Genomic DNA, 56871 nt, shown 5'->3' on the forward strand with positions numbered 1-56871 from the left:
GGGCGCGCCCGCCGGGCCGTGCCGGGGGGTTGTGGGGTCGCTCGACAACCGGCGCGGGGGGGGGGGCGGGCCCCCGGCCGGGGGGGGCCGGGGGGGGGGCCCCCCCCGCCACCGGGATACGTTCGGCCCGGTTCCGTTCAGCCGGCGGAGGGCATCGGGCGGACGGTGAGGATCTGCTCGGCCCGGCCCAGCGGCCCGCGGACGTCGTGCAGCACGGTGCTGGTGACACCGTGCCCGGACGGGCCGAAGCTGACGCTGGTGTCCAGGCCGGTCCAGCGGCCCTCGGGGCGGCGGTGGAAGTGGATCGTCAGGTCGGTGTTGGGGAACATCCACTCCGTCGGGTCCTGCCGCGTGGCGATGCCGTTCGCGGTGTCCACCATCATGACGAAGGAGGCGTGCGGGCCGCTGGGCTCCCCCGCGACCAGCTCTGCCGCGCTGGAGATCCAGGCGGCGGCGCGGCCGGGGGCGGTCTCCCGGCGGCGGACGTCGATCGAGGCGATGTAGCCGCCGCCCCACAGCCCGGCCATCGCCCAGGGCTCGAACTCCTCGGGCCCGGGCAGCGGCTGGTCGTGGGTGCCGGCGACGGCGGAGGTGTCCAGCTCGGCGAGGAACCAGGCGCGGGCCCGGACGACGGCCCGCCCGCCGATCACCACGGTGGCCTCGACCAGCTCGATGGTGCGACCGGGGCGGACGGTCTCCACCGTGATCTCGAACTCCTCCAGGGCGATCAGGCCGAGTATGTCGTAGCTGATCCGGGCCAGTGCCAGGCCGTCGGCGGGGCGGCCGGCCCGCCCCTGGTCGGCCCGCTCCCGACCGGCCCGGTGGCGGTCGATGGCGTGCACGATCAGGCCGCCGAGCGGGCTGAAGTGCTGCTCGTCCGCGTGCCAGGCGCCCTGCGCCTGCAGGGTGGGCTTGTAGCTGTGCTCGCCGGTGCGCTGGTAGTAGCTGTCGGGCGCGGCGGTGGGGGTGGTCACGTGCGCTTCTCCTCTGGCCGGATCGCTGGCTGCCGGTTCGGCCGCCGCCGTGGTACGACGGCGGCCGAACTCGGCGTTCAGGATCGTAGGGGGCCGAACCGCCCACGTGGCGTCACGGGTGACGCATCCCACACCCCCGGGGGATCCGGACCGTCAGTGCGCGGCGAGCGGGTAGTGGTCGGAGAGGTCGGTGTAGGTGTAGCTCTTGCCCCAGCTGCTGACCGTCCAGGGCGCGCTGTGCACCCGGACCACCTCGTTGGTGTACTGCTGCGGGCGGGCGTGGTCGGCCCGGTAGAGGACGTAGTCGAGGTCCTCCTTGGGCTCGCCCGGGTAGCGGTAGGCGGCGACGGAGTTGTCGGCGGTGTCGAAGGAGTACGGCCAGCCGGTGCGGGCGGAGGCCGGGGCGAGGTTGCCGTTGGCCAGCAGCGCCTGGTACTCGGCGCCGTGCGAGTCGATGTTGAGGTCGCCCGCGACCAGGACCGGCTCGTCGGCCGGGATCCGCTTGGCGTCCAGGAAGGAGCGCATCGCGGCGAGCTGCCTGGCCCGGATGTCCGCCGCCTGGCCGCTCGCGCAGCCCGAGTCGGTGGACTGGAGGTGGGTACCGACCACGTGGGTGCGGCGGCCGTTGACGTCCAGCACCGCGTAGACGAAGCCCTTGTTGGAGAACCAGTCCGAGCCGCAGGCGTCCTTGTAGACGTACTGCTCCTTGCGCAGGATCGGCCACTTGCTGAGCAGGGTGACGCCGCCGTCCTCGGGGGTGGCGGAGCTGTAGCTGCCGGAGGTGGCGTCCCAGCCGCCGGTGGAGCGGCCGACCACCGGCGTGTGGTAAGGGTAGGCGGCCGAGGCCTTGGCGGTCAGCGCGTCGGAGGCCGCGTTGTCGAAGGCCTCCTCCAGCACGACCACGTCGTGGCCCTGGAAGAAGTCCGCCGAGGCGATGGCCTGCGCCCGGTACTGCTGGCCCCAGTTGGGGTAGAGCGAGGTGCTCATCAGGAACGTGTTGTAGGTCAGCACGTCGAGCGGGGGCGCGGTCGTCGGGGCGGTCTCGGCCGAGGCCGGGACGGCGCCGAGCACGGCGAGGACGGTGGCGGCGGCGCCGGCGGCGAGGGCGCGGCGGACGGACGACAGGGGCATGGGGCCTCCGTGAGGGAGCGTTGTCGTGGACCCGTCGGGTCAAGGGATGTTGTGTATCCAACTTGGCTGCCGACACGGCCCGCAAGACATCCGGCGAGCATTTGGTGAACTCGCCGGTAACACCGTCGGCGGGAGGCTGACGGACGGTCACCGCGCTTCCGGGCGTCCGGAGCTGCCGTCACTCTGTCGAGCGCGCCGCACCGCACCACGCCGCACCGCGCCGCACCGCGCCGTCGAACGCGGAGACCGCGGTCGTGGTCATCGCGGCCCACAGTGCCGCCGCCCGCCGCACCCTGCGGCGGGCGGTCGGACGGGCTGTCAGAAGGGCAGCGGGTGGCGCACCAGGACGTCGGCGCGGGTGCCCTCCAGGGCGCCGTACAGCAGAGTGGTGCCGAGCGCGTCCACGGCGGGCGCGGCGGACGGGCCGACGGCCTCGGCGACCCGCTCCACCCGGCCGGTCCACAGGTCCCGCCGGAAGACGTCCGTGGCGCCGTTGGTGTCGCCGGGCACCAACCCGGCGTCGTCCGAGGCGAAGTGGACCCAGCGGTCGTCCGCCGTCATGACGGCGGGCTGGGTGCCGGTGGGGGCCACCTCCGTCACCGTGCCCGTCCGCAGGTCGCGGGCGTAGAGCGCGACCCGGGAGGCGCCGCCCTGGTCCGGCTGGAACACCCGGAACAGCGCGAACCTGCCGTCGGGGCTCAGCCGCCCCTGGCGGGCGGCGTCGCGCAGGGTGCCGCTCGGGTCGACGCTCGCGCCCTCGATCCGGCCGGTGGCGGCGTCGTAGACGTAGAGCGGGAAGAGCTGGCGGGTGGGCGGCGGCTTCGGCGCGGTCGGGGCGGGGGCCGTCGCGGGAGCCGTTCCGGCGGGGGCCGTCGCGGCGGGGGCCAGGAGGTTGGCCGCCTTCGAGCGGAAGGCGACGGCCCGGCCGTCGGCGCTGAGCGAGGGCTCCACCGAGCCGCCGTCGGCGGGGGCGCCGCCCTGCCCGGCGGTGACCAGCCGAGTGGTGCCGGTCCGGCGGTCGGTCAGGTAGATGTTGGCGATGCCCGCCTGGGCCCCGGGGGCGAGGTCGGCGCGGTCCGAGGAGTAGGCGACGAAGCGACCGTCGGCGCTGATCGCGGGGCTGACCGAGTTCCCGACGCCGGTGCCGGCGGTGAGCAGCTCGGTGCGGCCGGTGCCGCGGTCGCGGACGTAGACGTCGGTGCGCCCGCTGCCGTGCCCGGGGACGGCGTTGGCGGCGTCGCTGCTGAAGGCGACGTACCGGCCGTCGGCGCTGATCGCCGCCTGGCTGCTGGAGCCGTCCAGCTGGGCGCCGTCGTCGGCGAGGCTGACCCGCTCGGTCCGGCGCGTCCACAGGTCGCGGACGAAGACGTCGTAGAGGCGGTTGGTGTCACCGGGCACCAGGTTCGAGGCCAGCGAGGTGAACAGGGCGTACCGGCCGTCGGCGCTCAGTCCGAGCGGCTCGGACCAGTCGTCGGCGGGCGCGCCGTCAGGGCTCACGTTCACCCGCACCGTGTCGCCGCCGGTAGCCGCGAGCGCGGGCGTGGACGCGGGCGTGGACCCGGATGCGGGCGCGGGCGCGGACCGGGCGTGCGCCGCAGGCACCCCGGTGCCCGCCAGCAGCGCGGCCGCCAGTGCGCAGGCCAGCCGTACCGTCCTCTTCATGGGTTCCCCTCCCCTTCGTCCCCCGTCCGCTCCCCGTCACTGCGGCCGAGCCAACCGTCCTGTCGTGGCAGCGGTCAACCCGATCGCCCCGACATGGGCACGATTTCGCCAACTCCTGCACACAGCAGGCGCCCAGAGCCAGCACAGGTCGGCCGGGGAACGGCACCGCCGGGTTGGTCACGTCGGTACGGGACGCCCAACCCCGTACGGTCACGGACAACTCGAACCGATGACTTCCCTGCTAAACCCGGAGCAACAGGGGCATCTCACCCATGGCTGCTTCGCACCGAGGCAGCGCCTGTGCCGTCGAGTGAGAGGCAGAAGCGATGAGCACGATCCAGACCGGCAAGCTGCAGTTGAGCTCCAGCAGCGCCACGGAGCTGACCGCCGGAGCCACGTCGACCTTCACCCAGGTCACCTTCCCCTCGCCCTTCCCCGACAACGCGACGGTGATCGTCGTGCCGTTCGTCCAGACGTTCAACGGCCCCGACACCCCGGGGCTGCGGATCGCCGATGTCACCACCACGGGCTTCAAGATCCGCATCAACGAACTCGTCGGCAGCGGCAGGGCGCTGGCCGACGGGTTGCACACCTCGGAGACCGTCGGCTGGATCGCGAGCACCGTGTAGCCCGGAAGCCCCCGCGGCGGCGCGCCGACCCTCGCCGGCGCGGCAAAATCCGTGGACACGATCGGCCGCCGCTGCGAGGGTCCGGGAATGACCGTCGGCGAACTTCCCGTCCTGCCCGTCCCGTTGCCCGGCGGCCTGGTCCTGCGCGAGTCCGGGCCGGCCGACCTGGAGCAGATCGGTGCGCTGCTCGCCGAGCGCGGCGCCCCGCAGGACGCGCTCGACCACCGCCTGGTGGTCGAGGACCCGGACGCGGGCTGGTCGGCCTGCGCGGTGGTGGTCGACGGCGACCGGGTGGTCTCCACGGCCACCCTGCTCGACGAGGAGCTGCGCCTCGGCGGCGTCCGACTGCCCGCCGGTCAGGTCGAACTCGTGGCCACCGACACGGAGTTCGAGGGCCGTGGCCTGGTCCGGGCGCTGATGCAGTGGGCGCACGCCCGCTCCGCGGCCCGCGGGCACGTGGTCCAGGTGATGATCGGAATCCCCTACTTCTACCGGCTGTTCGGCTACGAGTACGCGATCGACATCCCGGTCTCGCGGCCGGTGCGCGGCACCCCGCCCACCGAGGGCGCGCCCGCGCTGCGCACCGCCCGGGCCGCGGACCTGCCCGCCGTGGCCGCGCTCCAGGAGCGGGCTCAGCGCGGCTTCGACCTCGCGATGGGCCACTCCCCCGCCCGCTGGCGCTGGCTGCTGGCACACGACGCGAGCACGCTGCGGGTGGTCGAGCGCGCCGGCGAGGTGGTGGCCGTGGCGCGCACCACCCCGGTGGACGACGGCGGATTCCGCCTCGCCGAGGCGGCCGCCGCGGACGAGCGGGCGGCGCGTGAACTGCTCGCCGGCGTGGCCGCGTTGGCACCGCAGGCACGGCTCCACGTGGTGCACCGGCCCGGCACCCTGCCCGCCACCGTCTGGCACGAGCTGCTGGACCACACGCCGCGCCCCAGGGCGGAGCAGTACTACGTCCGCATCCCCGACCCGGCCGTGCTGCTCGACCGGCTGCGCCCGGTGTTCCGGGAGCGCCTCGCCGGCGCCGGCCTGGACCACTCCGGCCGCGACCTGCTGCTCTCCACCTACCGCGCGCACTACCGGATCCCGGTCGGCCCGCAGGGGTCGGGCGAGGTCGTCACGGGCGGCACGATGCAGCACCCGGGCGCGGACGGCGGCGTGGCCGTGGCGCCGGACCAGCTGGCGGCGCTGCTCTTCGGACCGTACGGGATCGAGGGGTTGAGCCGCGTCCGGCCGGACGTGTACGTCCGTGGGGAGGCCGAGCCGTACCGGGCGCTGTTCCCGCCGCTGACCTCCGACCTGCTGACGTACTACCTGCCGTGACCCGTGAGCCGTGGTGCCCGGAATCCCGGTCGACCTCCTGTCGGAGCCCGGCGGGTGGGGCGTAGGGTGCGCGGCGTGAACGAAACGATCTTCCGGGGCAGGGACCTGGTGCGTCCGACCGGTGTCGCGATGCTGTTCCTCGTCCTCGCGGTCGAAGTCGCCTTCGGCCTGTTCGCGATGACCGACGTCGGCACGGTCCTGCTGGTCTCGCTGACGCTGGCGATGACCGTGCCCTTCCTCTTCTCGACCCTGCGGTCCTGGACCCGGGTCGGCGCCGACGGGATCACCGTCAACCGGGGCTTCGGGTCGGGCCGCACCTATCCCTGGCAGCAGATCGTGTGGGTCGAGGTGCGGCGGTACCCGGCCGGGGACTCGTTCTCGTACGCGCTGCGGATCCACCTCGCCGACGGGCGGCGCCGGCTGCTGCCGGGCCTCGCGGCGGACAAGTACCACTCCGCGGCCGAGTTCGTGGCGAACGCCGACCAGATCTTCGACTGGTGGGAGCAGAGCACCGACCCGGCCCGACGCGTCGAACCGCGGGTGCGGCTCTGGGACGCGCTGTCCCCCCTGGTGATCGGCCTGCTCCTCGCCAGCCTCCTGGTCGCCGTCATCGCGACGTACTCGCGGTAGTGCCCGGAACCACCTCGCCACCGGCCGGCGCCGGCAGCCGTTTCCGGGCGGACGCCCTGGCCACGGGGCCCGCGGCCACCGCCGGGCGCGGGTGATCGACGTCACACTGGCCCGCCCCTCACGGTTCGTGCACACTTCCGTTCGTGCTCGCCCGCTTCGGGCGCGCGAACTCACAGGGGGTCTGATGGAACGTCGTACGGTTCTGCGCGGGCTGATGGGGCTTCCGGTCGGCGCGATGGCGGTCCTCTCCGCCACCGGGCCGGCCCGGGCGGACTTCTCCACCACGGTGAACCCCTCGGTCGACTGGGGGACGTGGGAGGGCTGGGGTACCTCGCTGGCCTGGTGGGCGAACCAGCTGGGCCCCCGGGAGGACCTGGCGGACGTGCTGTTCAGCCGGAAGTCCGTCCGGTTCGGCGGACAGACGCTGCCCGGCCTGGGGATGAACGTGGTCCGGTACAACGCCGGGGGCTCGGGGACGAACAGCATCGGCGGCAGGACGATGCAGCCCGCGCCGGCGCTCGACGGCTTCAAGCAGATCGAGGGTTACCAGCTCGACTGGTACTCGGCGGACCCGCGGTCGGCGAGCTGGAACTGGAACGCCGACGCCCACCAGCGCGACATGATGTGGCTGGCCAGGGACCGGGGCGCCGACCGGTTCGAGCTCTTCAGCAACTCACCGATGTGGTGGATGCTCAAGAACGACGACCCCCGCGGGGCCACGGACCCGTACACCTGCAACCTGGCCGACGGGAACTTCGGCCGGCACGCGGCCTACCTGGCGACGGTGGCCCGCTACGCCCACGACCACTGGGGCATCGACTTCACCTCCGTCCAGCCGGTCAACGAGCCGGGGGCCAAGTGGGGCGGGTTCGGGCCGAATGACGGTGCGCAGGAGGGCTGCCACTACGACCGGGCGCAGCTGGCCGAGATCATCCGGCAGACCCGTACCCAGCTGGACGCCCGGGACCTGCACTGGATGATGGTGGCCGGCCTCGACGACTGGGGCGTCGGCAGTGCCCTGTACAACTGGACCAACAACTCCGACTTCGACGCCGCCACCCGCGCGGCCGTGGGCCGGGTGAACGTCCACGGCTACGACTTCGACGGCGACCGCGACGCGCTCTACAAGGCCGTGGCCGCGGACGGCAAGAACATCTGGATGTCCGAGTACGGCGACGGCGACACCAGCGGTCTGCAGCTGGCCCGGAACCTCAACTTCGACCTGCGCTGGCTGCACCCCACGGCGTGGGTCATCTGGCAGATCCTCGACTGGGAGAACTACGGGGCGATCACCCTCACCAACGGGGTGATCGGCGCGGTCAACGCCAAGTACTTCGTGCTCGCCCACTACATGCGGCACATCCGCCCGGGGATGCGGATCATCGATGCCGGTCACCCCGACGCCGTCGCGGCCTACGACAGCGTGAACCACAAGCTGGTCGTCGTCGCCGTGAACTACGGCGAAGGACAGTGGATCAACTTCGACCTGTCCAGGTTCACCCGGCCCGGGCAGGACGACGCCGTGATCGACCGCTGGGCCACCGGGACGGGCGCCGGCGGCGAGCGCTACCAGTACTACGCGGACACCCGGGTGCGCGGCAACCGGTTCTGGTCCTACTTCAACGCCCGTACCGTGCAGACCTTCGAGGTCTCCGACGTGTACCTGTAGTGGACCGGCCCCGGCTCCCGGGGTGGGAGCCGGGCCGGGCTCAGTCCGCCACGGGCAGGCACTCGGCGAGCAGGGCGAGGACGTCGCGCCAGGCCCGCTCGGCGTGCAGCGGGTGGTGGCGGACGCCGGGCAGGACGGTGTGCTCGACCGACGGATGGTGGAAGGCGTGCTCGGCGCCGCCGTAGACCACGAGGCGCCAGTCGACGCCCGCGGCCTGCATCTCGGCGGCGAAGGCGTCCCGCTTTTCGGCGGGCATGATCGGGTCCTCCGAGCCGACCCCGGCCCAGACCGGACACCGGATGCGGGCCGCCTCGCCCGGTCGGCCCGTGACGAGTCCGTTGACCGTCCCGATCGCCCGCAGGTCGACGCCGGCGCGCCCGAGTTCCAGCGCGATCGCGCCGCCGGTGCCGTAGCCGACGGCGGCGATCCGGTCGGGGTCGGTCCGGGGTTCGGCGCGCAGCACGTCGAGGGCCGCACCGCCGATGTCCCGCATCCGGTCGGGGTCGTCGAGCAGCGGCAGCACACGGGCCAGCATCTCCTGCGGGTCGGCGAACCAGCGCCCGCCGTGGAGGTCGAAGGCCAGGGCCACGTACCCCAACTCGGCGAGGGCGTCGGCCCGGCGGCGTTGGAAGTCGTTCAGGCCCGGCCCCTCGGGGCCGATCAGGACCGCGGGCCGGCGGCCGGTGCCGCCGGGCAGCGCGAGGTGCCCGACCATCGTCAGTCCGTCGGCGGGGTATTCGACCGTGCGGGTCGTGACCATCGTCATGGGACAGGACCGTAGTGCCGGTCGCGCCCCGGTCGGGCCGGTCTTCGCCGTCGGCAGAGGAGCACCCCGCCACTCGCCGTCCGGTGCTACGTCGGTCGGCTGCCGGTGAGTTGCTGCCAGCGGTCCTTCGCCGCCTCCAGTTCGAGACGGGCCTGCGGGATGCGCGGGTCCGCCTTCTGGCGGGCCAGGAGTTCGGTGAGCCGCTGGCGGGCCTCCTCCTGGCCGGCCGTGTCCGCCAGCGCGTCGCGCAGTTCGGCCTCGGCCTCGGGCACGAGCGCCTGGCGTTCGACCGCGGACGCCTTGGCGTCGGCGCCGGCGTTGAACACCTCGACGACGAACTTCCGCACCTCGGCCTCGGGCGTCTTCTCCAGCGCGACGGTCACGATCGCCTGACGACCGGTCGGCAGCGCCACGTAGACGTGGCCCTGCCCGTCCGAGTAGTCGTCGCGGACCGAGACCTCGTGCAGCGGGTACTCGGCGGTGCGGCCCTCCGCCGTCACCTCCAGCGCGTGGTCGTACAGCCGCAGGTCGTCCCCGAGCGAGGACCGCAACTCGCCCCGGCCCGGCGAGCGGAGCCGGTCCAGGTGTGCCCGGGCCCGGTCGACCCGCTCTTGCTGGGCCTGTTCGGCCGCCGTGACGTCGGCCCTGGCCCGGTCGCGTTCGCGTCGGGCCTCGCGCTCCAGTGTGCGGAGCTTGGCGCGGGCGGCGTCCAGGTCGCGCCGGTTCTCGGCGTACTGCGCGGTGAAGGCGTACCGCCATCCCCCGGGGTAGCGCAGCATCAGCCAGACCACCGCTGCGGCGAGCGCCAGCACGATCACCGCGATCCAGCCCACAGGCCCCATCGATCCCCTCCCACCGACCCACCGGTCCGGCAGCCACTCCAGCGGACCCGGACCGAGCCGATCGTAGGGACGGCGGCCGGTTCGCGTGGGGGAATCCGGGAATTCCCCGGCTGCCCACCGGCGGCGGGAGCCCTGCCCACCGAAGGGATGTGACCGCGCGGCGGGATTGCGACCCGCTCGGTGGGCTTCCGGCGGAAGATTTGCGACTTTTGGTCATGGTTTTGGCCAATGTGGTTAAAGGCCGGGCCAAAAATTCGCATGCCCCCTTGCCGATAATGTGATCACATGTGCAGGCACTGTGGCGTTCGCGCGTCACAGGGGAGGGACCGGTCCGCTTCACCGAGCGGGCCCGATCAACAGGAGTCGCAGCCATCAACACCGCCATCCGCAAGGCCGCCCGTGGGGCGATGCCCGTCGCCGTCACCGCCTCCGTGCTCGCCACCGGCCTCACCGCCTGCGGCACCGTCCAGCAGCTGTCCGCCGCTCAGAAGGTGTCGAAGGCCTTCGACAAGGTCCGTGACGGCAAGGCGGCCGGCTTCACCCTCTCCATCGACGCCACCCCCGAGCAGGTCGTCGCGTTCGCCAACTCCGGCGAACACAAGGCCGGCAGCGGCCTGATCGGCTCCGCCCGGGGCGGCGAGCAGCCGATGGACGAGAAGACCGCCAAGGCGATCTCCGGCCTCTCCGTCTCGGTCGCGATCTCCGCGGACAAGCCGCTCAAGGACATTGAGGCCTTCAAGAACGCCGGCAAGGGCGGCGACGCCGGCAAGAACGGCGACCTGACGCTCGACAAGTCGGTGCGCGTCTCCTACCTGCTCTCCGACCGCAGCGGCACCGCGCTGCTGGAGTACCGCCAGGTCGACGCCACGGGGTACCTGCACGCCGACGCCAAGGGCCTGATGAAGCTGACCGGCGAGGACCCGTCCGTGGTCGACGAGATGCGCAAGGACCTGCCCGCGGAGCTGAAGCCGCTCGGCGACGTGCTGGCCGGCAAGTGGGTGTCCTTCGACCTCCAGTCGCTCGCGAACCAGGCCAAGGAGTCCGACGGCAAGAAGGCCTCCCCGAGCGCCGCGCCCACCGCCGACCCGGAGCTCGCCAACCAGCTCCTCAACTCGGTCAAGGACGTGATCGGCCGCACCGTCACGTACGAGGACAAGGGCAAGAAGGACGGCGCCGAGCACCTCTGGGTCAGCGCCCCGGCCCGGCAGCTGGTCGACGAGATGTACAAGGCCGTCAAGCCGCTGTCCGCCAAGTTCCCCAAGCAGCTGGGCGACTTCCCCGACCAGGCCCCGAGCGACGTGCCGGACCGGAAGATCGGCGTCGACCTCTACCTGAAGAACGGCGCCTTCTCCTCCGCCACCTTCGACCTCGCGCAACTGGCCGACAAGGTCGAGCCGGGCGTCAACTTCCCGGTGAAGCTCGCCTTCAGCCAGTCGGCCCCGAACGTCCAGGTGCCGGCCGACGCGGTCAAGGTGACCGACGACCAGCTGATGGACGCGGTGCTCGGCCTGGCCACCGCGGGTGCCGAGGACGGCCTCGACCCCGAGGACCTGGCCGGCGGCGTCCCGGACGCCCCGACCGCCCCGCCGCTGACCGACGCCCAGCTCAAGGAGCTCGCCGGGCTCGGCTTCTCGGAGATCGAGGCGCGCGCCTTCAACCGGGCGGGCTTCACCTTCGAGGAGATCAAGGAGATCGCCCTCAAGGACGCTCCGGCCAAGGCCTGACGTCCACCTACGACCAACCGACCGGCCGACCGCGCACAGCGGTCGGCCGGTCGCGCGTACGGGGTTCCCGTTGCCGGGCGCGGGCGTCCCCGCCGTCAGGCGTGGGCGGCGGCGCACTCCGGGTGGCCCCAGGAGCTGCCGACCTTGGTGATCTTGTCGCCCTTGGCGTACGGGCGGCTGCACGGGCAGGTGCCGGGGAAGCGGGCGTTCAGGGTGCGTGAGCCGCCGCTCCGCCTGGCGGTGCCGCCGCTTCCGGCGGAGCCGGCCGAGGCGGTACGGGCGGCGCGTGCCTTGGGGGCCTTGGTGGCGGCGGCCGGGTCGGGGACCGGCAGGTCGGCGGCGGTGCCGGAGGCGTCCTGCTGGGTGCGGGCGGCGTCGCTGGCGGCCTTGTCGGCGATGGCGTTCAACGGGTCGCCGTCGACCTGGTGGGCCGGCACGTACACGAAGGTGACGTCCCGGCCCTCCAGCAGCGCGTCGATCGCCTGGATCAGCTCCTGGTTGGCGACCGGCTTGCCGGCCGCCGTCTTCCAGCCGTTGCGCTTCCAGCCCTTGAGCCACTTGGTCACCGAGTCGCGGGTGTAGGTGCTGTCCAGCCGCACCTCCAGCGGGACCGCCGGGTCCGTCGAGGCCAGCAGCTGCCGCAGCGCCGTCAGCTCGCCCACGTTGTTGGTGCTGTGCCCGAGCGCGCCGGCCTGCCACCGCTGGGGCACCCCGGCGGCGTCCGCGACCACGTACGCCCAGCCCGCCGGACCGGGGTTGCCCTTGGCTGCTCCGTCACACGCTGCAATGACTCGTTCGACCATGCCCCGATCATGCCTGGTCGCGGGGCCCGGAGCCAAAGCCGCTCGGCCTGCTCGGCCGCTCAGCCCCGCAGCAGGAGCAGCAGCAGCGCCGCCGACCAGCTGAAGTTGGTCGAGCTGTGCCCCTCCCCCGTCAGCGGGTCGTAGTTCTCCCGCACCGGGCCGTCCCCGGCCAGCCCGCCGGCGGTGGCCAGCAGCCGCTCGACCGTCCGCCGGGCGTCCTGCTCCCAGCCGTACCGGCGCAGGCCCTCGATCGCGAAGTAGGTCTGGTCGAGCCAGGCCAGGCCGCGCCAGTAGCCGGCCGGGTCGAAGGACGGCGAGCTGCGGGCCACGGTCGGGAACGGCATGGCGGTGCCGAACTCCGCCGGGTCGAGCAGCAGCCGGCGGACGGTACGGGCCTGGGCGGAGGTCGCGGTGCCGGACCAGAGCGGGATCGCGCCCTCGATGCCGCGGCCCCGGGCGGTGAGCCGGGCGCCGGTCGCCAGGTCCGTGTCGTGGAACCAGCCGCCGGCCGGGTCGTACATGGTGTCGCGCACGGCGGCGTCGATCCGCTCGGCGCGGGCGCGCAGCCGCTCGGCGGCGGGCCGGTCGCCCAGTTCGGCGGCGATCAGCGCCAGCTGGCGGTGGTCGGCGGCCAGGTAGGCGTTGAGGTCGACCGAGCGCTGGTCGAGCGACCAGCCGAGCAGCGTCCCGTTCGCGTCCCGGTTGGGGACCACGCCGGCGGCGTCGAAGCGCGGGGCGTTGTCCATGCCGGACTCCCAGGCCGCCGCCTCCACGCGGTCCTGGGCGGTGGCGTTGGCCGGGTCCACGGTGGCGCCGTACTCGCACAGGCCCTCGCCGAGGTGGTCGCGGGTGCGGTACCACCAGTCCTGGTAGGCGGTCAGCTTGGGCAGCAGTTCCCGCAGGAAGGCGCGGTCGCCGCTGCGCCGGTAGACCTCCCAGACCGCCCAGGAGGCCAGCGGGGGCTTGGAGTTGCGCTCGTTCCAGTTGCCGCCGCCGGTGCTCGGGTCGTTGTAGAAGACGCAGTCGGGGACCATGCCGGCGTCCGGCGCTCCGGCCGGCGCCTGGTGGTCGAACATGGCCCGGATCTGGTCGGCGGCCAGCGCGGGGGCGAAGGCGGCGGTGCCGACGGCCTGCTTCCAGGTGTCCCAGGCCCAGACCCCGCTGAACCACTTGTAGGAGAGCGTCGGGGTGACGGCGTCGTGCCGGATCCGCCCGGCCGGGCTGCGCCAGTTGGTGATCAGGGTCTGCACGCACTTGGCGGCGGTGCGGCGGCGGGCGGCCGGGACGCCCTCGGTGGCCCGGGTCAGGTACCCGTGCCAGCGGGTGGTGCCCTCGGCGGCGACCCGCTCCGGGGCGCGCAGCGCGGCGTCGGCCTCCCGCGCGGCCCGGGCGTACTCGGCCTCGGTGAAGGTGTAGCTCTCGGTCCAGTCCAGGCTGCGGCTCTCCCCCGGCGCCAGCCGTACGGGCTCGGCGAGTTCGGTGCGGTGGCCGTCGCCGTCGGCGCTCAGCACCACCCGGACGGGCCGCGCGTGGCGGACGGCGAAGCGTTCGGTGCCGTCGGTGAGGTAGTCCCAGGTCTGCCGGACCCTGGCGAAGCGCACCTCCACGCCGCGTTCGGCGGCGACCAGTCGCGGTGCCTCGCGCTGGGGGCCGGTGGCGGGGCGCAACAGTCGGCCCGTCCAGGCGACGGCCAGGGTGCGGACGGCCGGGCCGGTGTTGGCGAGGCGGGCGCGGAGCAGGGCGGTGCGGGTGCCGGCGAAGCGCAGTTCGAGGGTGAGGGCGAGGCCGGCGCCGAGGTCGTGGGTCAGGCGCAGCAGGCCGGGCAGCGAGGTGCCGCGGGCGGGGGCGCCGGCGGTGAGGTCCAGGGGGCGGCCCTGTTCGGTGAGCTGGAGGCGGCTCAGGCCGTCGCTGAGCCACCAGGGGTACTCCTGGGCGAGGTGCAGCGGGCCGGTGAAGCCTCCTGGCGGGTCGGCGGGGCGGGGCAGGGCGTAGGCGTGCCAGGCGCCGAGGTCGGCGAAGACGTTGATCGGGTTGTTGCCGCGGGCGTCGCCGGGGTAGGCCTGGGCGGGGGTGCCGTGGAGGTCGAGGAGGTCGGCGTAGCGGTCCAATGGATCCGCCTGGTCCAGGGGCTGCGCGGCGGCCGGGGCGGCGGCGAGGACGCCGGCCGTGGCGAGGGCGGCGGAGCCGGCCAGGACGTGGCGGCGGGTCAGCGGGTTCATGCGCGCTCCTGGGGGGCGGGGAGTCGGAGGACGACGGCGCCGAGCGGCGCGAGGGTGACGGCCGTGGCGGCCTCGGTGCCGGTGAGCAGGTCGGTGCCGGGCGCGTCGAGCGGCACCCGGCGCTCGACGGGGCCGTGGTTGAGCAGGAAGAGGTAGCCGGTGCCGTCGGCGGCGTGCCGGCGGGTGGCCTCGACGCCCTCCGGCAGGCCGGGGAGTTCGGCGCCCACCCCGGCTTCGGCGAGCACGGGGTCGAGCACGGCGCCGAGGTCGGTGCCGAGGTGGCAGCTCAGGTACCAGGCGCTGCCGTCGCCCAGGCGGTTGCGGGTGACGGCAGGGAGGCCGGCCAGTGCGCCGGAGTCGTAGCGGACGAGGGTTTCGGCGGTCTCGGTCTCGATCCACTCGCTCCAGCGTTCGGCGCGCAGGTCGGTCCGCAGGTCGGTGCGTGGTTCGGTACGCAGGTCGGCGCGTGGTTCGGTACGCAGTTCGGCGCGCAGTTCGGTACGCAGTTCGGCGCGCAGTTCGGCGCGCAGTTCGGCGCGCAGTTCGGTCCGCGGCTCCGCGGGAGGCTCGGTGCCCGCCGGGGTGAGGGAGGTGGTCGCGTCGTCCGGGATCGGCCAGTGCTCGTCCACCACGATCCCCAGCAGCTCGCGCAGCGGCCCGGGGTGGCCGCCGGGGTGGATGTGGTCGTGCCGGTCGGTGATGCCGCTGAACGGGCCGCAGACCAGGCGGCCGCCGCCACGCACGTAGGCGGTGAGCCGGTCGGCGGTGGCGGTGTCGAGCAGGTAGAGGTTGGGGGCGAGCAGTAGCGGGTAGCCGTCGGGGTCGGCGGTGGGCGGGACGAAGTCGACGGTGACGCCGCGCTCGTACAGCGCCGCGTACCAGGGGCGGAGCAGGTCGAGCCAGCGCATCCGGGCGGAGGGGTGGTCGTCCAGTTCCAGCGCCCACCAGCTGTCCCAGTCGAGCAGGACGGCCACCTGCCCGCGCAGCCGGGTGCCGGCGAGTTCGCCGAGGCGGCGCAGTTCCGTACCGAAGCGGACGGTCTCCTGCCAGCCGCGTGCGGCGGTGCCCCGGTGCGGGAGCATCGCGCTGTGGAACTTCTCGGCTCCGGCCACCGAGGCGCGCCACTGGAAGTGCAGGACGCCGTCGGCGCCGCGGGCCAGCGCCTGGAGCGACCAGAGGCGGTACAGGCCGGGAGCTTTGGGCACGTTGACCGGCCGCCAGCTGACCGCGGAGGGGGCCTGTTCCATCAGCAGCCAGGGGCGGCCGCCCTTGAGCGAGCGCATCAGGTCGTAGTTCATCGCGGCGTTGACGTGGGCTCGCGGGTCGGCCGGGTCGGGGTAGGCGTCGTCGGAGACGAAGTCCTCATGCCGGCTCCACTCCCAGTAGTCGAGGGCCTTGAGCATCGACATGAAGTTGGTGGTGACCGGGACGCCGGGCGAGACCTCGTCCAGGACGGCCTTCTCGGCGCGGTGCAGGGCGAGCAGCGCGTCCGAGCAGAACCGGCGCCAGTCCAGCAGCTGGGTGGGGTTGACCGGGCCGGGCGCGGTGCGGGGAGGCTCGATCTGCTCGAAGGAGTTGTAGCGCTGGGACCAGAAGGCGGTGCCCCAGGAGCGGTTCAACTCCTCGATGTCGCCGTGCCGTTCGCGCAGCCAGCGGCGGAAGTCGGCGGCCGAGGCGGGGCAGAAGCACTCCTGGACGTGGTCGCCGTACTCGTTGTGGATGTGCCACAGGGCGAGCGCGGGGTGGTCGCGGTAGCGCTCGGCGAGTGCCCGGGTGAGGCGGACGGCGGCCTGTCGGTAGGCGGGCGAGGAGGGGCAGTAGTGCTGGCGCGAGCCGAACTCCAGCCGTACGCCGTCGGCGGTGACGGGCAGCAGCTCGGGGTGGGCGCGGACCAGCCAGGCGGGCGGGGAGGCGGTGGCGGTGGCCAGGTCGACGGCGATGCCGTGCCGGTGGACGAGGTCGAGGAGCCGGTCCAGCCAGCCGAAGTCCCAGCTGTCGGCGTCCGGTTGGAGCCGGGCCCAGGAGAACACGCCGACGGTGACCAGGTTGACCCCGGCCTCGGCCATCAGCTTCACGTCCTCGGCCCACACCTGCTCGGGCCACTGCTCGGGGTTCCAGTCCCCGCCGTACAGCAGGCCGGGCACCCGGGTGAGTCGGTCCATGGTCACGGTCGCGGTCATCCCTTCAGGGCTCCGCCCAGCAGGCCGGCCACGAACTGCCGCTGGAAGAGCAGGAAGAGCACCATCAGCGGGAGCGTGGCCAGGAAGGAGCCGAGCATCAGGCCGGAGTAGTCGACGTGGGTCAGTCCGGTCAGCGTGTTGAGCGCGACCGGCACGGTGTACCTGTCCTCGGTGTTGAGCATCAGCAGCGGCCAGATGAAGCTGTTCCACTGGCCCATGAAGGTGAAGATCACCAGTGCGCCCAGCTGCGGCCGCACGCAGGGCAGGACGACCCGGTAGAAGGTGCGCAGCTCGCCGGCGCCGTCGATCCGGGCGGACTCCAGCAGTTCGTCGGGGAAGTCGAGGAAGCCCTGGCGCATCAGCAGGATGCCGAAGGAGTTGGCCAGGAAGGGCACGATCACGGCCTGGTAGCTGTCGATCCAGCCGAGGCTGGCCATCATCTGGAACAGCGGGACCAACAGCACCTGCAAGGGGATCATCATGGTCGCCAGCACCAGGCCGAGCAGCAGGCCCCGGCCGCGGAAGCGGTACTTGGCGAGCCCGTAGCCGCACATCGCGGACAGCAGCGAGCTGAGCGCGGTGTAGACGACGGCGATGCCGAGGCTGTTGAGCAGCACCCGGCCGAAGCCGATGGTCTCCTGGAGGTGCGCCAGGTTGCGCAGCAGGTTGCCGCCGGGCAGGAACGGCGGTGGGGAGTGGAAGAGTTCGGAGCTGCTGTGGGTGCCGGCGATCAGCATCCAGGCGAAGGGCACCAGGCTGACCACGGCGCCGAGGGTGAGGGCGGCGAGGACGGCGGTGCGGCCGAGTCTTGCGGGCAGCGGGGTGCGGCCGGGCCGGGCGGCCGGCCTTGTCGTCGGGATGCTGCTCATCGGCGGCGTTCCCTTCCGTAGAACCGGAACTGGATCAGCGAGACCGCCGCGATGATCAGCACCACCACCCAGGCGATGGCGGCCGCGTAGCCGAAGTCGAGCTGCTGGAAGCCGACCTTGTAGAGGTAGACCACCGGGGTGAGCGTCGCGTCGCCGGGGCCGCCGCGGGTCAGCACGTAGTTCTCGTCGAAGAGTTGGAGGGTGCCGATGGTGGAGGTGATGACGCAGAACAGCACCACCGGGCGCAGTTGCGGCAGGATGACACTGGTGTAGGTACGCACGGCACCGGCGCCGTCGAGGGAGGCGGCCTCGTACTGGTCGCGGCCGATGGCGTGCAGCCCGGCGAGCAGGATCACCGCGTTGTAGCCGGTCCACCGCCAGGTGACCGAGCCGATCAGCGAGATCCGGGCCCAGGTGGGCGAGTTGAGCCAGTCGACCGGGCCGAGGCCGAGCGCCTGGAGGAGCTGGTTGGCAAGGCCGCCGTCGGTGCGCAGCAGGACCTGGAAGACCACGGCGTAGGCGACCAGGGTGGTGATGGCGGGCAGGAAGAACACCGCCCGCCAGCCGGCCCGGAAGCGCAGCCAGGACTGGTTGAGCAGGACGGCGAGCACCAGGGCGAGGCCGATCATCACGGGCACCTGGACGGCGAGGATCAGGCCGGTGTTGACCAGGGAGTGCAGGAAGGCGGGGTCGTGGAACATCCGCCGGTACTGGTCCAGGCCGACCCAGACGTCGACGCCGTCGCGGCGGGCGGTGAAGCTCTGGTAGAGGCTGGCGCCCAGCGGGTAGGCGAAGAAGGCGACGAAGAGTGCGGTGGTGGGCCCGGCGAACAGCCAGGCCGCGGTCCGTGGGGAGCGCCGGCGGCGGGCGGGGGTGGTGCGGGCCACGGCCGCCGGTTTGCGCAGGGACGCCGGAGGACTGGTCATCGGGCCCGCCCCTACGCGACCGTTTGGCGGCCGGTCGCGGTGGCGATCTGGCGGGCGGCGGAGCGCAGTACGGTACCCGGGTCGGCGCCGTTGTGCAGCACCTGGTTGACGGCGGTGTTGACGATGTCGAAGGCCTTGGAGTCGTCCGCGGTGAACTCGACGGTGGGGACGCTCCTGGTGAGTCCGGCGAACAGCTGCATGGTGGGCTGGCCGCCGTAGTAGGGCGCGGGCTGCTGGAAGTACGGGTCGTCCAGGGCGGGGAGGTAGGCGGGGAAGAGTCCTTCGTGCTGCATCATCGAGGCCTGGTTGGCCTTGTCGGCGAGCAGGAAGGAGAGGAACGCCCAGGCTGTCTCCGGGTTGCGGCTCTGCGCGGTGACGCAGAGGGTGGAGCCGCCGCTGTTGGCGGTGCGGGTGCCGCCGGGGGTGAAGGCGGGCAGCGGGACGACGCCGAACTTCCCGCTGAGGTCGGCCATTTCGGCGGTGAGGGTGCCGTCCCACCAGGCCGCGGTGGGGGTGGTGGCGGCCTTGCCGTCGTGGGTGCCGGAGACGAAGCCGTCCCAGCCGTTCTCGAAGTCCACCAGGTCGCGGTCGACGAGCTGTTTCATCAGGGTGAGGGCTCGTTCGGCGGCGGGGGTGGCGACGGCGACCTTGCCGCCCGCGAACCAGCGCTGGCCCTGCTGCTGGAGGAGCATGGCGAAGAGGCTGTCCTGTTTGGAGTCCAGGATGAGCAGCTTCTTCCCGGTGGCGGCCTTGAGGGTGGTGCCGGCGGTGAGGTAGTCGTCCCAGGTGGTGAGGCCGGCCGGGTCGATGCCGGCCTGTTGGAAGAGGTCACGCCGGTAGAACAGAGCGCACGGCCCGCTGTCCCAGGGCAGCGCGAAGACCTTGCCCTTGGCGTCCGTCACGGTGCGCCAGGAGGCTTCCGTGTACTGGGACTTGAGGCCGGCGGCGCGGCTGGTGAGGTCGACCAGGCCGTTCGGGAAGTTGCCGATGTAGGTGGGCATTCTGCTGCCCTCGACGGTGAGGATGTCGGGCAGGCCGCTGCCGGCGCCGAGCCCGACGGTGATCTTGTCGTAGGCGTTGTCGTAGCCGATGTCCACCACCTCGACGGTCGTTCCGGGGTGGGCCTGTTCGAAGGCCTTGCCGAGTCGCTGCATGGCCTTGGCGGCGACGTCCCAGGACCAGATGGTGACCTTCCCGGCGAGGGCGGCGCCCGGGCTGCCGGTGAGCTGCTTGGTGCTGGTGCCGCCGGCCCCGCCGGTCGCGCAGCCGGTGGCGCCGGTCAGCAGTAGCGCGCCGCCCGCGAGTCCGGCGGAGAGGATCCGCCGGCGGGACGGGCCTTGGGTGAATTCGCTCTGGTCACCGGGTAGTTGGGGATGTTTTTCGGGCCGGGTTGGTGCGGACATCTTGCCTCCCGACTGGTGAATGCCGAATGCTGTATACAGAACTCAGCATTCACAACCCCGTCAAGGCTTGTGACTGAAATCGCGGAAGGTGCCAGCATGAGCACACGCGTCCCCCGAACCCACCCGTACATCCCCAACTCCGCGCCGCAGGTGAGGAAAGCGATGCTGGCGGCGGTCGGCGCCCAGGACGTCGAGGAGTTCTACGCCGACATCCCGGCCGCCCTCCGACTGGACCGCCCGCTGCGGCTGCCCGAACCGCTCGGTTCCGAGGCCCGGCTGGTCGCGCACATGGAGGAGCTGCTCTCCCGCAACACCGCCGTCCCGCCCGGCCGCAGCTTCCTCGGCGCCGGCTGCTACCGCCACCACGTGCCCGCCGTGGTGGACGAGATCGTCAACCGCAGCGAGTTCCTCACCGCCTACGCGGGCGAGCCGTACGAGGACCACGGCCGCTTCCAGGCGCTGTGGGAGTACCAGTCGCTGATGGCCGAGCTGCTGGCCGTCGAGGTCGTCAACGTGCCGACGTACGACGGGTTCCAGGCCGCCGCGACGGCCCTGCGGATGGCCGGACGGGCCACCGGGCGGCGCCGGCTGGTGCTGGTCGGCGCGATCGACCCGGACCGGCTCTCCCGGATCCACGACTACGTCCGGGGCATCCACGAGCTGGTGCCCGTCCCGGCCGAGCCCGCCGCCGTCCGGGCCGCGCTGGCCGAGGGCGACGTGGCCGCCGTCTACGCCCAACTGACCGACCACCGCGGGCGGGTGGACCAGGAGCTGCCGCAGTACGTCGAACTCGCCCACCGGGCCGGGGCCCTGGCGGTGGCCCACGTCAACCCGCTCAGCCTCGGTGTGCTCACCCCGCCCGCCGACCTCGGCGCCGACCTCACCTGCGGCGACCTCCAGCCGCTCGGCATCCACCCGAGCTTCGGCGGCGGCAACGCCGGCTTCATCGGCAGCCCGGACGACGAGCGCCTGGTCGCCGAGTACCCGAGCCGGCTGTTCGGCCTCACCCCCACCGACGTCCCCGGCGAGTACGGCTTCGGCGACGTCGCGTACGAGCGCACCTCCTTCGCGCTGCGCGAGGAGGGCAAGGAGTGGGTCGGCACCGCCGCCGCCCTGCACGGCATCGCCGCCGGGGTCTACCTCGCCCTGATGGGCCCGCACGGCATGCGCGAGATCGGCGAGACGATCCTCGCCAACACCGCCTACGCCCGGCAGCGCCTGGCCCGCGTCCCCGGCGTGGAACTGGCCGACCCGCACGCCGTGCACTTCGCCGACTTCACCGTCCGCTACACCGGCGAGCGCGGCGCCGCCGAGATCGCCGAGGCCCTGCTTGCCCACGGCCTGCACGGCGGCACCCCGGCCGGCCCGGACGAGGGCCGCTTCTGCGTGACCGAGCTGCACACCGCGGCGGACATCGACCGCCTCGCCGACGCGCTTGAGGAGACCGTCAAGTGACGACCAGCCATGACTCCGCCCCGGTGGACCCCCGCATCGCCCCCAAACCGGCCCTGCGGCGCTTCCACCAGGCCCGCTGGGACGAGAAGCTGATATTCGAGCTGGGCACCCCCGGCGAGCGCGGCATCCTGCCCCCGCTGCCCGAGCCTGCCGTCACCGCCGCCGTCGGTGACCCGGCCGAGCGGCTGCCCGCCGCGCTGCGCCGCCGCACACCGCCCGCCCTGCCCGAACTCGGCCAGCAGCAGGTGCTCCGGCACTACCTGCGGCTCTCCCAGGAGAACCTGGGCGCCGACCTCAACGTGGACGTCGGCCAGGGCACCTGCACCATGAAGTACAGCCCCAAGGTCAACGACACCTTCGTCCGCGACCCCAGGATCGCCGCCCTGCACCCGGCGCAGGACGCCTCCACCGTCCAAGGGGTGCTCGAACTCGTCCACCGGCTGGAGCAGTTGCTCAAGGAGATCTCCGGCATGGACCGGGTCAGCCTCCAGCCCGGCGCGGGCTCGGCGGCGATCTGGACCAACGTCTCGGTGATCCGCGCCCACCACGCCGCCCGCGGCGAGCTGGAGCAGCGCGACGAGATCATCACCACCGCCTTCTCCCACCCCTCCAACGCCGCCTGCGCCAAGACCGCCGGCTTCCGGGTGATCACCCTGCACCCGGACGCCGACGGCTACCCCGACATCGAGGCGCTGCGCGCCGCCGTCGGCCCGCGCACCGCCGCGCTGCTCATCACCAACCCCGAGGACACCGGCATCTACAACCCGCGGATCGCCGAGTTCGTCCGGATCGTCCACGAGGCCGGCGGCCTGTGCGCCTACGACCAGGCCAACGCCAACGGCATCCTCGGCATCACCCGGGCCCGCGAGGCCGGCTTCGACCTGTGCCACTTCAACCTGCACAAGACCTTCTCCACCCCGCACGCCTGCGGCGGCCCGGCGGCCGGCGCCTGCGGCGTCACCGCCGAGCTGGCGCCCTACCTGCCGCGCCCCACCGTCGAGTTCGACGGCGAGCGGTACGTCCTGGACGACGACCGGCCCGACTCGGTCGGCAAGATCCGCCCGTACCTGGGTGTCGTGCCCAACCTGGTGCGCGCCTACGCCTGGATCATGTCGCTGGGCACCGAGGGGCTGCGCGAGGTCGCCGAGACCGCCGTGCTCAACAACAACTACCTGCTGCACCGGGTGCGGCAGATCCGCGGCGTCTCCGTCCCCTACGCCGAGGGCCGCCCCCGGGTCGAGCAGGTCCGCTACAGCTGGCAGCAGCTCAACGAGGACACCGGCCTGCACAGCGAGGACCTCGGCTACCGCGCCGCCGACTTCGGCACCCACTACTGGACCAGCCACCACCCGTACGTCGTCCCCGAGCCGATGACCCTGGAGCCCACCGAGTCCTACTCCCGGGCCGACCTGGACGAGTACGCGGCGATCCTGGCCGAGGTCGCCCGAGAGGCGTACGAGGACCCGGAGACCGTCCGCACCGCGCCGCACCACTCCACCGTGCACCGGATCCGGCACGAGCCGCTGGACGATCCGGCGGTCTGGGCGGTCAGCTGGCGCGCCTACCGCCGCAAGGTCCTCGGCGAGCAGCCGTGACGCCCGCCCCGGGCGCCCGGATCGGGCTCGTGGTCAACCCGGTGGCCGGCCTCGGCGGCCGGGTCGGCCTCCAGGGCAGCGACGGCGCCGAGGTCCAGCGGCGGGCGCTGGCGCTCGGGGCCCGCCCCCAGGCCCTCGCCCGGGCCGAACTGATGCTTCGTCAACTCCCGTCGGACATCGAGCTGATCACGGCCGAAGGGCCGATGGGCGCCGACGCCGCCCGGGCCGCCGGCCGGCCCGCGCGGATCGTCCACCGGTCCGCCGGGGCGCGGACCACCGCCGCCGACACCCGGGCCGCGGTGCGCGCCCTGGTCGCGGCCGGCGCCGGGCTGCTGCTGTTCTGCGGCGGCGACGGCACCGCCCGCGACGTCCTGGACGCGCTCGGGCCCGAGCCCCGCCTGCCGGCCCTCGGCATCCCGGCCGGGGTCAAGATGCACTCCGCCGTTTTCGCCGTCCACCCCCGGGCCGCCGCCGAGGTCGCGGCGGCCTGGGCGGCCGGCCGGGGCGTGCGCCTGGAGGCCGCCGAGGTGGTGGACCGGGACGAGGCCGCACTGCGGGCCGGCCGGGTCTCCGCCCGGCTGTACGGCCGGCTGACCGTCCCGGTGCTGCCCGCCCGGGTGCAGCAGCGCAAGACCGGCAGCTCCGGGCCCGACCCGGGGACGCCGGCCGGCATCGCCACCGAGGTCGCCGAACGGGTCGGCCCCGGCGGGCTGCTGCTCCTCGGGCCCGGCAGCACCACCTACGCGGTGGCCACCGCACTCGGCGCACCGGGCGCCAGCCTGACCGGCGTCGACCTGCTGCGGCTCGGCCCCGAGGGCGCCCTCGGCCCCGGCCACGCCGACGGCCTCGCCACCGCCGCCCGGGTGCTGATCCGCGACGCCCGCGCCGACCAGCTGCGCACCCTGCCCACCACCCCGCACATCGCGCTCTCCCCGATCGGCGGCCAGGGCTTCCTGCTCGGCCGCGGCAACCAGCAGCTCACCCCCGAACTGCTGCGCGCCGCCGGCCGGGAGCGGCTGCTGGTGCTCGCCACCGAGGCGAAGCTCGCCGCCCTGGCGGGGCGGCCCCTGCTGCTGGACACCGGCGACCCGGAACTGGACGACGCCCTGGCCGGCCACGTCCGGGTGATCACCGGCCGCCGCTCCGGCGCCGTCTACCGCCTCTCCGCCTGAACCCGCCTACCCGCCTACCCGCCTGAACCCCCGTCTCCCCCGGGCCAGTTGAAGGAGCCCCCATGATCGACCTGCACGGCAAGCGCGCGATCGTCACCGGCGCCGCCTCCGGCATCGGCCGGGCCACCGCCACCCTGCTCGCCGAACTCGGCGCCGCCGTCGTCCTCCTCGACCTCGACACCGAGCGCGGTGAACGGGCCGCCAAGGAGATCGGCGGCACCTTCGTCCGCTGCGACGTTTCCCGGCGCCCCGACTGCGAGCACGCCGTCCGCACCGCCGTCGAACGACACGGCGGCGTGGACGTGCTGTTCAACAACGCCGGCATCATCCGCCGCTCCACCGTCACCGAGATCACCGACGAGGACTGGGACCTGGTGATGGCCGTCAACGTCCGCTCGATCATGCTGCTCAGCGGGCTGGTGGTGCCGCTGATGGCCGCGAACGGCGGCGGCAGCATCGTCAACACCGGCTCCGGCTGGGGCATCAAGGGCGGCGGCCGGGCCGTCTCCTACTGCGCCTCCAAGGGCGCGGTGGTCAACATGACCAGGGCGATGGCCATCGACCACGGCCCGGACAACATCCGGGTCAACTGCGTCTGCCCGGGCGACACCGACACCGGCATGCTCGCCGAGGAGGCCCGCCAGCTCGGCGAGAACCCGGACGCCTTCTACACCGACGCCGCCGACCGCCCGCTCGGCCGGATCGGCCAACCCCGGGACATCGCCCAGACCGTCGCCTTCCTGGCCAGCGACGCCGCCGCCTTCGTCAGCGGCGCGGTCATCGCCGTGGACGGCGCCGGCACCGCCTGACGACCGCACACCGTACAGCACCGCAGCCCCGTACGGCGGCCGGGCGACGGCGTGCGTCGCCCGGCCGGTACGCTACGGACCGAGGGAAGAAGGGAAGCCTGATGGCGATCGAGCGGCGTCCGCTGCGCGAGCAGGTGAAGGACGAACTGCTGGAGCAGCTCGGCCGCGGCCGGTTCACCCCCGGCGAGTCGATCAACGAGGTCCAGCTCGCCGAGGAACTGGGCGTCAGCCGGACGCCCCTGCGCGAGGCCCTGATCAGCCTGGAGCGCGAGGGCATCATCACCAGCGAGCGCGGCAAGGGCTTCCGCTTCGCCCCCACCGGCAAACAGGAGTTCCTCGACCTCACCGCGATCGTGATCGCCCTGGAGTCGCTGGCCCTGCGCACCTCCGACCCGGCCCACCTGGCCGAGATCGCCCCCCGACTGCTCGCCGAGGCCCGCGCCTTCTCCGCCCCCCAGGCCCCGCACGGCACGATAGAGCGCTACGACGACGCCTGGCACGCCCTGCTGCTCTCCGGCTGTACCAACGCCCGGCTGCGCGAGATGATCGACTCGCTGAAGCTCACCCTGCACCGCTACGAGCGGGTGGTGGTCGGCGACCACGAGATCCTGGAACGCGCCGCCGAGGAGCACGAACGGATCGCCCAGTGCCTGCTGGACGGCGACCTCGACCAGGCCGTCACCGCGCTGGAGGCCAACTGGACCAGCGGCATGGAACGCATCCTGGACCGCCTGCCCCCGGTCGCCGCGGTCTGAACGGCCCCTCGGCCCACCGGCCGGTCGGTCACCTGCCCGTCAGCCCAGCTGTTCGGCGACGCCCGGGGTGAGCCAGTGCAGCCGGTCGGCCAGGCCCGCCGCCGCGAACCGCGCGGTGGTCTCCGCCCGCCCCTCGGTGAAGTGCTCCCACGAGGCGTAGTGGACGGGCACCACCCGGCGGGCGCCGAGCGAGGCGGTGAGCGCGGCGGCCTGCGCCGCGTCCATGGTGATCAGCTCGCCGCCGCCGAAGGCCTCGATCCGGGCGGCGCCGAGGTGCAGCAGCGCCGTACCGATCCGGAACCGCCGCCCCACCTCGTCCAGTTCGGGGATGTGGACGGTGTCCCCGGAGACGTACAGCGCCTCCTGCTCGCCCGGCACCTCGACGACGAACCCGGTGACGTCCCCGACCGGCCCGTGCAGGCCGGGCGTGCCGGTCACCCGCAGGGTACGGCCGTCCACGGTGAGCTCGCGGGTCTGCCACGGGGCCAGGCCGAGCGCGCCGCCGCCGAGCCGGGCCGCGCCGCTGACCGTGGTCAGCACCGGACGCCCGGCGAGCAGGGTGCGGCCGGTGGCGTCCAGGTTGTCCGGGTGCTCGTCGTGGCTGAGCAGCACGGCGTCCACCGGCGGCAGCTCGTGCACGCCCAGCGCCGGGCCGCCGGTGCTGCGCAGCACGACCGGGTCGTGCCGGTACTCGGCGGGGGCCCGGTCGAAGACCGGGTCGGTGAGCAGCCGCAGGCCGCCGACCTCCAGCAGGACGGTCGCGGTTCCGATGTGGGTGGCCTCGATCTTCACAGTGTTCCTTCTCAGCTGGTGAATTGACGGTCAGTCAGTGTTCTTTACGGGAATTCTGAAGCGGCGCCGGTAGTCCCCCGGCGTGGTGGAGAGCCGGTCCCTGAACACCCGGTGCAGGGTCTCCACGGAGCCGAAGCCGCAGGCCCGGGCGACGCCCGGCAGCGGGTGGTCGCTGCGTTCCAGCAGCCTGCGGGCGGCCTCCACGCGCAGCGCCTCCACGTACATCCCGGGCGTGGTGCCGGTCTCGGCGCGGAAGACCCGGGCGAAGTTCCGTTCGCTCATGGAGAGTTGCGCGGCGAGCGCGGGCACCGACAGATCGGCCTCCAGGTGCTCGCCGATCCAGCGGCGCAGGTCGCCCAGGTCCGCCCGGCCGCCCGTACGGTGGGCCAGCGGGACGCTGAACTGGCTCTGTCCGCCCGGGCGTTGGAGGTACATCACCATCACCCGGGCGATCTCCAGGGCCAGGTCGTCGCCGTGGTCCTCGGCGACCAGCGCGAGGGTGAGGTCCATCGAGGTGGTCAGGCCGGCGCTGGTCCACATCCGCCCGGAGCGGATGAACACCGGGTCGGCGTCCACCTCGACGGCCGGGTGGTCGGCGGCCAGCCGCTCGGCGGTCGCCCAGTGGGTGGTCGCACGGTGCCCGTCCAGCAGTCCGGCCGCCGCCGTCACGTGCGCGCCCGCACACACCGAGGCGATCCGCCCGGCCCGTGACCCGACCTCCCTCAGCCAGCCGACCACCGCCGGGTCCACCTGCGGCACCGGCCCGTCCGGCCCCAGGTCCACCCGCCCCGGCACGAGTACGGTGTCGGGCCCCACCCGCTGCTCGGCCAGGGTGTCGGTCACGTACAGCGGCACCCCCGAGAAGGTCGCCACCGGACCGCGCCGCTCCGCGCACACCCGCACGTCGTACCCCGGCCGCCCGGGCGGCAGCAGCCGTCCGGCCAGCGCGAGGATCTCGGCGGGCCCGGTCACGTCCAGCGCGTTCACTCCGGGGAACACCGGGATCACGACCAGATGCGGCAGGCGAGGTGCGTCGTTCATGCCCCTACCCTCGCCCGGCGGCGCCGGTGGCGGCAATGACGGGACTCTGCAGGATTCGGCCACTACCCGGGCCGCTGCCCGCCGCTGTTTGGCCACCGGCCCTACGCCTCCGGCCCGACCCTCCTCCGGACCAGCGCCCGATTGACGCCCGACCGCCTCACCGCAGCATGATGACCCGCATGTACGGCAAGTGGATCGACTGCCGGGTACGACCCGGAGCACGCGAGGCGTTCGCCGCCGGCCAGCGCCGCTGGTCGGCGATCTCCGACCAGCCGGGCCTGATCGGCCAGGCCGGCGGCTGGGCACCCGACGGCGACCGGGCCCTCCTGCTCGCCCTGTGGAGCGACGAGCCCGTGTACGCCCGCTTCATGCGCGAACGCCACGACCCGGCCGCCGCCCACGCCGACCAGCGCGCCGGCTACACGGAGATCGCGGTCGCCACCGGCCCGGTCGTGCTCACCATGCCGGGCGCGGCCCCCTCCCTCCCAGCCGCCCTCGCCCGGGCCACCACCCTGCGCGCCGCCGACTGTCTCCTCCGCCCCGGCCGCGCCGACCACTTCCTCGCCGTCCAACACGAGGTCTGGGCCCCGGGCATGGCCGCGGCGGACGGCATGCTCGGCGGCACCGTCACCCGCCTCGCTCCCGACCGCTACCTCGTCACCACCCTCTGGGCCACCCCCGCCGCCCACCACGCGTACACCGTCCACCACCTCCCGGCCCTCCTCGCCCGCGCCGACGTCCCGGCCGACGTCCGAACGCTGACGGGCCACCTGCTCCCCCTCGAACCCACCTGGCGCGTCGTGCCCGAGCCGGCGGCCACCACGGAATGACGCACCCACCGCGACGGGCCGAGGAGTCGCGTCGGTCTCCCCGGCTCCGCCCGTTGTCCCCGCCGACTGCTCCCGGCCGACCCGCGCCGGCCGACCCGGCTCCTGGCCGACGCTCGGGTTGCCGCCGTTCAGCAGGGCAGCGGGCGGCGGGGCGGTCAGGCGGAGGCACCGCGGAAGCGGCCCGGCGCGAGTCCGTGGTGGCGCTTGAAGGCGTGTGAGAAGGCGAACTCCGAGGTGTAGCCCACCCGGGCGGCGAGCGCGCCGAGCGGGAGGTCGGAGTCCCGCAGCAGTCGGGCGGCCAGCGCCATCCGCCACCAGGTGACGTAGCCCAGGGGCGGCCGGCCGACCGCGGCCGTGAAGCGACGGGCGAAGGCCGCCCGGGACAGGCCGGCCTCGGCCGCCAGCGACCCGACCGTCCAGGCCCGGCCCGGGTCGGCGTGCACGGCCTGCAGGGCACGCCCCAGCGCGGGGTCGGCGAGGGCGGCCGCCCAGCCGTGCTCGGGCCCGCCCGCCGACTGCTCCGACCATGCCCGCAGGATGAACAGCAGCAGCGTGTCGAGCAGCGCCGGGACGGCCGCGGCGGCGCCGGGGCGCGGCCTCTCCAGCTCCCCGGCGAGAAGGCCCACCGCCGCGTGCAGTTCCGGGTGGCGCCCCGGTCGGGCGGGCAGGTGCAGGACGTCCGGGACGTCCCGCAGCAGCGGGTGGGCGTGCACCGGGTCGAGCTGGTAGGCGCCGCAGAGGGTCACGGTGTCCGGCTCCGGCAGGTCGGCCCCGGCACTCCCGTACGGCTGCGGCGGCGGCTCGCAGCGCGGTGCGGCGAGCGGGGTGCCGGGGTGGTCGGCGAGGGCGTGGCCCTGGCCGCGCGGTAGGAACAGCACGTCCCCGGCGGCGAGTCGGACCGGCCCACCCGTCTCCGGGAGCAGCCAGCAGGACCCACGCAGGACCACCTGGAAGCCCGCCCCCGGCGCCCCCGGGAAGCGCTGGCCCCACGGCGCCCGCCAGGCCACCCGGGCCGAGCGCGGCTCCCCCGTCCGCAGCGTCGCGACCACGTCGCTCAACACGTCCACCGCACGACAGTAGACGATCACGCAGGAACGCGAGACCCGTGCGCATGGGCGGCCGCGGCCCGCGGACCTACGGTCGGGGGCATGACGGAAACACGAACCGACGCAGCGCCCGGGATCCTCGTGACCGGCGCCTCCGGAACGGTCGGACGCCACCTGGTGCCCCGGCTCACCGCCGCCGCCGTACGGGTGCGGGCGCTGACCCGGGACGCGGAGCGGGCCCGACGGGCGGGGGCCGTCCCGGGGGACCTGCGCGACCCGCACTCGCTGGTGGCCGCGGCGCGGGGCGCCGCGGCGGCCTTCCTGATCTGGCCGTTCCCGACCGCGGACGGCGCGGCACGGGCGGTGGAGGCGCTGGCCGGGCAGGTCGGCCGGATCGTCTACCTCTCCTCGGCCGCCGTGCGGGACGTCCCCGGGGCCGGACCGCACTCGCCGGGGCGGCCGGACGGCGAGATCGAGGCGCTGCTCCTGCGCAGCGGCGTGCGGCACACCGTGCTGCGGCCGTACGGCTTCGCCGCCAACGCGCTGCGCTGGGCCCCGGAGATCCGCGCCGACGGGGTGGTACGCGGGTTCGGCGGGCAGGCCGGGCTCAACCCGATCGACGAACGGGACATCGCCGAGGTCGCCGCCCGGGTCCTCACGGAGGACGGCCACGACGGCGCCCGCCACGTCCTGACCGGGCCGCACTCGCCCACCCAGGCCGAACAGGTCCGGATCATCGGCGAGGAGGCGGGGCGGCCGGCCCGCTGGCAGGAGATCCCTCGGGCGGCCGCCCGGGACCGGATGCTGGCCGGCGGGTGGCCGGCCCCGATCACCGACGGCGCACTCGACTTCCTGGCCGCCCGCATCGACGACCCGGAGCCGGTCACCGACACCGTCCGGGAGATCACCGGGCGGCAGCCGCGCGACTTCCGGGCCTGGGCGGCCGAGCACGCCGCGGAGTTCCGGTGAGCGGCGGGCGCCCGCTGCCCGCCGAACCCCCCGCACGGGAAGGGCCGCCGCCCGGGCCGCGGTCGCGCCTCATCCGTCGAAGTTGGAGCAGAAGATCCCGACGCCCGCGCCGTTCTCGTCCCGGCCGACCAGGATGCTGTTCGCGGTGGCGTAGCGGGTGAGGAAGACCAGGGCGTTCGCGCCACTCGCCGGGTCGACGACGACATCGAGCACCGGGGTCCGGGAACCGCTCTCCTGCTGGGCCCGGAACTCGGCCACGGCACGGGCGTCGCGGCCTCGACGAAGCCGGGACCGCGGGGGCTCGGTGCGGCGCGTGGCCACCGGTTCGCGGTGGTCCCGTGGCGCCACGGCGGGCCTGACCACCGGAGCGGGCAACAGGCGGCGCGGCTCAGGCGGGCCAGCGCAGCACCGCGCCGAGGCCGCCGGGTGGGCCGTCGGCGAGTTCGGGGACGAGGACGGCCTCGGCGCCGGAGGCCGTGGCGGAGCGCAGCAGGGCGTCGGCGGCGGGGGCCTGGGCCGGGTGACGGACGCCCATGTCGCGCAGGTCGGCCCGGTGGACGCCGAGGTGCTCGGGTTCGGGACCGGTCCACACCGGGCGCTCGGGGTCGTGGCCGCCGGTCTGGAGGAGCAGTGCGGCGAGCTGGTGCTGCCGGGCGGCACTCAGTACGGCGGGGATGCCCTGGGCGGCCTGGCCGGGCGCGGTCTGGGTGCCGGCGGCGTCGGTACGGTGGTCGCCGGGCCGGCCGACGCCGGTGTGGAAGGCGTCGAGCAGCTCGGCCAGGTGCCGGGCGCGGTGCCGGGCCCAGGCCTCGCCGAGACGGCGCTCGAAGGCCTCCCGGGAGGTGCCGGCGGCTCCGGTGCCGCCGTCCAACTCAAGGGTCACCGCACGGAGTCGGGGTGGCAGCCGGTCGTGGACGGCCCGGCGTTCCCTGGTTCCGCCGGTGAGGACGAGCAGCTGGGCGCCACCGCGCGGCCAGGTCCGGCCGAGGTGTTCGGCGACGATCCCCGCAGTGCGTTCCCAGGTGTCCTCGACCCGGTGCCGGTAGTGCCACTCGTAGCGGTCGGCGGGCGGGGCGCGGTGCCCCCGGCCCTGCCACTGCGGGCCCTCGACGGTGCCGATCGGCGCGCCGCGCCCGAGTTCGTAGCGTTCCAGGTCCGCCCCGGTGCGGTCGACGGCGGCGACCAGGCAGGCGGGCACCGCGTCGTCCAGCAGGCCGAGCAGCGGACCGGTGTGCGGGAGCGGGGCCCAGGTGGCGGCGACGTCGGGCGGGGAGGCGGCGAGCGGGACGTCCAGCGCCACCTCGCCGTCCGCCGCGAACAGCGCCCGCCCGGGCGGGGACCCTGCGGCGGGTGCCGCGGCCAGGTGGTCGCGGACGGCCGCGCGGGCGGAGTCGTCGGCCCCGGCGTCGGCCAGCCTCTGGACGGCGGCGCGGTCGAGCAGCGCCCGGCGCCGGGCGGCGTCCTCGGTGGCGCGGGAGGTGTCGAGGTACACGGTGGCCCAGGGGCCGGGGCGGTCGAGCAGCGGGGTGAGGATGGCGAGGTCCATGGTGGCCTCCCGGGACGGGGTGCGGGGTCGGTGGGCGGGGCCGGTGGGCGGGGCCGACGGGGGCGCGCCCGTCGGCCCCGGCCGGTGCTCAGTGTCCGGGCCGGTGCCGCATCCGGCCGCCCTGGGTGGCGGCGCGCTGCTCCGCCTCGGTGAGGTCCGTACGGCCGGTGAGGTCCGTCAGATCCGAATGCGCGGAGAGGTCCGTACGCTCGGGCTGCGTGGCGCGCGCCGCGCGTGACGACCGCCGGACCCGCCCGGACAGCCGGATCATCGCGAGGCCGAGGCAGAAGAGCAGCGCCAGCGCGACGCCGGCGAGGAAGACGCTCAGGCTGTTCAGCACCACCAGGTTGCTGCCGAGGATCGTCACCTGGTAGTCGGGCCCGCCGGAGAGGTTGTCCGCGATCAGCAGTCCGACGAACGCGCCGGACGCCGCCATCAGCAGAAGTCCCAGCGGCAACATGGGGATCCCTTCCGTCCTGGTCTCGGCCCCCTCGTCCGCTCGCGCCTACCCGCCCCCGGCGGCCCCTAACAAACGCCCTGACAATCGCACTGACAATCGCACTGACAAACCGCCCGGAGAACCGCCTGGGGACACCCAGGCCGTCGCGACGAGGCGGCGCGGGGCGGCCCGGGCGGGCGGGCCCCAGCTGGGCTTGCCGCCGGGGCGGCCGTGGACCCCGGCGTCGCCGAGCAGGAGGCAGGAGAGGGCGCGCAGCACCGCCCAGCCGCGAGCCCGGCGCAGGGTCGCGGCGTCCGCGGCATCCCCGGCGAGAGTTTTTAGGTGCGGTCGGGCACCAGTGGTTTTCCGGCGGGTTCGCAGACCAGTCGGGGTGTTGGTGTACGACATGCCGCTTTTGGCGTAATCGGGGCGCGCGGGCCGTTCGGCCGTCACGCTGTGCGTGTTCATCGCGGTCCGGTCAGCGAGACCGCTGGTGCACAGGTCGCGTGAGGTGTCGTCCCGGGTCCCACCGCTACCAGGCCGCTCAGGAAGCCTTCTTCCCGACGCGGACATGACGGAGCGGCGACCTCATGAGCCGGCCTGGAGTACCTCGGGGAGCGGCTACCGGCATCGGCGCTTCGGGGGGACGGGTGCCGGCGGTGACAGGTCGAGGGAACGTCTGGCCTCTGTGCCGGCCCGTTGGTAGAACGCGTGATCCATCACCCCGAAGCCTCGCCTCAAGCCAGGACGCCAGGAGACACCAGTGATCAGACACCGCGCCCCACGTCACCTCCCCTCCGGAGTGGGGGCAGGACGAAGCGAAGCCCGCTCAGGCGTCCGTACTCGTGAGCGGTTGCAGCGGGCAGGGGCCGTAGCAGGACTGTTCGCGGCATTGTCCGGTACGGGACTGTCCCCCGCCGTCGCGGCACCGACGGGGGCCACGCCGGCCACCACTCCGGTGCGGACGCAAGGAACTGACCCGTCGTTCACCTTCAGCTTCACCGGGGCCCCACAGAGCCTCACCGTCCCGGCGAACGCGGTGGTCACGATCACCGCCGACGGCGCCGGCGGCGCCGACAACACCGGCACCCCCTGTTCCGTCACGGGGGCGGGAGGGACGGGGGCTCGGGTAGTGACCACCCTCCCGAAGACGACCGTCCCGACGACGTTCACCATCGACGTCGGCGGCACCGGCGGCAAGGGCTGCAACGGCAACGGCACGGGTGGTGCCGGCGGGTTCAACGGCGGCGCCCCGGGCGGGACCTACCCGGCCAGTGGTTTTCAATACGAAGGAGCGGGTGGAGGCGGGGCGTCCAGCGTCAGTGCGGGCGGCTCCCTGCTGGTGGTCGCCGGGGGTGGCGGTGCCGCCGGCGGCACCGGAGCGAGCCGCGCGGGAGGGAACGGGGGCAACGGCGGAACATCGGACGCCACCGGCGGTACCGCGGGAAGTGCCACCGGCCCCGGGGCTTCGCCAGGGCACGGCGGGGGCGGCGGCAGCACCAGCACCAGCACCGGGGGCGCCGGCGGGGCCGCCGGCAGCGTTTCGTTCTGTGGGGTTACGAACGGTGGGTCGGGGAGCGGGTTCTCCGGTGCCGCCGTCGGTACCGGTGGCGCCGGGGGCAGCATCGGCGCCGGTTGCGCCCTCACCGTCATCGGTGCCGGTGGGGGCGGTGGGGGCGGGTACTTCGCCGGCGGTGGCGGCGGCAGCGGCGCCGTCAACAACCTCGGCACCGCGGGGAGCGGGGGCGGGGGCGGTGGGGGCAGCAGCTTCGCCACCCCGTCCGGTACCGGCACCGGCTACAGCGCCTCCACCACCGGGACGGCGAACAACAACGGCCAGGTGACCATCACCTACACCGTGGGCCAGCCGGTGACCACCTTCCTGAACGCGATCCCGCGCAACACCCGGGTCGGGCGGCCGGTCGTGCTCAACGACCTGGTCTGCCCCGCCGGGGGTTCCACCACCACGCCCACCGGCACCGTCACGTTCACCGACACCACCACCCAGACCACCCTGGGCCGGCCCCGCCTGTTGTTCCTCTCCCTGGGCCGCTGCGCCGCCGGCGGGCTGGTCACCGCCTTCCGCACCCCCGGCACGCACACCATCACCGCCGTCTACAGCGGCGACTCGGTCTACCAGGACAACAGCGCCAACCCCGAAAGCATCACCGTGACGGTGAGCCCCTGATCCCGGAGCGCCGCAGCACCACCGGTAGGCACGCCACCGCGAGGGCCCAGCCGGGCCGGCCACACCCCGGGCGGCCTCACCACCATCAACCGCGACAAGCACTGCTGCCACCACAAGTAACGGCGTGACACCAGACGGGGCCGGCGAGGATGAACTCGCCGGCCCCGTCTCCGTTTCGACGGGCAGGCCGACAGTCGGCCCGGTGGCCGCGAAGCAACCCGCTTGCCGCTATTCGGTCTGGACGGCGATCAGGCAGGTGTCGTCGTCGGTGTCGGCGGGGCTGAGTTCCAGCAGCCGGTCGAGGTACAGCTCCAGGTCCGGACCGGGGGCGCCGGCCGCCCGGAGCAGCTGTTCCACCGATTCCTCCACCGGGCGGTCCCGGCGTTCGACCAGCCCGTCGGTGTAGAGCAGCAGGACGTCCCCCGGGTCGAGCCGGGCGGTGTGCTCCTCGTACTCGGCGTCGTCCAGCGCGCCGAGCAGCACGCCGTGCGGCAGCGGCAGCACCTGGGCTCCGTCCGCGCCGAGCCGGATCGGCGGCAGGTGGCCGGCCCTGGCCCAGCGCAGTTCGCCGCCGAGCGGGTCCAGCAGCACGCACACGGCGGTCGCGGTGACCTGGCCGGGTTCGCGCAGGGCGACGGTGTTGGCCCAGGCCAGCAGCCGGCCGGGGCCGGCGCCGGTGACGGCGAGGCCGCGCAGCGCGTGCCGCAGTGCGACCATCCCGGTGGCCGCGCCGACGCCGTGCCCGGCCACGTCCCCGACCGCGAGCAGCACCCGCCGCTCGGGCAGCACCAGCACGTCGTACCAGTCCCCGCCGACCCGGTCGCGCTGGGCGGCGGGCCGGTAGCGGACGGCGGCGTGCAGGCCGGTAACCCCGAGCGGGGGCGGGGCGGCGGGCAGGATCGCCTGCTGCAGCCGCAGTGCCAGCTGCTCCCGCTCGGCCGACTCCTGCTCGCTGTCGGCCAGCCGCTCCCGGGTGGCGCCGAGCGCGACCTCCGTCCAGTGCTGGGCGGAGACGTCGTGGTAGGCGCCGCGGACGGCGACCAGCCGGCCGGTCTCGTCGACCTCCGGCTCGGCGATCACCCGGGTGAAGCGGTGGGTGCCGTCGGGGCGGTCCAGCCGGACCACCGCGGAAGCGGTGCGGTGGTGGTGCCGGACGGTGTCCAGCAGGCGCCGGATCGCCGGCCGGTCGTCCGGGTGGGTGTGCCGCGCGAGGCGGTCCAGCGGTACGGGCGGCGCGTCCGGCGGCAGCCCGTACAGCTCGCGCAGCCCGTCGCTCCAGCGGATCCGGCCCTCGGCGGGGCGCTCCTCGAACCCGGCCACCCGGGCCAGCCGCTGGGCCTGGCGCAGCAGGGCGACGCGCTCGTCCTCCTCCCGTTCGTCGTCCAGCTGCCAGCACACCAGCAGCCGGCCGCCGACCGGGACGGCCGAGAGCAGGACGGCCACCGGGACGGCCGGGCCCTGGTCCCGGAAGGCCAGCCGGACCCGCTCGGCGGTCGACGGCACGCCCGTCTCGTAGGCGCGCAGCAGGCGGTCGAGCAGCCCGGCGGCGCAGGCGACGGGGTACGTCTCCAGCAGCGAGGCGCCCTCCATTGCCTCGCGGGGCCGGCCGAGCGGGTCGCGGAACCTGGCATTCACCCGCAGCACCGTGAAGTCGGCGATCCGGTCGGCCCGGACGACGGGGGCCAGCAGCAGCGCGGGGGTGAGCAGCCCGTCCAGGAGGGCGCCGGCCTGCTCGGGGGCCACGGGCTCGGGGGGCCGGCCGAGCAGGGTCGTGCAGAGGTCGGCGAGGGCGTACAGCTCGCGGCGCTGGGCCGGGCCGAGCACGGGGACGGAGCCGGCGGCGGGGTCCGGGCCGGCGGTCGGCCAGAGCAGTTCCAGCGCGCCCCGGCGGCGGCGCCGGTCGAGCAGCGGGAGGACGGCCCGGGCGGCGCCGGCGCCCACCGAGGGGCCGTCCGTCTCCGGCTCGCCGGGCCACAGTTCGGCCGCGCCGCCGACGACCCGCTGCGCCGGGGTGGGGACGCCGGGCGGCACCCGGGCCCAGTCGGCGGCCTCCTCGGCGGAGAGCCCGGCGTGCGCGGCGAGGGCGAGCGCGCCGCCGGGCAGGCGCTGCCAGACGGCCACGGCGCGGACGCCGAGCGCCGTCGCGGCCTGGTCCAGCACGGCCCCGGCGGCGTGCTGCAGGTCGGGTGCGGCGGCGAGCGCGGGCGCGACGGGCGGGCCGGCTTCGGGCGGTTCGGCGACGGGGAGGCCGAAGGCCGCGGGCCCGGGCCCGGCGCCCGCATCGAACCCCGGCTCCGGCTCCGGCAGCCCCGCGATGTCCGCCGCCAGCGCGAGCACCGGCACGCCGGCCTCCCGGGCCAGCCGGGCGAGGTGTGCGGCGGCCTCGGTGACCGGCAGGCCGAGCCGCTCGGCCAGGATGCCGGTGGCGAGGTCGACGGCGGCCCTGGTCCGCGCCTCGGCGTGGGCCCGGGAGGTGGCCGCCTGGAGGCGGCGGACGGTCTCGGCCAGGGCCCGGGCGGTGCGTTCCGCGGCCTCCTGGGCGGAGGACTCCTGCCCGGCGGTCACGGCGCACTCCTGATCCGGGGCAGGGTGCCCGGGCGCTGATCCGCGGCACCCGCGCGCCGGGCCGCGGTTCCCCCACGCCGAGGAGCGGTCATGACGCGCCCAGCCAGTGCCGCATCCGCTCCAGCAGCCGACCGGTGTCGACCGGCTTGGTGACGTGGTCGTCCGCACCGGCGGCCAGGCTGCGGTCCCGGTCGCCGGGCATGGCCTTCGCGGTGACGGCGACGACCGGCAGCCGCTCGAAGCGCGCGTCGGCGCGGATCGCCGCGATGGCCGCGTAGCCGTCAAGTCCTGGCATCATGACGTCCATCAGCACCAGGTCGGTCTCCGGGTGGCCGCGCAGCAGGTCGAGCCCGGCGCGGCCGTCGGCGGCGTGCAGGATGCTCAGCCCGTGCCGTTCCAGGGCGGCGGTGAGCGCGAAGACGTTGCGGATGTCGTCGTCGACGATCAGTACGGTCCGTCCGGCGAGCGGCCCCGTCGGGGCCGGGGCCGCGGGCCGTTCGACGGGCGCGGGGCTCTCGCCGCCGAGCTCCCGGATCACCCGCACCCGCAGCTCGTCCAGTCCGCCGACCTGCTCGACGCCCTCGGGCGGCGCGCCGCCGGGCCCGTACCCGAGCACCGGTGTGCCGCCCGCCGCGAGTTCGCCGAGCAGCGGGGCGAGGCCCGCGGAGCCGACCAGGTCCAGCAGGACGCACCGGTACGGCCCGCCGGTGAGCGCGGCCCGCAGGCCGGCCTCGTCGCCCACCCCGTCGACCCGCACCGCCGTTGCCGTCCCGCCCTCCGACGCGCCGCCCGGCGAGGAGGCGCCGCCCGACACCGACGGGCCGGCCGACACCGACGCGCCGCCCCGCGAGGAGGCGCCGCCCGACACCGACGCGCCGCCCGGCGAGGTCTCCAGGGCACCGACCGCCGCCCGGGCGAGCTGGGTGAGCAGCCCCGGCGGGTCGGGCTCCACCACCAGGACCCGCGCCTCGGCCCCGTCCGCCGCGGAGTCCCCGCCCGCCGTCGCCTGCTCGCCCAGCGGCAGGTACAGCGTGAACCGGCTGCCCTGCCCCGCCGCGGAGCGGACGGTGATGGTGCCGCCGAGCAGCCGGGCGAGTTCCCGGCTGATCGACAGTCCGAGGCCGGTGCCGCCGTAGCGCCGCGCGGTGGAGCCGTCGGCCTGCTGGAAGGCGCCGAAGATGGTGTCCAGGTGGGCCGGGTCGATGCCGATCCCGGTGTCGTCCACGTGGAAGGCCACCGCGGCGTGGGTCCGGCCGAGTCCGGGCGGCACTTCCGCCTCCTCGACGCGTTCGATCCGCAGCTCGACCCGGCCGGTGTCGGTGAACTTGACGGCGTTGGAGAGCAGGTTGCGCAGGACCTGGCGCAGCCGCGCCTGGTCGGTGACGATCCGCTCCGGCACGGCCCGGTCGACGGACACCTCGAAGGCGAGCCCCTTCTGGTCGGCCAGCGGCCGGAACCCGGACTCCACGTACTCCAGCAGTTCCCGCAGCGCGAAGGACTCGATGGCGAGTTCCATCTTCCCGGCCTCCACCTTGGAGAGGTCGAGGATGTCGTTGATGAGCTGGAGCAGGTCGGTGCCGGCCGAGTGGATCACGCCCGCGTACTCGACCTGCTTGGGGGTGAGGTTGCCTCCGCTGTTCTCGGCGAGCAGCTGGGCGAGGATGAGCAGGCTGTTCAGCGGGGTGCGCAGCTCGTGGCTCATGTTGGCCAGGAACTCCGACTTGTACATCGAGGTGCGGGTCAACTCCCGTGCTCGTTCCTCCAGTTCCTGACGGGCCTGCTCGATCTCCAGGTTCTTCGCCTCGATGTCCCGGTTGCGCTGGGCGAGCAGTGCGGCCTTGTCCTCCAACTCGGCGTTGGAGCGCCGCAGTTCCTCCTGCCCGTCCTGCAACTCCTCGGACCGGGCCTGGAGTTCGGCGGTGAGCCGCTGGGATTCACCGAGCAGCTCGTCGGTGCGGGCGTTGGCCAGCAGGTTGCCGAGGTTGACCCCGCAGGCCTCGGCGAACTGGCCCAGGAAGTCGCGGTGCACCTGGGTGAACGGGTGGACGGAGGCGAACTCCATCACGCCGATCAGCCACTCCTCCAGGGCGATCGGCAGGATGACCACCGAGCGGGCGTCGGTGCCGCCCGTGCCGGAGGAGACGGTGGCGTAGCCGGGCGGCAGGTCGTCGACGGTGACGGTCCGCCGGGTCCGGGCGGCCTGGCCGACCAGGGACTCCCCCAGGCGCAGCCGCAGGTGCTCCCCCGCCGGGCGGCCGTAGGCGCTGATCAGGGCGAGTTCGGTGCCGTCCGCGGCCTCCTCGGCGAGGAAGAACGCGCCGTACTGGGCGCCGACCAGCGGGGTCAGCTCGTCGGTGATCATCCGGGCGACGGCGCGGATGTCCCGCCGGGCCTGGATGGCGGCGGAGAAGCGGGCCAGGTTGCTCTTGAGCCAGTCCTGCTCCAGGTTGGCCCGGGTGGTCTCGCGCAGCGATCCGACCATCGCGTTGATGTTGTCCTTGAGGTCGGCGACCTCGCCGGAGGCGTCCACGCTGATCGAGCGGGTCAGGTCCCCGGCCGCGACGGCGCTGGTGACCTCGGCGATCGCCCGGACCTGCCGGGTCAGGTTGCCGGCCAGCTCGTTGACGTTCTCGGTGAGCCGCTTCCAGGTGCCGGAGACGCCCTCCACCCGGGCCTGCCCGCCGAGCCGGCCCTCGCTGCCGACCTCCCGGGCCACCCTGGTCACCTCGGCGGCGAAGGAGGAGAGCTGGTCGACCATGGTGTTGACGGTGGTCTTGAGCTCCAGGATCTCGCCGCGCGCGTCCACGTCGATCTTGCGGGTCAGGTCACCGTCGGCGACGGCGGTGGTGACCTGGGCGATGTTGCGCACCTGGCTGGTCAGGTTGTGCGCCATGAAGTTGACGTTGTCGGTGAGCGCCTTCCAGGTCCCGGCGACGTTGGGCACCCGGGCCTGGCCGCCCAGGATGCCCTCGGTGCCGACCTCGCGGGCCACCCTGGTCACCTCGTCGGCGAAGGCGGAGAGGGTGTCCACCATGGTGTTGATGGCGTCGGCGAGGGCCGCCACCTCGCCCTTGGCCTCGACGGTGATCCTCCGGGAGAGGTCGCCGCGCGCCACCGCCGTCGCCACCTCGGACATCGAGCGGACCTGGCCGGTCAGGTTGGAGGCCATGACGTTGACGTTGTCGGTGAGGTCCTTCCACGTCCCGGAGACGCCCCGGACGGTGGCCTGGCCGCCCAGGTTCCCGGCGGTGCCGACCTCCCGGGCCACCCGCGTCACCTCGTCCGCGAACGAGGACAGCTGGTCGACCATCGTGTTGATGGTCTCCTTCAGGTCCAGGATCTCGCCGCGCGCGTCGACCCGGATCTTCTGGGTCAGGTCGCCCTTCGCGACGGCGGTGGTCACCTCGGCGATCGAGCGGACCTGGGCGGTGAGGTTGTCGGCCATGACGTTGACGGACTCGGTCAGCGCCCGCCAGGTGCCGGAGACGTCCCGGACGTCCGCCTGGCCGCCGAGCCGGCCCTCGGTGCCGACCTCCCGGGCCACCCTGGTCACCTCGGCGGCGAACGAGGACAGCTGGTCGACCATGGTGTTGATGGTCGTCTTGAGCTCCAGGATCTCCCCGCGGGCGGCGACCGAGATCTTCTGGGTGAGGTCCCCCTCGGCGACGGCGGTCGCCACCTGGGCGATGTTGCGCACCTGCCAGGTCAGGTTGCCGGCCATCGCGTTCACCGAGTCGGTCAGGTCGCGCCACGTCCCGGCGACGCCCGGCACCTGCGCCTGGCCGCCGAGCCGCCCGTCGGTGCCGACCTCCCGGGCCACCCGCGTCACCTCGTCCGCGAACGAGGACAGGGTGTCCACCATGGTGTTGACGGTGCTCTTGAGCTCCAGGATCTCGCCGCGCGCGTCCACCTCGATCTTCTGGGTGAGGTCGCCGCGGGCCACCGCCGTGGTGACCTGGGCGATGTTGCGCACCTGCCAGGTCAGGTTGCCGGCCATCGCGTTGACCGCGTCGGTCAGCTCCAGCCAGGTCCCGGTCGCGTCCGGCACCTGTGCCTGGCCGCCGAGCCGCCCGTCGGTGCCGACCTCCCGGGCCACCCGCGTCACCTCGGAGGTCACCCGGGCCAGCTGGTCGGCCATGCCGTTGAAGACCGCGGCGATCTCCCCCATTACCCCCGGCCGGTCCGGGGAGAGCCGGGTGCGGAAGTCCCCGTCGCGCACGGCGGTCAGCCCGGCGAGCAGCTGCCGCAGCGCCTGCTCGGCCGGGTCGGACGCGGGGGCTCCGGCTACCGGGTGCTCGTCCATCCGTCCACCGTCCGGATCGCTCGCACGGCCGGGGTGCGCCGTCCGGGCACCTCGGCACCGAGGGCGGCGGGTCGCCGCCCTGCTCCCACTGTGCCACCGCGGGCCGGGGGTGACACGTGGGGAGGAGGCCCCGCCCGCGGCCCCGGGACCGGCGGGCCCCGGCGCCGCAGTGCGTCAGCGCCTCAGCGCCTCAGCGCTTCAGCACCTCAGTGCCTCAGTGCCTCAGTGCCTCAGCCCGGGACGGTCTCGCGGATCGGGAAGGCATCGGTGGCGCCGGTGAGTTCGAGCATCCGCAGGATCAGCGGCCGGGGCCGGGCCAGCTCGATCCTGCTGTCGTCCACCGCGGCCCGGGCCTTGGCGCGCAGCAGGGCGTTGAGCCCGGTGGAGTCGCAGAACTCCAGCCCGGCGCAGTCCATCACCACCACGCTGGCCGGCTCGGCGAAGGCCCGGTCGAGCGCGGCCCGCAGCTCGGCGGCCGAGTCGAGGTCCAGCTCGCCGAGCAGCACCAGCACGGTGCCCTGGGCCCACGACCGGATCTCGATGGTGAGCCCCTCGGACCGGTCGACAACCGGGCCCCCGTACTTCGACCGGCGCTGCGTCATGGCTGCGCGCTCCTCTCGCTCCGTCCGGCCGCTCGCGCCGCCCGGATCCCCCGCCGGTCGGCGGTCGGCACTCTCACATCCACGCGGCTATCCGCTGCGGGGCGCCGGAAACCCCTTTCGGTCGGTGGGAAAGGACGCGGCGGGAAGGGCGGCGATCAGCCCCGGTCCGACCGCCCCGACGCCCGGTCCCCGTCCGCACCCGCGGCCGTCAGGGCCGGCGGGCGCGACACCTCCAGCCAGACCTGCTTCCCGCCGTCCTCGGGCCGGGAGCCCCAGGCGGCGGCGAGCCGGTCCACCACCCGCAGCCCGTGGCCGCCCGGCCGAGTCATCGTGGCGTACGGGCGCAACCGCGGCGGGACGGGGCTGGCGTCCGCGACCTCCACGCGCAGCCGGGCGCCGTCCCAGTGGAGCCGCAGCTCGCGCGGGCCGCCGGGGGCGTGCAGACAGGCGTTGGTGACCAGCTCGGAGACCATCAGCAGGACGTCCTCGGACGCGGCCCGCCGGTCCTCGTCGACGGCCGGCAGCCAGTGCCAGGACACCAGCGCCCGCCGGCTGAACTCGCGGCTGCGCTGCACCGCGCCGACGCTGCCGCCCAGCACCAGTCGCCTGGTCTCCTCGCGGCCTGGCGGGCCACTGTTCCCGGGGCGGTCCACGGCCTGCCTCCTCATCTCGGCTCGGGCGGGGCGCCGGGCCCGGCGGGACCCTTCTCGGAGGCCGCCAGCGCCGTACGGAGGTCGGGGTGGACGCGCAGCACGTCGTCGGCCCCGGTGATCGCGAACAGCCGCGCCACCAGCGGGACGGGACCGGCCACTTCCAGCCGCAGCCCGGCCGCCTGGGCGTCCAGCCGGGCGCGCAGCAGGACGTTCAACCCGGTCGAGTCGCAGAACCGCAGGCCGGCGAGGTCGACCACGATCCGCTCGATGCCGGCCGCCGACGGCGGGCGGGCCAGCGCCGCGCGCAGCCCGTCCGCGCTGTCGTGGTCCAGCTCGCCGGCGACGGTGACGACCCGTACCGGGCCGCGGTCGCCCACCGCGACGCGCAGATCGCCGGACGCGAACTCGCCGCCACCGCCCCGGCCCGGGCCGCCCCGCCCCGGGCCGGGCCGGCCGGCGGGCTCGCGGGGCTGCTCGGGTGACCCTGCCATGGCTCGCTCCCGGTGCGACGGGGACGGTGGGGACGGCGGGGCGCCGTCCCGACCATCATCGCGCGCACCGTGCCGGGCCGCGCGGACGGCCGTACCCGTGAGCGCCGCGGGTGCGGTCGGAAGCACCGTTCGTCGACCGTCCATGCCTGCGCGCCTGCCCGAACGCCACCAGGACACACGCGCCGGGACGGACGCACCGCGCGGCACGAGCCGATTCGCATCCCCGGATCGCCCGGGTTCACCCCGGATGTTAGAGCCCGCCGCAACGGGGAAGCCGCCCCTGTGGCGGGGCCCGAAGGCCGCTCGCCGGTTCCGTACCGCCCCAGGAGCCAGGCCCTGGCCCCGACCGGGGCGCTCGGACACATGGAGGACAAGGACAGGCCCGTGAGATTCCTCGACCGCAGCACCGCCGGACACCAACTGGCCCGCAGGCTCGCCCCGCTGCTGAACGGGCCGCCCGATGGCGGGGTGGTGGTCCTCGGGCTCGCGCCCGGCGGGCTGCCGGTGGCCGCCGAGGTCGCCGAGGCCCTGGGCGCGCCACTCGACGCCACCGTGGTCCGGCCGGTGGCGGTGCGCGGCCACGACCGTCCGGTCGGCGCGATCGCCGACGGCGACCCGCCGCTGTTCGACCGGTACACCCTGCGGAGCCTGGGCGTCACCGCGGCCGAGCTGGGGGCGAGCGTCAAGCGCGAGCGGGTCGAGGTGCACCGCCGCGAGGCGCTGTACCGCCAGGGCCGGGACCGGCTGCCGGTGGAGGGCCGCATTGCCGTCCTGGTCTCCGACGGACTGACCGACGCCCTCACCACCCGGGCGGCCCTCCACGCCCTCGCCGCCGACCGGCCGGAGCGGCTGATCGTCGCCGCGCCGGTCGGCGACGCCCGGGTCGCGGCCGACCTGCGCCACGACGCGGACGCGGTGGTCTGCCTCCACCTGCCCCGCTACGCGCACGCCGCCGGGCCCTGGTACGGCGAGTTCCACGAGGTCACCGACCGCGAGGCGGCGGTCCTCCTGCATCGGCGCACCCCGCCGGGCGACCGCCCCCGGGCCGGCCGTGCGCCGGGGCACGCGGCCCGGAGCTGAGCGTCATCCCATCCCCGTCAAGGCCGGTTGCCGGGCCCCGCCAAAACCCGTTGCCGCGCGAAGGGTGTACGGACCATCCTTCCGCCATGAATCATCCACAGCACGTCATCGCCCTGGACGGGGGCGTCCTGCGCCGTTTCGACGGCGAGTCGGACCTGCCCGAGTTCTTCGCCGTCATCGAGGAATCACTGGAGCACCTGCGGCCCTGGATGCCGTGGGTGGCCGAGCACAGCCGCGCCAAGACCGCCGAGTTCCTCGCCGGCCGCGCCGAACTCTGGGCGATCGGACGGGAATTCACCTACGCGATCGTGCGGGACGGCGCGATCGTCGGCACCTGCAGCCTGTTCCGCCGCGACGACACTCCGGCCGAGGCCCGCGAGATCGGCTACTGGCTGCACCCCGCCGCGACCGGGCACGGGCTGGTCACCCGGGCCGCACGGGCCCTGGCCGTCGAGGCCTTCCGCCTGCCCGGGGTGGAGTGCGTCGAGATCGTGCACGACCCGGCCAACCGGGCCAGTGGCGCCGTCCCGGCCCGCCTCGGGTTCACCGAGCACCGGCGCCGCCCCGCCGAGGCGCTCGCCCCCAGCGAGACCGGCGAGGAGCTGGTGTGGCGGCTCACCAGGGAGCAGTCGCTCGCCTGGGAGCAGTCGGAGCGGGCCTCCACCGGGTGATCCGACGCCGCCCTCCGCTTCACAACAAATCCAGTTGACGGTTCATCACATCAACTGAGGCACGCTATGGCGGAGCAGGAAGTCGGGCTAGGATCACGGCATGGTCACCGCCCGGTCTCCGTTGCGCACACGACGCGCCCGCCCCCGAGGGGCGGCGGCGCGGCTGTTCTGGCTGGGCGCCCTGCTGGCGGCCGTGTTCGCGGCGCACGGGTTCGGCGTCGAGAACGGCGCCGGGCACACCGATCCGATCCGGATCGTCTGGTCCGCCCAGACCGAACAGGCCGCGCCGACGGACGGCGGGCCGCAGGCCCAGCAGGCCCCACAGGCCCCGCAGCCCACCCTGCCCGCGCAGCACCAGGAGCACGACGAGGACGCCGACCACCCCGGCGGCGAGTGCCTGTCCGGCAAACCCGAGGACGCTCCCCGCGCCGACGCCGCCCGGTCGGCCGTCGCCGTCCAGCCCGCCCTCGGGGACGTCGCACCGGCGCCCGGCCGGGTGGCGCCCACAGCCGGGAGCGCCGAGTCCGGCGCGCCCGAACTCCCTCACCTGATCGCCCTGCTGAGGATCTAAACCGGCCCCGGGCCGCGCCCCGCCACGCCCGCCTCGCGGTGCGGGCCGGTGCGCGCTGCCCGCGTCCGCCCCCTGTCCTCGCCGATCCGCTGCCGCCGTCGCGCGGCCGCGCGGAGTCCCGTCATGCCGATCAGGCTCCTGGCCGCGCTGTTGCTCGGCCTGTTCTCCCTGCTGCCCGTCGGCTGCGCCCAGCAGCACTTCGACGCCCGGCAGTTCCATCCGGCCGGGGTGACCGTCCCGGTCGATCCGCACGATTCCTCCCCCGGATCCCCGGAGCTGCACTGCGCGGTCGGGGAGGCCGCCGTTCCCACGCAGCGGCCGTCCCGGTCCGTCCGCTCCGTCTGCGTTCCCGCGCCCTGCCCCTTCGCCGTCAGCGGCGACGGCCGGGCGGCTCTTCCGGCGCGGCGTCCGGCGGCGGCCGTCGGGCGCGCCGCCCGTGCGCCCGGGCCGAGAGGCCCGCTGCTGGTCACCGGTCGGTGGCGGATATAGGCGGTTCGGTGTTCGTCCGAACCGTGGAACTTCCGCCAACCTCCCGACAGGAGACGAGACATGACGTCCCTCACCCATCACACGGACGACCACCCGGCCCTCGGCGGCCTGGTCGGCAACACCCCGGTCCTGCGGATCGGCGAGCCGCTCGCCCCAGCGGGCCGCGGCTTCTGGGCCAAGTTGGAGGGCTTCAACCCCGGCGGCATCAAGGACCGCCCGGCCCTGCACATGGTCCAACGCGCGAGGGCTCGGGGCGAGTTGGTCCCGGGCGGCCGGATCGTGGAGTCCACCAGCGGCACCCTGGGCCTGGGCCTCGCGCTGGCCGGCATGGTGTACCGGCACCCGGTCACGCTGGTCACCGATCCCGGGCTGGAGCCGGCCATGACCAGGCTGCTCACCGCGTACGGCGCCGAGGTGCAGGCGGTCGCCAGCCCGCACCCGCGCGGCGGCTGGCAGCAGGCCCGGCGCGACCGGGTGGCCGAGTTGCTGGCCCGCCACCCCGGCTCGTGGTGCCCCGACCAGTACAACAACCCCGACAACACCACCGCCTACACCCCGCTGGCGCTCGAACTCGCCGCCCAGCTGGGCCACCTGGACGTCCTGGTGTGCAGCGTCGGCACCGGCGGGCACTCGGCCGGCACCTCCCGGGTGCTGCGTCAGCTCTACCCGGGCCTGCGGGTGGTCGGGGTGGACACCGTCGGCTCCACGATCTTCGGCCAGCCCGCCCGCACCCGGCTGATGCGCGGCCTCGGCTCCAGCATCTACCCGCGCAACGTCGCCTACCAGACCTTCGACGAGGTCCACTGGGTCGCTCCGGCCGAGGCCGTCTGGACCTGCCGCCGGCTGGCCGCCTCGCACTACGCCACCGGCGGCTGGAGCGTCGGCGCGGTCGCCCTGGTGGCCGGCTGGCTGGCCCGCACCCAGCCCGCCGGCACCCGGATCGCCGCGATCTTCCCGGACGGGCCGCAGCGCTACCTCGGCACCGTCTACGACGACGAGTACGGCGCCGCGCACGACCTGCTCGACCGCCCGCCGGCCGACGAACCGGACGAACTCGCCCGGCCGGACGAACGGGAGGTGACCCGCTGGACCCGCTGCGCCAAGGTGGTCGACCCGCTGACCCTGGCGAGCACCGGCGGCGGTGCCGAGTGAGGGAGATGACCGCCCAGTTCCGCGGCCACGAGCGCAGCGTCCGGCTGCTGATGGTCAACCAGTTCACCATCAACCTGGGCTTCTACATGCTGATGCCCTACCTGGCCGCCCACCTGTCCGGGGGCCTGGGCCTGGCCGGCTGGACGGTCGGGCTGGTGCTCGGGGTGCGCAACTTCACCCAGCAGGGCATGTTCCTGGTCGGCGGCACGCTGGCCGACCGGTTCGGCTACAAGCCGCTGATCGTGGCGGGCTGCCTGCTGCGCACCGCCGGCTTCGCCGCGCTCGGCCTCTCCTCCTCGCTGCCCGCCCTGGTCGCGGCCTCGGCGGCCACCGGCCTGGCCGGGGCGCTGTTCAACCCGGCCGTCCGGGCCTACCTGGCACGGGACGCGGGCGAGCAGCGGGTGGCTGCGTTCGCGCTGTTCAACGTCTTCTACCAGGCGGGCATCCTGCTCGGCCCGCTGGTGGGCATGGCGCTGACCGCGGTGGACTTCCGCTCCACCTGCCTGGTCGCGGCCGGGGTGTTCGCGGTGCTCAGCGCGGTGCAGATCCGTTCGCTGCCGGCCCGCCGGGGCGACGGGCCGGCCGGGGGCCCGGAGCGCACGGGTGTCCTCGCGCAGTGGCGCGGGGTGCTGGCCAACCGACCGTTCCTGCTCTTCGCGGGTGCGATGACCGGCTCGTACGTGCTGTCCTTCCAGGTGTACCTGGCGCTGCCGCTGGAGGTCCGCCGGCTGGGCGGCGACGGCACCGGCGGGACGGTGGCGACGGCGGTGCTGTTCGTGGTGTCAGGGCTGGGCACGATCGTGCTCCAGACCCGGGTGACGGCCTGGTGCCGGGCCCGGATCGCGCCGGGCACCGCCCTGGTCGCGGGGGTGGCCGTGATGGGCTCGGCGTTCCTGCCGCTGCTCGCCGCCTCGGCGCTGCCCGTCCCCGGCGCCGGCCCCGGGCGCTGGGCGCTCGCCGCCGGGCCGCCGGCGCTGGCCGCGTTCCTGCTGGCCCTGGGCACGATGCTGGCCTACCCGTTCGAGATGGACACCGTGGTCCGGCTCTCCGGGGACCGCCTGGTCGCCACCCACTACGGGCTCTACAACACCGTCTGCGGGATCGGCATCACCGTGGGGAACCTGCTGACCGGCGCGGCCCTGGACGCCGCCCGCGCGGCCGGGCTGGCCGCACTCCCCTGGCTGGCGCTGTGCGCCCTCGGGGTGATCTGCGCACTCTCGCTGCACGCCCTCCACCGGGGCCGGCGGCTCACCGGCCCCGAGCCGGTGCCCGCCCGGTAGGAGCCTCCGAACGGCGGATCCGCGAGGTCACCCCGGGGCCCGCGGGTCCGCCGACACCCCATCAGAAAGCTTGTACCGAACGGTCCGTTTCCTCATACTTCCGGTCAGCGCCTGTCAGGAGCAGATCATCCGTCGTGCTTCCGGAGAGCACCGGCCGGGGTCCGCCCACCGCCTGACCACGCTTCACGGCCCCAACCCTCAGGGCCGTCACCCCTTCAGGAGGACATCGGTGAGGACCATGCGCACCACCCCCCGCACCGGCACCACGCGCCGCTTCCGCCTGCTCGCCGCGGCCCTCGGCCTGCTCACCGCCACGGCCGTCGCCACGCCGGTCGCCGCCGCCACCGGTCCCGTCGGCACCGCCAAGCCGGAACAGCTCTCGGCGATCAGCGACACCATCCTGAAAGCCGAGGTCAACGGCACCGCCTGGTACGTCGACGAGACCGCCGGACGCGTCGTGGTGACCGCCGACAGCACCGTCACCCCGCTCGCGCTCGCCAAGCTGATGAGCGCCGTCGGACCCGACGCGCCCACCGTCGACGTCCACCGCGTCCCCGGCGTGTTCGCTCCGCTGGTCGCCGCCGGCGACGCCATCTACGGCGGCCAGTACCGCTGCTCGCTCGGCTTCAACGTGGTGAGCGGCAGCACCCACTACTTCCTCACCGCCGGGCACTGCGGCAACGTCGCCCCCGACTGGTACACCGATCTCAACCACACCACCCGGATCGGCCCGACCATCAGCTCGACCTTCCCCGGCCACGACTACGCGCTGGTCCGCTACGACAACAGCGCCCTCAGCCACCCCGGCGGCTTCACCTCCGCCCCGAACGCCGTCGTCGGCGAGGCGGTCAAGCGCACCGGCTCGACCACCGGCACCCACGGCGGCACCGTCACCGGCCTCAACGTCACCGTGCGCTACTCCGACGGCAGCATCGTCAGCGGCCTGATCCAGACCAACGTCTGCGCCGAGGGCGGCGACTCGGGCGGCCCGCTGTTCGACGGCACCAAGGCGCTCGGCCTCACCTCGGGCGGCAGCGGCGACTGCACCTCGGGCGGGACGACCTTCTACCAGCCCGTCAACGCGGCGCTCTCCGCGTACCACGTCAGCGTGTACTGACCGGACGCCTGTGGGCCCACCGCACCGGGTGCGGTGGGCCCACAGGCCTGTCCGGGGGCGGCCGGTCAGCCCGCGTACACGTCCTCGACGTACCGCCCGGCCTCGATCAGCCCCTGCAGCCAGGCCTGGGCGCGCTGCTCGTCCGCGCCCGGGGTGCGCTCCCGGTACAGCGCCCGGAAGGCCTCCCGGACACCCGGCGCCATCCGGGCGCCGTCGCCGCACACGTACACCTCGGCGCCGGCTTCCAGCAGCTCCCACACCTCGGCCGCCTCGGCGGCGATCCGGTCCTGCACGAAGCGCCGCCCGTGCTGCGGCCGCTCGCTGAAGACGGGCCGCAGCGAGACCGCCCCGGCCCGCTCGGCGCTCTCCAGCTCACCGCGGTGCAGGTAGTCCGCCGCCTCGTCGTCGCAGCCGAAGTACAGCAGCGCCTGGGCGAGGTCGGCGCCCTCGGCGAGCAGCGCCCGGCGGTCGGCGACGGCACCCCGGAACGGTGCCAGGCCGGTGCCGGCCGCGATCATCACCACCGGGGTGCGGTGGCCGATCCGGAACGCCTCCCGGCAGGGCCGGACCCGGGCCAGCACGGTGTCGCCGACGGCCACCCGGTCGAGGTAGCCGGATCCGCAGCCGCGGAAGGTGCCCCGGCCCGAGCGGGCCGGCCCGCTGAGCACCGAGACCATCAGCTCCACCTGGCCCGGGTCGCCGGCGGGCGAGGAGGAGATCGAGTAGTGCCGCGGCCGCATCGGCGGCAGCAGCTCCAGCAGCACCGGCCAGGTGAGCCGCTCCTGCAGCGCCGGGTGGTCCTCGATCAGGTCCAGCAGGGTGCGCGGGTCGTCCTCGGGCAGCGCCCGCAGGGCAGCCTGCTCGGGCGGGCAGGGGTTGAGCGCGGCCAGCGCGGCGCGCTGCTCGGCACTCGGGCGGTCCTGCAGCTCGACGTGGCGGGTGAGCAGCTCGCGCACCGTCAGCGGGCGGTCGACGGCCAGGCCGGTGCGCCGGTGCGCCACGACCGACAGCACCGTGTCCGGGGTGGCGCCGAACAGCTTGGCGGCACGCTCCACCAGCACCGGGTCGTTGGCCGGGAGCACGGTGAGGTGGTCCGCCGTCCGGTATTCGGCGCCCTCCGGCAGGGCCAGCCGCACCAGCCGCTTGACCCGGTGGTAGGCCGGGTCGGTCAGGCTGCCGACGGCGGTGACGGTCAGCTCCGCCATGTCGTGCCGGGCGGCCAGCGCCGCCAGCGGGCCGCCGGTCACCTCGGTCACCGAGTAGGCGGCCTCCGGCCGCGCCGCGGCGGGCGCGTCGGCGTCCCCGTAGCGCGCCAGCAGGGTCTCGCACAGCGCCTCGGTGAACTGCCGTACGGTGCCGGCCAGGTCGCCCGAGGCGTCGGCCTCGGCGCGGGCCAGCAGCCGGGTGCCGCCGAGCGCGGCGAGCCGGTCGTCGATCAGCGCCGGGACGCGCTGGTAGGTCGCGGCGTAGGTGCGGTCGCCGATGCCGAGGACCGCGTACTCGACGCCGTCGGCCGCGGGGCTCTCGCCGGACTCCGGGTCGCCCTGGAGGCGGCGGAAGAACCGGGCCGCGTCGTCCGTCGGCTGCCCGTTGTAGGAGGCGGCGGTGATCACCACCGGCCGGTCGGTGGGCAGCCCGTCCGCGTACGCGTCGAGCGGGGCGACCGCGGTCTCGCAGCCGAGGTCGGCGGCGGCCTCCGCGAGCTGCCGGGTGAGCTCCCGGGAGGCGCCGTAGTTGGAGCCGTGCAGGAGCAGCAGCCCGGTGCCCTGGCGGACCCGCCCGGGGAGGCCGGTGGCCGGCGCGGCGGTGGCGAGGGGGGAAGCGGCGGAGGAGGCGGGGGCCGGGGCGGGGGTGCGCCGGGCGAGGCCGAGGGTGAACCCGTCGGGCTTGATGGTGAGCGTCTGCTTGATGCTCAGCCGGTAGTCGGCGTGGTCGATCAGCCGGTAGCGGTGGACCAGCATGCCGAGCAGCATGACGGCCTCGTGCAGCGCGAACTGCCGCCCGATGCAGGCGCGTTCGCCGGTTCCGAAGGGCTTGAAGGCGTGCGGGGAGCGGCCCTCCTCCCGCTCGGGGTCGAACCTGGACGGGTCGAACAGCTCCGGGTTGTCGCCCCACGCCGGGTCGCGGTGCAGCATCGGCGTGGTGACGACGACCGTCTCCCCGGCCCGCAGCGGGATGCGGCCGCCGAGCAGGGTGTCCTCGCGGGCCTCCCGGTTGAACGCGGGCGCCGTCGGCCACAGCCGCAGCGCCTCGTTGAGCACCTGGCGAGTGTGGCGCAGCCGTCCGACGTCCTCGTAGGAGGGCTCCGGATCGGTCCGGTCGCCCCACAGCTCGTCCACCTCCCGCTGCACCTGGCGCAGCACGACCGGGTTCTTGAGCAGGTAGTACAGGGCGAAGGAGAGCGCGCCGGAGGTGGTCTCGTGGCCGGCGATCAGGAAGGTGATCACCTGGTTGCGGATGTTCTCGGCATCCAGCCGGGAGCCGTCCGAGGGCCGGACCGCGCCGAGCATCAGGCCGAGCAGGTCCTCGGCCGGGCCCTGGGCGTCCTCCCCGGCGCGGGCGGCGATCACCTCGTCCACCACGCCGGCCAGGTAGTCGGCGTCGGCCCGGAAGGCCTCGTCGCGCTCGCGGTGGTCGGCGTCCGGGTCCCGGGTCAGCTTGGTCATCGCCCAGGCCAGGCAGCGCACCATCGCCTCGATGAAGGGGTGCGGCTCGTCCCGCTCGAAGGAGCCGAAGTCAAAGCCGAAGCCGGCCAGTCCGATGGTGTCCAGGGTCATCCGGGTCATGTCGCCGGGCACGTCCACCGGCAGCCCGGCGGCCTCCCGGCGGTCCCAGGAGTCGATCACCCGGCGGGCCACCCTCAGCATCACCGGATGGTACGTGCGCATCGAGCCGAGCGCGAAGGCCGGCATCAGGATGTCGTGCGCCCGAGCCCAGTTGGGCTCGTCGTTGTAGGCGGTGAACAGGCCGTCGCCGGTGAACAGCCGGACCAGCTCCAGCGTCGGGCTGATCGACTTGGTGAAGCGGGCCTCGTCGGCCAGTTCCTCGACCAGCTCCAGGCCGCTGACGACCAGGAGGTCCCGGCCGTACAGCCGCTGGACGTACGCCGGGCCGTGCTCTCTGGCCAGTTCCATGATGCGCAGCACCGGAGCGGCGACCGGCGGCATCGACGAGATGTCCACCAGGGGGACGGCCCGGGCCCCGGTCGCCCGCTCGTCCTCGGTCGTGCTCTCCACGGTATCGGTCATCGCTGTGCCCCTCCCACGGCAGGAAACGTTCTGCTTCCACCACTGTGCGCCCATCGGGCGGGAGGTCCGGTCCCGATCACTACATGATTGTGTAGTACCCGGGGGTGTCGCGGGCTTGCCCACGGACCGTCAGTCATGGCCCCAGGAAAGGAGAACCACAGATGCGGACGACCGAGGGCTGCGGCCCCGTGCCGGACAACCCGCGGGAGGCGGCGGTGATCTGGCGCAACCGGGCACTGCGGCTGCTGGACCACATGCCGCTGCCGATCGCGGTGTGCGAGTTCGGCGGGAAGATCCTGATCGTCAACCGTGCGATGGCGGCCGAATTCGGCTGTTTGCCAGGCCAGTTGCACAACCGCAGGATCCTGGAGTTCTTCACCCTGCGGGACAGCGGCACCATCGAGGCGCTCGCCGAGGCCGTCCGGCTGCACCGGCGCTCGCAGTACCCGGCGCGGGTCTCCTGGACGCCCGTGAACGGGCGCGAGCGGTACGGCGAGATGACCGTCGCCCTGGTCGGCGACACTCCGGAGCAGACCCCGAGCATGCTGCTGTCGCTGCAGGCGGCGCCGGCGGGCGCGGCCGCTCCGCCCGGCCCGCAGGCCGAGGTCAGCCCGGTCGAGGCCCGGATCCTGGCCGCGGCGGCCCGGGGCGACACCACGGCGCAGATCGCCCGGGAGATCGGTGTCACCCCGGACGGGGTCAACTACCACCTGACCCGGCTCACCCGGCGCTGGCGCGTCCCCAACCGCACCGCCCTGGTCGCCCGGGCGTACGCCACCGGCGTCCTGGCACCGGACACCTGGCCGCCGCGGCCGGCCCGTCCGGTGTGACCGGCCGGGCAGTGGGTCCGGTGCGGCCTGCCGGGGCGTCAGTCCGCGGTGCGCCGCTGCGCCTCGATGAAGGCCCTCGTGGCGGAGAGGTCCGGGAGCGGGCGCCCGTAGGCCTCCCCGATCCGGACGAGTGGGGTGATCCCGGTGGTCCAACCGTGCCCGTCGAGCCACCCGTCGGTGCCCGGGCCGAGCCCGCCCCGCCACAGCCCGGTCAGCCGGGCGAGCGCCGGGTCGTGCGGCACGCGGCTCAGGTCCCCGCCCTGCTCCACCAGCAGTCGGCTGCCCGGGGCCGCCAGCCCGGTCACGGCCGTGAGCAGTGCGGCCGCCTCCTCGGCCGTGAGGTAGACCAGCAGGCCCTCGGCGAGCCAGACCGAGCGCCTCGCCGGGTCGAACCCGGCCGCGACCAGCCGCTCGGGCCACCGCGCGTCCAGCAGGTCGGCGGGCAGGGCGGTGCGCTCCGCGCGCGGCACTGCGCCGAACCCGTCCAGGACCTGCGCCTTGAAGGCCAGCACCGGGGCCAGGTCGATCTCGAACACCCGGGTGCCGGCCGGCCAGTCCAGCCGGTACGCCCGGGTGTCCAGGCCCGCCGCCAGCAGCACGACCTGGTCGGCGCCGGCGGCGAGCAGCCGGTCGTCGTAGAAGCGGGTCCGCAGGATGCCGTGGGCGACGAGGGCCCTGGCGAGTGCGCTGTCCGGGCGGGTGGGGCCCGGTTCGAGGCCGGCGGCGGTGACGAACGCGGCGGCGTACGGGTCGACGAAGAGCGGGTCGGGACGGGAGCTCTCGTAGGCCCGCACCCGGGCGACGGACAGGGCGGTGCGGGAGACCGGGCTGAGCGGTTCGGAGGTCGTCATGCCCGGCAATCTACGCGGCCCACTCCACGCGCCCGGCCCGGCCGCCCGCACGCCCAAGAGGTGATCCGGCCGGCGAAGTGGGTGCCTTCGCCAGCCGGATCACCTCGGTGGTCAGTGCCCAGTACTCAGTGCTCGGCGCTCAGTGCGGACGCGGTCAGAAGATGAGCTTCCAGCCGTCGAGGTGGCCCGAGTCGCTGCGGTACGTGTCCTGCATCCGGAGCCGCCAGGTGCCGTTGGCGGGCTGGGCGGAGGCGTCCACCGTGTAGGTCTCGATGACGTTGTCGGCCGAGTCGCCGAGGTTGCCCTTCTTCAGCGAGTACACCGTGCCGTCCGGGCCGACCAGGTCGATGACCAGGTCACCGCGCCAGGTGTGCTTGATGTCCACGGCCACCTTGAGGTCGCTCGGCGCCTGGCCCGGGATCCGGTCGACGGCGATGTCCGAGAAGACCGCCGGGCCCCCGTCCGGGATCGGCAGGGGGGTGGTGTTCGCGAAGATGCCCCGGGAGACCTTCCAGGTGAACGTCTTCGCGATGCTGCTGTGGTGGGAGGCCTTGGCGGTGACGGTGACCGTGTACGTGCCGGTAAGGGCCGGGACGCCGGTGACGCGGCCGGTGACCGGGTGGAGCGTCAGGCCCTCGGGGAGGCCGGTCGCGTGGTAGGTGACGATGCCGGGGTTGAAGTTGACGGCCTTGATCTGGAGATCGGCGGAGGTGCCGATCGCGGTGATCTGGCCCGCGACGGGGTCCATCAGGAGGCCGTCGACGACGCGCGGGCCGACATTGATGGCCGCCCAGGCGTTGGCGGTGTTCATGTAGGTCGCGCTGGTCTGCCCATACAGGTCGGCGGCGGCCTGGAGGGTGGCGGTGCGGGCCGCCGCGTAGTTGGTCGACGAGGTCATGTAGGTGGTGAGCGCCCGGTACCAGATCTTGGCGGCGGCGTCCCGGCCGATCGCGGTCACCGGCAGGCCGTCGGAGGTCGGGGAGTCATAGGCCACGCCGTTGACGGTCTTGGCGCCGCTGCCCTCGGAGGCCAGGTAGAACCAGTGGTTGGCCGGGCCGGAGGAGTAGTGGACGTCGACGGAGCCGAGGTCCGCCGACCAGTAGTCCCTGGAGCGGTTGTCCTTGGAGGGCTTGTCCATGTAGCGCAGCGGGGTGCCGTCGCCCCTGATGTCGATCTTCTCGCCGACCAGGTAGTCGCCCTTGTCCTCGGGGTTGTTCGCCCAGAACTCGATGGCGGCGGCCATGATGTCGGAGGTGGCCTCGTTCAGGCCGCCGGACTCGCCGCTGTAGATCAGGCCCGCGGTGGCGGAGGTGACGCCGTGGGTCATCTCGTGGGCGCCGACGTCGATGGAGGTCAGCGGCTTGACGTTGCCCGCGCCGTCGCCGTAGGTCATGCAGAAGCAGGTGTCGGACCAGAACGCGTTGACGTAGTTCTTGCCGTAGTGGACCCGGGTGTAGGCGCCGACGCCGTCGTCCTTGATGCCGTTGCGGCCGTGGACGTTCTTGTAGTAGTCCCAGGTGAGTTGGGCGCCGTAGGCGGCGTCCACGGCGGCGGTCTGCGGGTTGGCGACGGTGCCGTCGCCCCAGGTGTCGGTCGGGTTGGTGAACAGCTTCTTGGTGGAACCGGTGGTGCCGTTCAGGTCGTAGGTGCTGTGGCCGCCCCGGGTGTTGTCGGTCATAGCGAAGCCGCCGCCGGCCGCCGAGGTGCCGATGGTGACCTGGCCGGAGTACTTGCTGTTGCCGACGCCGGTCTCGACGCCCTGGTACTCGAAGATCTTCTTGCCGGAGTTGGCGTCGGTGATGACGTGCAGCTCGGACGGCGTGCCGTCCTCCTGCGTGCCCGTCACGATCGTCTCCCACGCGAGTCGCGGGGTGCCGGACGCGGCCCAGACCACCTTGCGGGCGCTGTCGGCCGCCGGCTCCGCGACCTTCGCGCTCCCGGCGCTGTCGAGCGCGAGGCCCTTCGCCGAGTCGGCGCTCTCCTTGGCGGTGGTGTCGACGGCGATGTCCGCCTCGGTGGCCTTGGTGACGCCCTTCGTGGAGCCGTCCGCGGCGGTGTGGACGACCAGGTCGCCGCCGAGCACCGGGAGTCCGTCGAAGGTCCGCTCGTAGCGGGTGTGCAGGGTGCCGTCGGCGTCCTTGGTGACACCCTTGACGACCAGCGCCTCCTTCGACCCCAGGTTCAGTGACCTGGTGGTCTCCGCCAGCGCCGCGTCCGCCGAGGCCAGCAACTCGCCGCGCTGCTCCGGCGACAGCTGCACCGGCAGCGCGCCGGCGATGGCCTGGACCTCGACGGGGGCCTCGGTGGGGGTCTCGTCGGCGATGGCGACACCGGACGTCAGAGCAGTCACGATCATCGCGGCGCCGGCTATCAACGCGCCTGCGGCAGTGGTCTTCCTGGGGGATCGAGTCACACTGAACTCCTTCTGCGACGGCCGGGTTGGGGCGGCCGGAGTCAGCCGGGCGGCCGAGGGTGGTGCCGCCCGGTAGAGCTGGTGGTTCGAACGGGTGGAACGGTGTCCGACGTGATTCGCCGCGTCGGGCGGTACGCGTACGACCGCAAGGGTCTCTGCGGTGAT

General features: G+C 74.3%; 46 protein-coding genes and 1 pseudogene. 21 read left to right on the forward strand and 26 right to left on the reverse strand.

What is annotated here, in order from left to right; translation table 11 throughout:
• Positions 1-137 precede the first annotated feature (137 nt).
• From ACGF13_RS21320 to ACGF13_RS21330, 3 genes are all read right to left on the reverse strand, one after another.
• Positions 138-974, reverse strand: a complete 837-nt coding sequence (locus tag ACGF13_RS21320; RefSeq protein ID WP_392877317.1) for a thioesterase family protein — start codon at positions 972-974, stop codon at positions 138-140.
• Between the two features lie 153 nt (positions 975-1127).
• Positions 1128-2105, reverse strand: a complete 978-nt coding sequence (gene sph / locus ACGF13_RS21325) for a sphingomyelin phosphodiesterase (RefSeq protein ID WP_392877319.1) — start codon at positions 2103-2105, stop codon at positions 1128-1130.
• A 318-nt stretch (positions 2106-2423) separates the two neighbouring features.
• Complete coding sequence (locus tag ACGF13_RS21330; protein WP_392877321.1) at positions 2424-3767, reverse strand: hypothetical protein; 1344 nt, start codon at positions 3765-3767, stop codon at positions 2424-2426.
• 326 nt (positions 3768-4093) lie between these two features.
• Here ACGF13_RS21330 and ACGF13_RS21335 point away from each other — a divergent pair, with 326 nt between their 5' ends.
• The 4 genes from ACGF13_RS21335 (at position 4094) to ACGF13_RS21350 (ending at position 8021) form a co-directional block, all read left to right on the forward strand.
• On the forward strand, positions 4094-4396 hold the full coding sequence (locus ACGF13_RS21335; protein ID WP_392877323.1) for a hypothetical protein: 303 nt from the start codon (positions 4094-4096) through the stop codon (positions 4394-4396).
• 87 nt (positions 4397-4483) lie between these two features.
• Positions 4484-5722 carry a GNAT family N-acetyltransferase gene (locus ACGF13_RS21340; RefSeq protein WP_392877325.1) on the forward strand — a complete coding sequence of 413 codons (1239 nt, stop codon included), beginning with the start codon at positions 4484-4486 and terminating at the stop codon, positions 5720-5722.
• 75 nt (positions 5723-5797) lie between these two features.
• Positions 5798-6352 (forward strand): PH domain-containing protein, encoded by a 555-nt coding sequence (locus tag ACGF13_RS21345; protein WP_392877327.1) that lies wholly within the window; start codon positions 5798-5800, stop codon positions 6350-6352.
• Between the two features lie 184 nt (positions 6353-6536).
• Entirely contained in the window at positions 6537-8021 is a 1485-nt protein-coding gene (locus ACGF13_RS21350) for a glycoside hydrolase (protein ID WP_392877329.1), read from the forward strand.
• A gap of 40 nt (positions 8022-8061) precedes the next feature.
• Here the strand turns inward: ACGF13_RS21350 and ACGF13_RS21355 are convergent, their stop codons facing one another.
• Both ACGF13_RS21355 and ACGF13_RS21360 read right to left on the reverse strand, forming a co-directional pair.
• Complete coding sequence (locus ACGF13_RS21355) at positions 8062-8787, reverse strand: dienelactone hydrolase family protein (protein ID WP_392877331.1); 726 nt, start codon at positions 8785-8787, stop codon at positions 8062-8064.
• An 86-nt stretch (positions 8788-8873) separates the two neighbouring features.
• Positions 8874-9629, reverse strand: coding sequence for a hypothetical protein (locus ACGF13_RS21360; protein WP_392877333.1), 756 nt, complete (start codon positions 9627-9629; stop codon positions 8874-8876).
• Positions 9630-10036: 407 nt separating this feature from the next.
• On the opposite strand from ACGF13_RS21360, the gene ACGF13_RS21365 reads away from it, so the two are divergent.
• Complete coding sequence (locus ACGF13_RS21365; RefSeq protein WP_392877335.1) at positions 10037-11353, forward strand: hypothetical protein; 1317 nt, start codon at positions 10037-10039, stop codon at positions 11351-11353.
• 95 nt (positions 11354-11448) lie between these two features.
• Here the strand turns inward: ACGF13_RS21365 and ACGF13_RS21370 are convergent, their stop codons facing one another.
• Genes ACGF13_RS21370 through ACGF13_RS21395 form a run of 6 tightly spaced genes read right to left on the reverse strand, consistent with a single transcriptional unit; the run spans position 11449 to position 19753 of the window.
• On the reverse strand, positions 11449-12156 hold the full coding sequence (locus ACGF13_RS21370; RefSeq protein ID WP_392877337.1) for a ribonuclease H: 708 nt from the start codon (positions 12154-12156) through the stop codon (positions 11449-11451).
• 59 nt (positions 12157-12215) lie between these two features.
• Positions 12216-14375: a trehalase family glycosidase gene (locus tag ACGF13_RS21375; protein ID WP_392877339.1), complete on the reverse strand. Its 2160-nt coding sequence runs from the start codon at positions 14373-14375 to the stop codon at positions 12216-12218.
• The gene (locus tag ACGF13_RS21380) at positions 14372-16555 is read right to left on the reverse strand and encodes a beta-galactosidase (protein ID WP_392877341.1); all 2184 of its coding nucleotides are present in this window, start codon (positions 16553-16555) and stop codon (positions 14372-14374) included. The genes ACGF13_RS21375 and ACGF13_RS21380 overlap by 4 nt, the downstream gene beginning before the upstream one ends.
• Entirely contained in the window at positions 16552-17424 is an 873-nt protein-coding gene (locus ACGF13_RS21385; RefSeq protein ID WP_392877343.1) for a carbohydrate ABC transporter permease, read from the reverse strand. The genes ACGF13_RS21380 and ACGF13_RS21385 overlap by 4 nt, the downstream gene beginning before the upstream one ends.
• Positions 17421-18350: a carbohydrate ABC transporter permease gene (locus ACGF13_RS21390; RefSeq protein WP_392877347.1), complete on the reverse strand. Its 930-nt coding sequence runs from the start codon at positions 18348-18350 to the stop codon at positions 17421-17423. Before ACGF13_RS21390 ends, ACGF13_RS21385 begins: the two co-directional genes overlap by 4 nt.
• Positions 18351-18361: 11 nt before the next feature.
• The gene (locus tag ACGF13_RS21395; RefSeq protein ID WP_392877348.1) at positions 18362-19753 is read right to left on the reverse strand and encodes an ABC transporter substrate-binding protein; all 1392 of its coding nucleotides are present in this window, start codon (positions 19751-19753) and stop codon (positions 18362-18364) included.
• Between the two features lie 96 nt (positions 19754-19849).
• On the opposite strand from ACGF13_RS21395, the gene gcvPA reads away from it, so the two are divergent.
• From gcvPA to ACGF13_RS21420, 5 genes are all read left to right on the forward strand, one after another.
• On the forward strand, positions 19850-21208 hold the full coding sequence (gcvPA, locus tag ACGF13_RS21400; RefSeq protein ID WP_392877352.1) for an aminomethyl-transferring glycine dehydrogenase subunit GcvPA: 1359 nt from the start codon (positions 19850-19852) through the stop codon (positions 21206-21208).
• Positions 21205-22803: an aminomethyl-transferring glycine dehydrogenase subunit GcvPB gene (gcvPB, locus tag ACGF13_RS21405; protein WP_392877354.1), complete on the forward strand. Its 1599-nt coding sequence runs from the start codon at positions 21205-21207 to the stop codon at positions 22801-22803. The genes gcvPA and gcvPB overlap by 4 nt, the downstream gene beginning before the upstream one ends.
• On the forward strand, positions 22800-23975 hold the full coding sequence (locus ACGF13_RS21410; protein WP_392877356.1) for an ATP-NAD kinase family protein: 1176 nt from the start codon (positions 22800-22802) through the stop codon (positions 23973-23975). Before gcvPB ends, ACGF13_RS21410 begins: the two co-directional genes overlap by 4 nt.
• Before the next feature lie 62 nt (positions 23976-24037).
• Positions 24038-24784: an SDR family NAD(P)-dependent oxidoreductase gene (locus ACGF13_RS21415; protein WP_392877358.1), complete on the forward strand. Its 747-nt coding sequence runs from the start codon at positions 24038-24040 to the stop codon at positions 24782-24784.
• Between the two features lie 101 nt (positions 24785-24885).
• Positions 24886-25539 carry a GntR family transcriptional regulator gene (locus tag ACGF13_RS21420; RefSeq protein WP_392877360.1) on the forward strand — a complete coding sequence of 218 codons (654 nt, stop codon included), beginning with the start codon at positions 24886-24888 and terminating at the stop codon, positions 25537-25539.
• A gap of 39 nt (positions 25540-25578) precedes the next feature.
• Here the strand turns inward: ACGF13_RS21420 and ACGF13_RS21425 are convergent, their stop codons facing one another.
• Together ACGF13_RS21425 and ACGF13_RS21430 are read right to left on the reverse strand one after the other, a co-directional pair.
• Positions 25579-26331: an MBL fold metallo-hydrolase gene (locus ACGF13_RS21425; protein WP_392877362.1), complete on the reverse strand. Its 753-nt coding sequence runs from the start codon at positions 26329-26331 to the stop codon at positions 25579-25581.
• 30 nt (positions 26332-26361) lie between these two features.
• Complete coding sequence (locus tag ACGF13_RS21430) at positions 26362-27372, reverse strand: GlxA family transcriptional regulator (RefSeq protein ID WP_392877364.1); 1011 nt, start codon at positions 27370-27372, stop codon at positions 26362-26364.
• Positions 27373-27551: 179 nt separating this feature from the next.
• On the opposite strand from ACGF13_RS21430, the gene ACGF13_RS21435 reads away from it, so the two are divergent.
• Positions 27552-28202: a DUF4937 domain-containing protein gene (locus tag ACGF13_RS21435; RefSeq protein WP_392877366.1), complete on the forward strand. Its 651-nt coding sequence runs from the start codon at positions 27552-27554 to the stop codon at positions 28200-28202.
• Between the two features lie 155 nt (positions 28203-28357).
• On the opposite strand, the gene ACGF13_RS21440 is transcribed toward ACGF13_RS21435, so the two are convergent.
• Positions 28358-29269 carry an AraC family transcriptional regulator gene (locus ACGF13_RS21440; RefSeq protein WP_392877368.1) on the reverse strand — a complete coding sequence of 304 codons (912 nt, stop codon included), beginning with the start codon at positions 29267-29269 and terminating at the stop codon, positions 28358-28360.
• Between the two features lie 81 nt (positions 29270-29350).
• On the opposite strand from ACGF13_RS21440, the gene ACGF13_RS21445 reads away from it, so the two are divergent.
• Positions 29351-30217 carry an NAD(P)H-binding protein gene (locus tag ACGF13_RS21445; protein WP_392877370.1) on the forward strand — a complete coding sequence of 289 codons (867 nt, stop codon included), beginning with the start codon at positions 29351-29353 and terminating at the stop codon, positions 30215-30217.
• A gap of 69 nt (positions 30218-30286) precedes the next feature.
• Here the strand turns inward: ACGF13_RS21445 and ACGF13_RS21450 are convergent, their stop codons facing one another.
• From ACGF13_RS21450 to ACGF13_RS21465, 4 genes and pseudogenes are all read right to left on the reverse strand, one after another.
• Positions 30287-30475 (reverse strand): hypothetical protein, encoded by a 189-nt coding sequence (locus tag ACGF13_RS21450; RefSeq protein ID WP_392877372.1) that lies wholly within the window; start codon positions 30473-30475, stop codon positions 30287-30289.
• 130 nt (positions 30476-30605) lie between these two features.
• Positions 30606-31763, reverse strand: coding sequence for a hypothetical protein (locus tag ACGF13_RS21455; protein ID WP_392877374.1), 1158 nt, complete (start codon positions 31761-31763; stop codon positions 30606-30608).
• An 88-nt stretch (positions 31764-31851) separates the two neighbouring features.
• Positions 31852-32223, reverse strand: coding sequence for a hypothetical protein (locus ACGF13_RS21460; protein ID WP_392877376.1), 372 nt, complete (start codon positions 32221-32223; stop codon positions 31852-31854).
• Positions 32224-32364: 141 nt separating this feature from the next.
• Positions 32365-32523, reverse strand: a pseudogene (locus ACGF13_RS21465) (aminoglycoside phosphotransferase); the annotation flags it as partial.
• 811 nt (positions 32524-33334) lie between these two features.
• Here ACGF13_RS21465 and ACGF13_RS21470 point away from each other — a divergent pair.
• Positions 33335-34390 (forward strand): Ig-like domain repeat protein, encoded by a 1056-nt coding sequence (locus ACGF13_RS21470; RefSeq protein ID WP_392877378.1) that lies wholly within the window; start codon positions 33335-33337, stop codon positions 34388-34390.
• A 228-nt stretch (positions 34391-34618) separates the two neighbouring features.
• Here ACGF13_RS21470 and ACGF13_RS21475 read toward each other — a convergent pair whose 3' ends face one another.
• The 5 genes from ACGF13_RS21475 to ACGF13_RS21495 form a co-directional block, all read right to left on the reverse strand.
• Positions 34619-36955 (reverse strand): PP2C family protein-serine/threonine phosphatase, encoded by a 2337-nt coding sequence (locus tag ACGF13_RS21475; protein ID WP_392877380.1) that lies wholly within the window; start codon positions 36953-36955, stop codon positions 34619-34621.
• 88 nt (positions 36956-37043) lie between these two features.
• Positions 37044-41258, reverse strand: a complete 4215-nt coding sequence (locus ACGF13_RS21480; RefSeq protein WP_392877382.1) for a HAMP domain-containing protein — start codon at positions 41256-41258, stop codon at positions 37044-37046.
• Between the two features lie 230 nt (positions 41259-41488).
• Positions 41489-41860 carry an STAS domain-containing protein gene (locus ACGF13_RS21485; protein ID WP_392877384.1) on the reverse strand — a complete coding sequence of 124 codons (372 nt, stop codon included), beginning with the start codon at positions 41858-41860 and terminating at the stop codon, positions 41489-41491.
• 155 nt (positions 41861-42015) lie between these two features.
• Positions 42016-42513 (reverse strand): ATP-binding protein, encoded by a 498-nt coding sequence (locus ACGF13_RS21490; protein WP_392877386.1) that lies wholly within the window; start codon positions 42511-42513, stop codon positions 42016-42018.
• Between the two features lie 11 nt (positions 42514-42524).
• Complete coding sequence (locus ACGF13_RS21495; protein ID WP_392877388.1) at positions 42525-43004, reverse strand: STAS domain-containing protein; 480 nt, start codon at positions 43002-43004, stop codon at positions 42525-42527.
• Positions 43005-43388: 384 nt separating this feature from the next.
• Here ACGF13_RS21495 and ACGF13_RS21500 point away from each other — a divergent pair, with 384 nt between their 5' ends.
• The 7 genes from ACGF13_RS21500 (at position 43389) to ACGF13_RS21530 (ending at position 49364) form a co-directional block, all read left to right on the forward strand.
• Positions 43389-44084 (forward strand): phosphoribosyltransferase, encoded by a 696-nt coding sequence (locus ACGF13_RS21500; RefSeq protein ID WP_392877390.1) that lies wholly within the window; start codon positions 43389-43391, stop codon positions 44082-44084.
• A gap of 86 nt (positions 44085-44170) precedes the next feature.
• On the forward strand, positions 44171-44755 hold the full coding sequence (locus tag ACGF13_RS21505) for a GNAT family N-acetyltransferase (RefSeq protein WP_392877392.1): 585 nt from the start codon (positions 44171-44173) through the stop codon (positions 44753-44755).
• Between the two features lie 100 nt (positions 44756-44855).
• Entirely contained in the window at positions 44856-45326 is a 471-nt protein-coding gene (locus tag ACGF13_RS21510; RefSeq protein ID WP_392877394.1) for a hypothetical protein, read from the forward strand.
• A 123-nt stretch (positions 45327-45449) separates the two neighbouring features.
• Positions 45450-45815 carry a hypothetical protein gene (locus tag ACGF13_RS21515; protein WP_392877396.1) on the forward strand — a complete coding sequence of 122 codons (366 nt, stop codon included), beginning with the start codon at positions 45450-45452 and terminating at the stop codon, positions 45813-45815.
• 60 nt (positions 45816-45875) lie between these two features.
• Entirely contained in the window at positions 45876-46967 is a 1092-nt protein-coding gene (locus tag ACGF13_RS21520; protein WP_392877398.1) for a PLP-dependent cysteine synthase family protein, read from the forward strand.
• A 5-nt stretch (positions 46968-46972) separates the two neighbouring features.
• Complete coding sequence (locus tag ACGF13_RS21525) at positions 46973-48247, forward strand: MFS transporter (protein ID WP_392877400.1); 1275 nt, start codon at positions 46973-46975, stop codon at positions 48245-48247.
• Positions 48248-48476: 229 nt separating this feature from the next.
• Positions 48477-49364, forward strand: coding sequence for a S1 family peptidase (locus ACGF13_RS21530; protein WP_392877402.1), 888 nt, complete (start codon positions 48477-48479; stop codon positions 49362-49364).
• A 65-nt stretch (positions 49365-49429) separates the two neighbouring features.
• Here the strand turns inward: ACGF13_RS21530 and ACGF13_RS21535 are convergent, their stop codons facing one another.
• Positions 49430-52612 carry a bifunctional cytochrome P450/NADPH--P450 reductase gene (locus ACGF13_RS21535; protein WP_392877404.1) on the reverse strand — a complete coding sequence of 1061 codons (3183 nt, stop codon included), beginning with the start codon at positions 52610-52612 and terminating at the stop codon, positions 49430-49432.
• A gap of 161 nt (positions 52613-52773) precedes the next feature.
• On the opposite strand from ACGF13_RS21535, the gene ACGF13_RS21540 reads away from it, so the two are divergent.
• Positions 52774-53442, forward strand: a complete 669-nt coding sequence (locus ACGF13_RS21540; protein ID WP_392877406.1) for a LuxR C-terminal-related transcriptional regulator — start codon at positions 52774-52776, stop codon at positions 53440-53442.
• Positions 53443-53480: 38 nt separating this feature from the next.
• Here the strand turns inward: ACGF13_RS21540 and ACGF13_RS21545 are convergent, their stop codons facing one another.
• Together ACGF13_RS21545 and ACGF13_RS21550 are read right to left on the reverse strand one after the other, a co-directional pair.
• The gene (locus tag ACGF13_RS21545; protein ID WP_392877408.1) at positions 53481-54293 is read right to left on the reverse strand and encodes an SAM-dependent methyltransferase; all 813 of its coding nucleotides are present in this window, start codon (positions 54291-54293) and stop codon (positions 53481-53483) included.
• Between the two features lie 154 nt (positions 54294-54447).
• The gene (locus ACGF13_RS21550; protein WP_392877602.1) at positions 54448-56649 is read right to left on the reverse strand and encodes a M4 family metallopeptidase; all 2202 of its coding nucleotides are present in this window, start codon (positions 56647-56649) and stop codon (positions 54448-54450) included.
• Between the last annotated feature and the right edge of the window lie 222 nt (positions 56650-56871).

Origin of the sequence: Kitasatospora sp. NPDC048286 (genome assembly GCF_043201735.1) — a bacterium.
Taxonomy (GTDB): Bacteria; Actinomycetota; Actinomycetes; order Streptomycetales; family Streptomycetaceae; genus Kitasatospora.

Bases quoted from the DNA above. Each gene is read 5' to 3' on its own strand.
- ACGF13_RS21455 (WP_392877374.1), bottom strand. From the start codon at position 31,763: ATGGACCTCGCCATCCTCACCCCGCTGCTCGACCGCCCCGGCCCCTGG.
- ACGF13_RS21480 (WP_392877382.1), bottom strand. From the start codon at position 41,258: ATGGACGAGCACCCGGTAGCCGGAGCCCCCGCGTCCGACCCGGCCGAG.
- ACGF13_RS21395 (WP_392877348.1), bottom strand. From the start codon at position 19,753: ATGTCCGCACCAACCCGGCCCGAAAAACATCCCCAACTACCCGGTGAC.
- ACGF13_RS21370 (WP_392877337.1), bottom strand. From the start codon at position 12,156: ATGGTCGAACGAGTCATTGCAGCGTGTGACGGAGCAGCCAAGGGCAAC.
- gcvPA (WP_392877352.1), top strand. From the start codon at position 19,850: ATGAGCACACGCGTCCCCCGAACCCACCCGTACATCCCCAACTCCGCG.
- ACGF13_RS21460 (WP_392877376.1), bottom strand. From the start codon at position 32,223: ATGTTGCCGCTGGGACTTCTGCTGATGGCGGCGTCCGGCGCGTTCGTC.
- ACGF13_RS21495 (WP_392877388.1), bottom strand. From the start codon at position 43,004: ATGGCAGGGTCACCCGAGCAGCCCCGCGAGCCCGCCGGCCGGCCCGGC.
- ACGF13_RS21375 (WP_392877339.1), bottom strand. From the start codon at position 14,375: ATGAACCCGCTGACCCGCCGCCACGTCCTGGCCGGCTCCGCCGCCCTC.
- ACGF13_RS21540 (WP_392877406.1), top strand. From the start codon at position 52,774: ATGCGGACGACCGAGGGCTGCGGCCCCGTGCCGGACAACCCGCGGGAG.
- ACGF13_RS21360 (WP_392877333.1), bottom strand. From the start codon at position 9,629: ATGGGGCCTGTGGGCTGGATCGCGGTGATCGTGCTGGCGCTCGCCGCA.
- ACGF13_RS21365 (WP_392877335.1), top strand. From the start codon at position 10,037: ATGCCCGTCGCCGTCACCGCCTCCGTGCTCGCCACCGGCCTCACCGCC.
- sph (WP_392877319.1), bottom strand. From the start codon at position 2,105: ATGCCCCTGTCGTCCGTCCGCCGCGCCCTCGCCGCCGGCGCCGCCGCC.
- ACGF13_RS21525 (WP_392877400.1), top strand. From the start codon at position 46,973: ATGACCGCCCAGTTCCGCGGCCACGAGCGCAGCGTCCGGCTGCTGATG.
- ACGF13_RS21445 (WP_392877370.1), top strand. From the start codon at position 29,351: ATGACGGAAACACGAACCGACGCAGCGCCCGGGATCCTCGTGACCGGC.
- ACGF13_RS21420 (WP_392877360.1), top strand. From the start codon at position 24,886: ATGGCGATCGAGCGGCGTCCGCTGCGCGAGCAGGTGAAGGACGAACTG.
- ACGF13_RS21435 (WP_392877366.1), top strand. From the start codon at position 27,552: ATGTACGGCAAGTGGATCGACTGCCGGGTACGACCCGGAGCACGCGAG.
- ACGF13_RS21550 (WP_392877602.1), bottom strand. From the start codon at position 56,649: ATGATCGTGACTGCTCTGACGTCCGGTGTCGCCATCGCCGACGAGACC.
- ACGF13_RS21330 (WP_392877321.1), bottom strand. From the start codon at position 3,767: ATGAAGAGGACGGTACGGCTGGCCTGCGCACTGGCGGCCGCGCTGCTG.
- ACGF13_RS21335 (WP_392877323.1), top strand. From the start codon at position 4,094: ATGAGCACGATCCAGACCGGCAAGCTGCAGTTGAGCTCCAGCAGCGCC.
- ACGF13_RS21390 (WP_392877347.1), bottom strand. From the start codon at position 18,350: ATGACCAGTCCTCCGGCGTCCCTGCGCAAACCGGCGGCCGTGGCCCGC.
- ACGF13_RS21535 (WP_392877404.1), bottom strand. From the start codon at position 52,612: ATGACCGATACCGTGGAGAGCACGACCGAGGACGAGCGGGCGACCGGG.
- ACGF13_RS21485 (WP_392877384.1), bottom strand. From the start codon at position 41,860: ATGACGCAGCGCCGGTCGAAGTACGGGGGCCCGGTTGTCGACCGGTCC.
- ACGF13_RS21380 (WP_392877341.1), bottom strand. From the start codon at position 16,555: ATGACCGCGACCGTGACCATGGACCGACTCACCCGGGTGCCCGGCCTG.
- ACGF13_RS21415 (WP_392877358.1), top strand. From the start codon at position 24,038: ATGATCGACCTGCACGGCAAGCGCGCGATCGTCACCGGCGCCGCCTCC.
- ACGF13_RS21505 (WP_392877392.1), top strand. From the start codon at position 44,171: ATGAATCATCCACAGCACGTCATCGCCCTGGACGGGGGCGTCCTGCGC.
- ACGF13_RS21545 (WP_392877408.1), bottom strand. From the start codon at position 54,293: ATGACGACCTCCGAACCGCTCAGCCCGGTCTCCCGCACCGCCCTGTCC.
- ACGF13_RS21515 (WP_392877396.1), top strand. From the start codon at position 45,450: ATGCCGATCAGGCTCCTGGCCGCGCTGTTGCTCGGCCTGTTCTCCCTG.
- ACGF13_RS21430 (WP_392877364.1), bottom strand. From the start codon at position 27,372: ATGAACGACGCACCTCGCCTGCCGCATCTGGTCGTGATCCCGGTGTTC.
- ACGF13_RS21520 (WP_392877398.1), top strand. From the start codon at position 45,876: ATGACGTCCCTCACCCATCACACGGACGACCACCCGGCCCTCGGCGGC.
- ACGF13_RS21355 (WP_392877331.1), bottom strand. From the start codon at position 8,787: ATGACGATGGTCACGACCCGCACGGTCGAATACCCCGCCGACGGACTG.
- ACGF13_RS21340 (WP_392877325.1), top strand. From the start codon at position 4,484: ATGACCGTCGGCGAACTTCCCGTCCTGCCCGTCCCGTTGCCCGGCGGC.
- ACGF13_RS21350 (WP_392877329.1), top strand. From the start codon at position 6,537: ATGGAACGTCGTACGGTTCTGCGCGGGCTGATGGGGCTTCCGGTCGGC.
- ACGF13_RS21385 (WP_392877343.1), bottom strand. From the start codon at position 17,424: ATGAGCAGCATCCCGACGACAAGGCCGGCCGCCCGGCCCGGCCGCACC.
- ACGF13_RS21510 (WP_392877394.1), top strand. From the start codon at position 44,856: ATGGTCACCGCCCGGTCTCCGTTGCGCACACGACGCGCCCGCCCCCGA.